This window comes from Bacillus sp. Au-Bac7 (genome assembly GCF_021341655.1).
Classification (GTDB): Bacteria; Bacillota; Bacilli; order Bacillales; family Cytobacillaceae; genus Niallia.
The window spans coordinates 1-55,691 of the sequence record NZ_JAJTTG010000021.1 but is presented as its reverse complement, the minus strand read 5'-3'; the positions used below and the strand labels follow the sequence as shown (position 1 = coordinate 55,691).

Genomic DNA, 55,691 nt, shown 5'->3' with positions numbered 1-55,691 from the left:
TTATTAAGCTTGGCGCCTTTGCATGGCATAATGAGCATCTTTTAACTTATGAATAAAAAATTTATATTTTGTATCACTTGTTTTCGTATTCAACATTTCATGTTCACATTCAGTACAAATCAGTGACTGATACAGATGTATACCTGTTATTTTTTGCTGATCGCAAAATAAACATTTCTCCACATAAGGCTGGATGATTTTCTGCGAATTTATACTCACTGGCTCCACCTCCCTAAAAACAGTCTTGCCAATAATAAATACATGCATACAAAATTCAGATAATTTTAAATTTACCTTTACTTTAAAATAGGTGGCTAAAACACGCATTTTATTCATAGTCAGGCAATGGTACAATAAAATAGAGTTAAAAGGAAATGAGGAAGAACAGTGCATGAAATGACGCCTTTATATAATAGATTGGAAGAGTTTATTCAGAATAAACCTATTTCTTTTCATGTCCCAGGGCATAAAAATGGTTCTTTAATGGACAAACATAACTTGTTAAAGAATGCATGGAACTTTGATGTAACAGAGCTTAACGGGCTAGATGACTTGCATTCAGCAAGTGGGGTAATATTGGAGGCAGAGAAACTGCTAGCAGCTTTATATAACACAAAAAAAAGCTTTTTTTTGGTTAATGGCTCAACAGTAGGCAATTTAGCTATGATTATGTCTGCTGTGAATGAAGGAGACCAAATCCTTGTACAAAGGAACAGTCATAAATCTATTATGAATGGCATTAAACTCACAAAGGCAAAACCTATTCTGCTTAATCCGAGCTATGATTTAGAGTGGAAAGTAGAAGGGACTGTTTCATGTGAAACAATTTTAGAAGCAATAAAAAAATATCCGAGTGCAAAGGTCCTTATTCTCACCTCACCCAATTATTATGGAATGATTGGAGAGTTAGGAAGAATAATTGAAATAGCTCACAAGCATGGGGTAACAGTATTAGTAGACGAGGCTCATGGAGCCCATTTTGCTGGCTCAGCTCACTTTCCTCCGTCTGCTGTAGAATTAGGCGCGGACATAGTTGTCCAATCTGCACATAAAACACTACCTGCATTAACGATGGGTTCATATCTCCATTTCAACTCAGAACGGGTTTCTTTAAATAAACTGCAAATGTATTTAAGCATCCTTCAGTCAAGTAGCCCATCTTATTTAATTATGGCATCCCTTGATTTGGCGAGAAGTTATTTGGGTACTTATAAGGAAGAAGACTTTATATACTTATTAGAAAAGCTTCAAAAGTTTAAAGCTGAATTGTCAACATTAAGTCAACTGAAAGTAATGAATTATGGAAACAAAGCTGGTGACCCTCTAAAATTAACTATTCAAAGCAGATGTAAGTTAACAGGTTTTGAACTTCAAGAGAAGTTTGAGGAAGCTGGAGTCTATTGTGAAATGGCTGATTTACATAATGTCTTGCTTGTATTGCCTTTGCTGAAGAACAAGATGTCATATCCTTTTGAAGATGCTTTTGAGAAAATTAAGAAGGCTGTAAGTCCATATAAGGCGTTGAATTTGCCAGTGGAGGAAGATAAAGGTGCAGCTATAAATCTATATACTAATATAGTAGAATTAAAGATAAATGAATTGGAGCAACCTAAGTACTCTAAACACGAAATTTTATTAGAAGATTCAATAGACAAAATTAACGCAGATTCTATTATCCCTTATCCACCAGGTGTACCATTGCTGATGCCGGGAGAAGTAATTACTGGTAAACATATTGAAACATTAAAGGTGCTTGTAGCTAATGGCTGTAAGTTTCAAGGGAATTCATCTATATATGAAGGCAGAATTGCAGTTTTTATAAAGAAGTAAGGAGAATAACATGACAAGAGGTATTTTTATAACAATGGAAGGGCCAGAGGGCGCCGGAAAAACAACCATTTTAGAGATGCTGTATAAACACTACAAAGACAAAGGCATCAAGATTGTAAAGACAAGAGAGCCTGGAGGAATTAGGATTGCCGAAAAAATCCGCGAGATTATATTAAACCCTGACCATACAGAGATGGATGGAAGGACAGAGGCGTTATTATATGCTGCTGCTAGAAGACAGCATTTAGTTGAAAAGGTTATACCAGCATTAGCAGAAGGTAGTATTGTTCTTTCTGACCGCTTCATAGACAGTTCTCTTGCTTATCAGGGTTATGCCAGGGGGATAGGCATAGAAGAAATATGGAAGATAAATGAGTTTGCCATTGGCGGTGTAATGCCTGATTTAACCCTGTATTTTGACCTTGATCCAGAACTAGGGCTAGCAAGAATAAATAAATCAAATGAACGGGAAATAAATAGGCTTGATCTAGAGCAATTGGATTTCCATAAGCGTGTCCAAGCAGGATATTACAAAGTTATTGAGAAGTTTCCTGAAAGGCTGCATAAACTAGAAGCTTCACAAAGCATAGAGGATGTATTTGAACAAGCTCAACAAGCCATTAATCAGGTATTGAACAGAAACAGGTAAAGTGAGCTTTCATTTTTCCATTTATATATGCCTGTTTAATTATTTATTGTTATAATAGGAAAAAGCAGTAATTCTGGTAAAACTATAATAAAGGGGTTGGATAAAATGAAGTTAATTTTAACAGTAATCCAAGATAAAGACAGTGCTAAGTTATTGAATGCCCTTGTAGAACATAACTTTAGAGCTACTAAATTAGCTAGTACCGGGGGATTTTTGAAATCTGGGAATACAACCTTTATGATAGGGACAGAAGATATACGCGTGGAAAAAGCTTTGCAAATAATAAAAGAAAACTGCCAATCACGTGATCAGTTAGTTGCCCCTGTTTCACCTATGGGAGGAAATGCTGATTCGTATGTACCGTATCCTGTTGAGGTGGAGGTAGGTGGAGCAACTGTATTCGTGCTGCCTGTTGAACAGTTCAAGCAATTCTAAGGCTTAAGAATATGGTTGGAACTTAAATATATTACCTCTATATATAAAGGATTTTTTTAATGATGCTTTTATCGGAGGAAAAAAATGAAAATAAATAAAGACATTCGTGTGAGTACAGATGCTACTAAGCAAGAGATAAAAAGCGGACAAGTGGAAACGAAATTTAGGGAGCTTGTCACAAGGCAGAGTGAAAAGCTTCAATCTGGTCAACTGCAAACATTGATAAAGAGTATAGATGATACTGGCAACAGATTGGGCAGGTCACAAAATCTTAAGGATTTAAACAAGTTCAAATCGCTGGTCAAGCAGTTTGTAAAGGAAGCAGTAGATTACGGCATCGGATTGAAAAAAGATAAATCATGGGATCACTTCGGACAAGGCCGAGATTTGAGTGTTGTTCAGGTTGTGGATGAAAAGCTTGTCGAGCTTACTGAAGAAGTGATGAGTAAAGAAAAAAACAGCCTGAACATTTTAGGGAAAATAGGAGAAATAAAAGGCCTATTAATTAATATATATATGTAAGAGAGTGATCGTGTTGATAAAAACATGGGAACAGCTTGAACAGGAGCAGCCAATTGTTCTAAGAATGGTCCGAAACAGTCTGAAAAAGGACCGACTTGCACATGCTTATCTGTTTGAAGGAATGAGAGGAACTGGCAAAAAGGAAGTCAGCCAAATTCTTACGAAAAGCATACTTTGTACAAGGTTAATAGACGGTTATAAGCCTTGTGAGGAATGCTCTAATTGCAAACGAATAAATAACAGCAACCATCCGGACGTACATATTGTCGAACCGGATGGTTTGTCCATAAAGAAAAACCAGATTCAAAGCCTGCAGGAGGAGTTCTCCAAAACAGGGGTAGAATCAAAACAGAAGATTTATGTAATTGTACATGCTGATAAAATGACTACGAATGCAGCAAACAGTCTGCTGAAATTCCTGGAAGAACCACATGCAGAAACTACAGCAATCCTTTTGACTGAACAAATACATCAGATTCTCCCAACCATTTTATCGAGGTGCCAAGTCTTATCCTTTACTCCTCTTTCCCCAATAAAAATGCAGGAGCAGCTTATAGCAAATGGAATGAAAGCAAGTGGAGCGCCATTAATTGCGCAGATCACTAATGATTATGATGAAGCGTTTCGACTAAGTTCTGATGAATGGTTTGTACAAGCGCAAAAAATAGTGGTAAAATTGTATATGACTCTTAAAGGAAATCCTTTAGAAGCATTAGTTGCCCTTCAAAGAGAGTGGTTTGTTCATTTCAAAGAGAAAGATCAGTATGATAGGGGATTGGATTTACTGTTGCTGCTGTTTAAGGATTTATTATATATTCAACTAGGCAAGCAGGAGCAAATAGTCTATATAAATGATCGGCAACAGTTAGAAGAGCTTGCGCTTAAATCATCATCCCAAATGCTGACAGAGCAAATGACGTCCATCTTTGAAGCTAAACGAAAGCTGCAGGGTAATATGAATCCACAGTTATTGATGGAACAGCTTGTATTGAAGCTGCAGGAGGGATCTTCAGTTGTATAATGTTGTAGGAATCCGCTTTAAAAAAGCTGGAAAAATATATTACTTTGATCCGAATGATATGGATATCCAAAAAGGGGATTTCGTAATCGTAGAGACAGTGCGTGGAGTGGAATATGGAAAAGTTGTCATTGCTCCCAAGCAGGTTGACGAAAATGATGTAGTCTTACCTCTTAAAAAGGTACTCCGAGTCGCGGATCAGAAAGACCAATTAATTGTAGAGGAAAACCGGATTGCGGCAAAAGAAGCATATGAAGTTTGTTGTGAGAAGGTCAATCTGCATGAGTTAGATATGAAGCTTGTAGATGTAGAATATACATTTGATCGCAATAAAGTAATTTTTTATTTTACCGCAGACGGCAGAGTCGATTTTCGTGAACTCGTAAAGGATCTAGCTTCGATTTTTAGGACTAGAATTGAGCTGCGCCAGATTGGTGTTCGCGATGAGGCAAAAATGCTGGGCGGCATCGGTCCATGTGGTAGAATGCTTTGCTGTTCAACATTTTTAGGCGATTTTGAGCCAGTATCAATTAAAATGGCTAAAGACCAAAATCTTTCCCTAAATCCAACCAAAATATCAGGACTTTGCGGCAGACTTATGTGCTGTCTTAAATATGAGAACGATGAATATGAGTCTGCAAAAGAACAGCTTCCAGATTTGGGTGAGTGGATTAATACACCTGATGGAAGAGGTAAAGTAGTAGGTTTAAATATATTAGAACGTGTACTCCAAGTGGAAATTTCTGAACAAGAACGAGTGCTTGAATATACATTAGAAGAAATACTGCAAAAAGATACTGTTTCAGTTCAATCCACGGACTAATGAGGTGGCAGAGTGGATAAAAAAGAAATTTTTGATTCAGTAATTAATATGGAGAGTCAAATCGGCCATTTATATCAGCAATTAGGTGAGCTAAAGCAGCATGTGGCAGAACTGATTGAAGAAAATAATACATTGAAGCTGGAAAACGAAAATTTAAGAAGACATTTGGAGAGCCAGTCACAAAAAGAGAAGGAACAAAAGGAACAGACGAAAAAGAAAAATCGAAAGTCCACCAAGATTTTGGAAGAAAAGAATATGGATATTGGCGAAGGATATGACAATCTAGCGAGGCTTTATCAAGAGGGTTTTCATATTTGTAACCTTCATTTCGGAAGTCCAAGAAAAGATGGAGATTGTTTGTTCTGTCTATCCTTCCTTAATAAAAAATAGGGTGTGTCCTTCTAAATAGGGCACCCTATTTTTTTAGCTGTTAATGATTACAGCAAGATAATTAGAGAATGATTATGATAATATTTGCTTAGGCTAGTATTATGGAATACATATATAGATGGAGGTAACAAATTGGTTCAGCTAGTAGGAGATGAAAGGCTTGATTACTTGTTGGCAGAGAAGCTTAAAATTATTCAAAGTCCAACTGTGTTTTCGTTTTCTTTAGATGCCGTATTATTGGCAAACTTTGCAACTGTTCCTATTGCGAAAGGAAAAATTGTAGATCTTTGCAGTGGAAATGGTGTAATTCCGTTATTTTTAAGTTTGAGAACGAGAGGCTCTATAATAGGAGTGGAAATTCAGGAACGGTTATATGATATGGCTTGCAGAAGTGTTGCCTATAATAACTTAGAAGAAAAAATAAAGATGGTAAATGGTGATATTAAAGAAGCTCCTGCGCAGCTTGGGTTTGAAAAATATGATGCTGTTACTTGCAACCCTCCGTATTTCCAAACAGATTCTGTTGATGAAAGGAATACAAACGAACATTTGGCTATTGCACGACATGAGATTCTTTGCACGCTTGAGGATGCAATTCGAGCTGCAAGTCAGCTTGTTAAGCAGGGAGGAAAGGTTTCATTTGTGCACAGACCAGGAAGACTGCTTGATATTATTACATTAATGAGAGCATATCGACTAGAGCCAAAGCGGATAAGGTTTGTATATCCAAAGGAAGGAAAAGAAGCAAATATCCTGCTAGTCGAGGGAATAAAGGATGGCAAGCCGGACTTGAAAATACTGCCCCCTTTATATGTGTATAAAGGGTTAAATGAGTATACAGAGGAAATGAGCCGAATTTTGTATGGAGACAGCTAATCATTATTTTTATGTCTTACTTTGCAGAGATAATACTTATTATGCTGGATACACAAATAATCTGGAAAAACGCATTAAAACACATAATGAAGGAAAAGGCGCCAAGTATACTAGGGCAAGAAGGCCAGTCCAGTTAATTTATAAGGAAGTTTTTGCAGATAAATCTCAGGCTTTGAAGGCAGAATATGCTTTTAAACAATTGAGCAGGAAAGAAAAAGAGTCTTATATGAGGAAGGAAATTGGTGTTGAACATGTGGCAGCAAAAAAGCTATAAGAATGATAATGGTCTTCTTTATTTAGTCCCTACTCCAATAGGCAACTTGGAAGACATGAGTTTTCGGGCTGTAAGAATTTTGAAAGAAGCAGATGTAATTGCAGCAGAGGATACGAGGAATACAAAGAAACTGTGCAATCATTTTGAAATAACGACCCCAATCGTAAGCTATCATGAACATAATAAAGAAACGAGCGGCCGCAAGCTGATTGAATCATTGCAAGCTGGTAAAACAATAGCCTTAGTCAGCGATGCTGGAATGCCAACCATCGCAGACCCTGGGTATGAGCTTGTAGTGGCAGCAGTAGAAAGCAAGCTTCCTGTCGTTCCACTGCCTGGTGCAAATGCAGCCTTAACTGCTTTAATAGCATCAGGTTTGCCGACACACCCTTTTTATTTCTATGGTTTTCTTAACCGACAAAAAAAAGAGAAGAAAAAGGAGCTAGAGGCGTTAAAGAAAATTTCTGGAACTGTATTGCTATATGAATCTCCTCACAGGTTAAAGGAAACCTTACAGTTGATTAGAGAAATTCTCGGCAACAGAAATATCTCCCTTTGCAGGGAATTAACAAAAATCTTCGAGGAATTTATCAGAGGAACAGTAGATGAAGTTATCGAATGGGCAAATTCAGATGAGATACGAGGCGAATTTTGCATCGTTATTGAAAAGGGAGCTGCAGAAGAGGATCAGGACGAGCAATGGTGGATGAACTTAACAATTGTTGAGCATGTAAATCATTATATTGAAACAGATGGCCTGCAGGCAAAAGAGGCAATTAAGCGTACAGCTGTCGACAGAAGCATGCCAAAGCGGGAAGTATACCAAGAATATCATATAGATTAAAAAAAGCATGGAGCTCATCCCTTGAGCTGCCATGCTTTTTTATTATTACTTAGAAAGTTCAAACGAACTTTTGATTTCATTTATAAGCTGTTCTGCACCTTCACGGCTTAGGATTAGTTTACCGCCTGCTAATGACAGGTTATCATCAGAAACTTCACCAGTAACTTGGCAAGTCATGTTAGGTTTATATTTTTTCAAGATGATTTTTTCATCATCCACATAAATTTCTAAAGCATCTTTCTCAGCAATTCCTAATGTACGTCTTAATTCGATAGGTATTACAACACGACCTAATTCGTCAACTTTACGAACAATTCCAGTAGATTTCATTTCCTTTTCTCCTCCCGATGAACCTTATATATATTTTTTTCGCTAATATTCGACAAATTTCTTTGTTTGTATATATAATACCAGCCATTCCCATATACGTCAATTATTTTATTTTTAAATTGAGATAATTCCAGGAAAAACCTATATTTATAGGTTAAACAGCATATTATATATACTTTTAATACCAAAATAAGTGTATAAATGTAAAATGAATTAGAGCCAAAATTGAGAAATGTATTAAAGAGAATTCGACAAAACTCAACATTTTAATGTCGAATCAGCCATTCATTATAGTGAACAAAAATGAGGAGCAGAGAAGCATGCGGCCAGTTGCAAAAACTTTGGATTTTGGGTATATTTTGATGGTATGTAAGGGCACAATGGCAATGATTAGCTGCCATTTTTTATGGCATTTCTTCATTATGTAAGGAAGTCTACAAATATACCATAAAATTTCCGATGCAATTATATGTCTTGTAGTTTTAAGATTAGTGTAAGTATTGATACAATAAGAATTATGCATATTACATAGCATTATTGAATTAGGAGGGAAAAAACGTTGAAAGAGCAAGAAACTTTCTATATAACAACCCCAATATATTATCCTAGCGGGAATCTTCATATTGGACATGCATACACAACGGTTGCTGGGGATGCAATGGCTAGATATAAGCGATTAAAGGGCTTTGATGTTCGTTATTTAACTGGGACTGATGAGCATGGCCAAAAAATCCAGCGAAAAGCAGAAGAAGCAGGTATTACGCCTCAACAATATGTAGACGGAATTGTTGCAGGAATAAAAGAACTTTGGGATATGATGGATATCTCATATGATGATTTCATCCGTACGACAGAAAAAAGACATACAGAAGTAGTTAGCAAAATGTTCCAAAAACTTGTCGATCAAGGTGATATTTACTTGGATGAATATCAAGGATGGTACTCTGTTTCTGATGAAACATATTATACAGAACTTCAGCTTGTAGACCCTGTATATGATGAAAATGGTAAAGTCATCGGCGGAAAAAGCCCTGACAGTGGTCATCCTGTGGAGCTTGTAAAAGAAGAATCCTACTTCTTCCGTATGGGCAAGTATGCAGATCGACTTCTGAAGTTTTATGAAGAGAATCCTGGGTTCATTCAGCCAGAATCACGCAAAAATGAAATGATTAATAACTTTATTAAGCCAGGCCTTGAAGATCTAGCTGTTTCCCGTACAACATTTGACTGGGGAATTAAAGTTCCTGGAGATCCAAAACACGTTGTATATGTTTGGATTGATGCGTTGTCCAATTATATTACAGCACTAGGATATGGTTCAGATAACGATTCACTTTATCAGAAATTCTGGCCTGCAAATGTCCATTTAGTTGGGAAGGAAATCGTACGTTTTCATACAATTTACTGGCCAATCATGCTGATGGCATTAGATTTGCCGCTTCCTAATAAAGTGTTTGCTCATGGTTGGATTTTGATGAAAGACGGAAAGATGTCCAAATCAAAAGGCAATGTTGTTAATCCGGTAACATTAATTGAAAGATATGGACTTGACGCATTGCGTTATTATTTACTTCGTGAAGTGCCATTCGGTTCTGACGGTGTATTCACTCCAGAGGGATTTGTTGAAAGAGTGAATTTTGATTTAGCGAATGATTTAGGAAACCTGTTAAACAGAACAGTTGCTATGATCAACAAGTATTTTGACGGAGTTATTCCTGAATACAAAGGTTCTGAAGGTGGCTTTGAAAAGTCACTAGTAGAAGCTCATCAGGAAACGAAAGCACTGTACGAGAGTCATATGGATAATATGGAGTTTTCGGTTGTGTTAACGAATTTATGGCAGCTTGTCAGCAGAAACAATAAATATATTGATGAAACTCAACCATGGGTATTGGCGAAGGAAGGAAAAACGGATGAGCTTGCAACAGTAATGGTTCATCTAGCTGAATCCTTAAGACGTATTGCTGTCCTTTTAAAACCATTCTTAACAAAAACACCGGATAAGATCTTCCAGCAGCTGAATGTTCAGGAAGAACAGTTAAAAACATGGGCAAGCCTTGACCAGTTCGGTGTAATCCCTGCAGGAACAAAGGTAGAAAAAGGAGAACCTATCTTCCCAAGACTTGATATCGCAGAGGAAGTAGAATACATCAAAAAAGAGATGCAAGGACCTGCTGCTGAAGAGAAGAAGGAATCACAGCCGGCTGAGAAGCAAGAAGTTCCTGAGTCGGAAGAAATTACTATTGATGATTTTATGAAAGTGGATTTACGAGTAGCGCAAGTTCTTCAGGCAGAACCTGTGAAAAAAGCAGACAAGCTGCTGAAGCTTCAACTGGATTTAGGTTATGAGCAAAGACAAGTAGTCTCAGGTATTGCTCAATATTATAAACCAGAGGAATTAGTCGGCAAAAGAGTAATTTGTGTTACAAATTTGAAGCCTGTTAAGCTGAGAGGAGAATTATCTCAAGGTATGATTCTTGCAGGTAGCCAAGATGGTGTTCTAGCACTTGCTTCTGTTGCTGAATCGCTTCCATTAGGCTCAAAAGTTAAATAAAAACTGGTTGAAAAACATAGGAATTGCACTTAAGATGCATATTTCTATGTTTTTCTTTCAAAATAGAGGATATTTAGTCAGCAAGTTGGGGAATAGAAAATAAACATGAATAATTATGGATAAAGAAAGGGTTTCATTATGTTATTTGACACACATACACATTTAAATGCAGAACAATTTAATGACGATTTAGAAGAAGTAATCGGCAGGGCAATGGAAGCTGGAATGGAAAAAATGATCGTAGTCGGCTTTGATCGTCCAACGATTAAAAGGGCCATGGAATTAATCGAGCGGTATGATTTTATATATGCAAGTGTCGGCTGGCATCCTGTTGATGCAATTGACATGACTGAGGAAGATTTAGAATGGATTGAATCATTGGCTAAACATCCAAAAGTTGTAGCAATTGGGGAAATGGGCTTAGATTATCACTGGGATAAATCACCAAAAGATGTCCAAAAGGAAGTATTCAGAAAGCAAATTCACTTGGCAAAAAAAGTGAAGCTTCCAATTGTTATTCATAACAGGGAAGCAACTGCTGATATTGTTGAGATTCTCAAGGAAGAAGGCGCAGCGGAAGTTGGTGGAATTATGCACTGCTATGGAGGAAGTGTCGAGACTGCAAAGGAATGCATCGACATGAATTTTTATATCTCATTAGGTGGGACTGTCACTTTTAAAAACGCTAGAAAGCCGAAGGAAGCAGCAGCAGCAATTCCGTTGGACAAGCTGCTTATTGAGACAGATTGCCCTTACCTTGCGCCAACACCACATCGCGGCAAAAGAAATGAACCAAGCTATGTGAAGCTTGTAGCAGAAGAAATCGCAGCAATAAAAGGAATTAGTTATGAGGAAGTTGCTGCCAAAACAACAGAAAATGCAAAAAAATTATTCGGCATAAAATGATAAGAGATGGTGTCGAATCATTGAAAAGCTTGTCCTAATATTACTTTGTTCTAAGAAGTTCTACATTGCTTCCTTTTCTCATAGAATGTTCATGTCGAGATTTCTTTCTTTCCTTTCATGGAGTTTTTTTGCATAATAGGAGATACGTTCAAAGAATGTAGAAGGGTTGACAGCAGACACGATACTCTATATAATCACTCCGAGAGAAAAGGAGGCGTTTTTCATCGTAATCCAAAACATGAAAAGCCTGTTTTCCAAGTCTTTGAGCAGAAAGAAATGGCCCATTATTATTGCTAGCTTCATAGTTTTTCTAAGTGGTTTAGGATTTGTTGTTTACGAATCAACGAAAAAAACTGTGGCGCTGTCATTAGATGGGAAAGAGAAGGTCATCGAAACGCACTCATCCACTATTCAAGATATATTTGATGAACTTGATATTGCCATACGCTCAGAAGATGAGGTGTTTCCCACGTTAGACACAAGAGTGGCTGACGAGATGGAGGTTGTTTGGAAGCAAGCAAAACAGGTTGAATTGAGCAAAGACGACGAGAAGAAAACGGTATGGACAACAGCAGAAACGGTTAAGGAGTTTCTCGAGGAACAAAAAATCTCTTTGAATGAACACGATAAGATCAATCAAAAGCAGAATAAGCATATAAAGAACAATATGGAGATTGTTGTACATACTGCATTTCCAGTTACACTAGTAGACGCAGGATCGAAAAAAGAACTATGGTCCACTTCGACTACGGTCGCTGACTTTTTAAAACAACAGGAGATATCACTTACGAAATTAGACCGAGTTGAACCAGATCTAAAGGAAGTAGTGAACAAGAAGGACGTTGTAGAAATTACACGTATAGAAAAGGTCACCGATGTAGTGGAACAACCGATTAATTATGCTGTTGTTACCCAAAAGGATGATAGCCTTGAAAAGGGAACAGAAAAGGTACTAAAGGAAGGTAAAAACGGTCTAAAGTCTAAAACCTTCGAAGTTACTTTAGAAAACGGCAAAGAAGTTTCGAGAGAACTGCTTAGTGAAAAAGAAGTTAAGGAAAAACAGGACAAAGTAGTTGCAGTAGGCACAATTGAAGTTACGCAAATTGCTTCCCGCGGTGAAGATGCCAGCGAAGAAGGCACAGAACTTTACGTTAACTCAACAGCTTATACAGCCAGCTGCAATGGATGCTCGGGACATACTGCTACTGGAATTGACCTCAAATCAAATCCGAATGCAAAAGTAATTGCGGTTGACCCAAGTGTTATTCCGTTAGGAACAAAGGTATATGTTGAAGGCTACGGATACGCGGTAGCCGGTGATACAGGCGGTGCTGTGAAAGGTAAGAAAATCGACGTCTTTTTCCCGACGAAGGCAGAAGCCTATCGATGGGGAAATAAACAGGTAAGAATTAAGATTTTGAAGTAACCTTTTTTAAAGCTTCTTACATGCATGTGTTTGTTAGTGTCTGCAAAAACCTAATACACATTGAACATCTACTATTAGCACATCTTTAACAGAGGAGTTATTCCTCTGTTTTTTTCTTTTGAACGGATTTTGTTGAAAAGAAAAATTTGAGCTATAATAACCTTTAGAATTTCATTTAACTCTTTTCTATAATATATAGACGTTTATTGTTACAAAAATGTTTCATTTTTTTTGCAAAACTTAAATTTTTTTTTGGAGGCTTCATGAAACTTAGAGAAATCATTGTAGTGGAAGGAAGAGATGACACTACCGCTGTCAAAAGAGCAGTCGATGCTGATACAATTGAAACAAATGGTTCTGCCATCAATAAGGCAACAATTGAGGCAATAAAGCTGGCTAATGAAACGAGAGGAGTCATAATACTGACTGATCCAGACTTTCCTGGCCAAAAAATAAGAAATACAATAGAAAAGCACATACCTAATTGTAAACATGCATTCATTGCAAAGGAAAAGGCATTGCATAAGCATGGAAAGGGTGTTGGTGTAGAACATGCCTCAGTGGAAGTGATTAGAGAGGCGCTCAAAGAAGCCCATCACATGGAAGAAAGCATTATAGAGCAAATTACTAAAGAGGACTTACTAGATGCACAGCTGATTGGCGGACCTGGATCGAAGGAGCGAAGAGAAAAGCTGGGCAAGATATTAAAAATAGGGTATACAAATGGCAAACAGCTTCATAAAAGGCTGATGATGTTTAACATCTCCAAGCAGGACTTTGCAGCAGCGGTTAATGCTATTTGGCAGGAGGAAAAAGATGTATAAAGATATAGCAACACCAGTAAGAACAAAAGCTATCTTAGAGAAATATGGATTTTCTTTTAAAAAGAGTCTTGGTCAAAACTTTTTAATTGATACGAATATATTAAGAAATATTGTAGACCATGCAGAGTTGTCGGAGTCTTCAGGTGCAATTGAGGTTGGACCAGGAATTGGTGCATTAACAGAACAGCTGGCAAAGCGTGCAAAAAAAGTTGTTGCCTATGAGATTGACCAGCGTCTGTTGCCTATTTTGAGCGAAACGCTTGAGCCATATCCGAATGCTAAGGTGATCCATTCGGACGTACTGAAGGCAAATGTAAAGGAAATGATTGAGGAAGAATTCGCAGGTATTGATGATATTATGCTTGTGGCTAACTTACCTTATTATGTAACTACTCCAATCATTATGAAAATTTTGGAGGAGAACTTGCCGCTGCGCGGAATTGTCGTGATGCTCCAAAAGGAAGTAGCTGACCGTATATCAGCTCGTCCAAGTACGAAGGAATATGGTTCCCTATCAATAGCGATTCAATATTACACAGTTCCAGAGGTTGTAATGATCGTGCCTAAGACAGTATTTGTACCACAACCGAATGTCGATTCTGCTGTTATCAGGCTGACGATTAGGGAAAAGCCTTTAGTTGCAGTTAAAAGTGAGGAATTCTTCTTCCGAGTGACTAGAGCTAGCTTTGCTCAACGGAGAAAAACCATTTTAAATAATTTAACAAGCCAGCTTGAAAATGGTAAGGAGAAAAAAGAAGCGATTATAGCTGCCCTTGAAACTGCTGGAATTGAGCCTTCCAGACGAGGAGAATCTCTTTCTATTGAAGAATTTGCTGCACTTAGCGATGCGCTGTATGATTCGTTTTAAACCGTTAATAAACATTGAAGGACCGGCCCTTTTAATTGAGGGGCCGGTTTCTTTTTTATAGGTGACAGGTGATGGGGTAAATTGTTCCTCACATCTTTCTGGACTTTTGCATAGTTTAATGAGAGGTAGATAAGAAACATTAGCCCATTCATTAGGCAGGGCGTACTGGAGTGACGACTAGTGAGCATAAACATCATGGATATCGTCGGCAGAAAATCCTATCATTGTGATTTAGCTTTTCGAATTATTGATATAAAGGAAGAAAATGGACGCAAATATGCTGTTTTGTATGGGGAGGATTTCCGTCTCATTGCAGACGCTCCTTTTGATGACTTAATTTCTATCAATAAGCCGATGCAGAGAAAGATGGCGCAAGAGATTCAATTTTTAGAGGAACAATCATTAGCACTATTTAGGCAGGATGTAAACCTGCTGAAAAGGAAACAGGAGTATTCTTCTACAGATGCTTACAGTAAACCAATTAACTATTTTCAAATGCCTGGGAAGGTATTGCATTTGGATGGAGATCCTAACTACTTGAAGAAATGCCTTGATCTATATGAAAAAATAGGAATTCCTGTAACGGGGGTTCATTCTAATGAGAAGGAAATGCCGGGTAAAATCGGGAAGCTCCTTGAGTATTATCGGCCGGATATACTTGTAGTAACCGGCCATGATGCTTATTCTAAGTCATTAGGAGACAAGAAGGACATAAATGCGTACCGCCATTCTAAATATTTTGTGCAAACAGTTATGGAAGCAAGGCGGAGAGTTCCACATCTGGATCAGCTTGTAATTTTCGCAGGAGCTTGCCAATCGCACTTTGAATCCCTTATACATGCAGGAGCAAACTTTGCAAGCTCTCCTTCAAGGGTCAATATTCATGCTCTAGATCCTGTGTATATTGTAGCGAAAATAAGCTATACACCATTCATGGAAAGGGTAAACGTTTGGGATGTGCTGCGAAATACGCTCACAGGGGAAAAAGGGCTTGGTGGTATTGAAACAAAGGGAGTGCTGCGCACAGGCATGCCGTTTAACACGAATGCATCTGAATAGTCTAAGGACTTAAGAAAAGTGTATAATACAGAAAAATCACGATATAGATAACAGGTTTTCTCGAAAAGAGGGAGCTTGTTTTTTTTATTTAGAAAGGCTCCTTTATAAAAAAAACTTTAATACATAATTATGGTAGAATGGGAAAAAATAAAATTGTTGAAAAATAGAAGAAAAATAAGAATAAAAAATATTGACAACTTCTAAAAGAGACTGTTATAATTTATATTTTTGTTTGACTCTATTGTGTCAGTGTGATATACTTTACACAGTGAGGTGGACCGAAAATGGCAAAAACATTATCAGATATAAAAAAAGCTCTTGATTCGAATTTAGGGAAAAGATTGATGCTGAAGGCTAATGGCGGTCGTCGTAAAACGATTGAACGTTCAGGTGTATTGGCTGAAACATATCCCTCTGTGTTTGTGGTAGAGTTAGATCAGGATGAAAATGCATTTGAACGGGTATCGTACAGTTATGCAGATGTTTTAACAGAAACGGTTCAAATTACCTTCTATGAAGATACATCAGGACAAGTTGCTCTAAGCTAATATATATTGTAGAGACTAGCAGTTACCACGTGGTTGCTGCTTTTTTCATGGGGAAAATCTGTGATAACTGGAAATAGAAACAGTACATGAAAAAAAAACAGGGTTACATACTATAACTACCGTGAATAATGAAAGGAGAGGTTTAAGGTTGAGTAGACGAAGAGGAATTATGTCAGAAGGGCTAAAAGAAGAAATTGCAAAAGAACTAGGTTTTTATGATGTTGTCCAAAAGGATGGATGGGGCGGCATCCGAGCTAAGGATGCTGGGAACATGGTCAAGAGGGCAATTGAAATCGCTGAGCAGAGTCTTCTAAATAATCAAAAGTGAATTTTGATTCCTTTAAATTAAATCCTGTTTACAAAGATTAACTATCAAGGATTTATTCACGGCATCAGGTTTAACTCTGCACCCTTTTCACTATAGGGAAGGGTGTAGGGTTAGGTCTTTTTTTGCACCTTTTTTCTAACAAGTAAAAAAGCTAGGAAACGAGCGGAAAAAACATAAATGATTCTTAGTATTTTGCTTTAAATGACATATTTTATGGTAAAATCACTATAGCCATAAAATGCTGTGAATTTATTCATTAAACATAAAGCAATCAATAGTTTGCTTCTTTGTTTTTTGTTTCATACATAGAAGAATTGGGTTATTATATCAGTCATTCTTTTTATTTCCTATTGTGTGGTACAATAGGACGAAAAAGCGGACTTATGAAAATGTTAAGTAGGTGGAAATATTGAAGCTTTTGGTGAAGGCACCAGCTAAAATCAACTTATCGTTGGATGTATTGAGTAAAAGGCCGGATGGCTATCATGAGGTAGAAATGATCATGACAACCATTGACCTTGCAGACAGAATTGAACTTATTCTGGAAGAGAAGGATTCCATAAAGATAAATTCCCTTAATCGATTTGTACCCGATGACCAAAGGAATCTTGCTTATCAAGCAGCAAATCTATTAAAGAAAAAGTTTAATGTTAAAAAGGGAGTTACAATTAAAATTGAAAAGAACATCCCGGTTGCAGCAGGACTTGCAGGGGGAAGCAGCGATGCTGCAGCAGTATTGAGGGGTCTAAACAAGCTGTGGGACCTTCAATTGACCCTTGATGAGCTTGCTGAGATTGGAGCGGAAATCGGCTCTGATGTGAGCTTTTGTGTATATGGGGGTACGGCCCTCGCAACTGGCAGAGGAGAAATGATTAAGGAAATCCCTGCTCCGCCTATTTGCTGGGTAGTGTTGGCCAAGCCCTTTATAGGCGTGTCTACAGCGGATATTTACAAAAAGTTGAATGTCTCGCAAATTAATCACCCTGATACTGAAGGTATGATTGAGTGCATTCGCACAGGCGATTATGAAGCAATGTGCAATAATGTCGGGAATGTACTAGAAGATGTAACGTTAAATCTGTATCCTGAGGTGGCTCAAATAAAGGACCAGATGAAAAAGTTCGGGGCAGATGCAGTATTGATGAGCGGCAGCGGTCCGACTGTCTTTGGATTAATCCAGCATGATTCAAGAATGAACCGTGTATATAATGGATTAAGAGGTTTTTGCGACCAAGTATTTGCAGTCCGCATGATGGGGAATCGTCATACCCTTGATTAAATCCGTATAATACTGTAATATTAACTGTAAAATATTCGGATTTTTGGAGGTTCGCCTTATGAAATTTCGTCGTAGTGAACGTTTAATAGACATGACGAATTATTTATTAGAGCATCCAAGGCAATTAGTTTCCTTATCTTATTTTTCCGAAAGGTATGGTTCTGCTAAATCTTCCATCAGTGAAGACTTAGCGATAATAAAAGAAACCTTTGAGGAAAGAGGAATAGGGATTCTGCAAACATTGCCAGGTGCTGCAGGTGGCGTGAAATATCACGCTAAAGTTAATGAAGAGGAAGCAAAAGCATTCATAGAGGAGCTCTGTCAATTAATAATGAAACCTGACAGGCTGCTTCCCGGTGGATATCTTTATATGACAGATATTCTAGGAGATACGGCTCTTGTACAAAGGGTAGGGAAAATCTTTGCGTCTGCTTTTGCTGAAACAAATATTGATGTTGTCATGACAGTGGCAACAAAAGGGATCCCGCTTGCCTATGCTGTTGCTTCATTCTTGAATGTTCCAGTTGTGATGGTAAGAAGGGACAGTAAAGTAACGGAAGGATCAACAGTGAGCATTAATTATGTATCAGGCTCATCCAAGCGGATTCAAACGATGGTTCTTTCAAAACGAAGCTTAGAGCAAGGCTCCAACGTACTTATTGTCGATGATTTCATGAAGGCAGGCGGCACAGTGAATGGCATGATCAGCCTATTGGATGAATTTAATGCTAACGTTGCCGGTATTGCCGTCTTGATTGAGGCGGAAGAAGCGGAGGAAAGGCTTGTTGATGATTATTTGTCATTGGTAAAACTTTCTGGTGTGGATGTTAAAGAAAAGAAAATATCTGTTGAAGTTGGAAATTTTTTTGATAAGAACCAATAGGGGGATAATGAAAATGAAAATTGTACAAACAAATGATGCGCCAGCAGCAATTGGTCCATATTCTCAAGGAATTATTGTCAATAACATGTTCTACAGCTCCGGCCAAATCCCTTTGACTGCAGAAGGAGAATTAGTTACTGGTGACGTACAGGAACAAACACACCAAGTATTTAAAAATCTTGCAGCGGTACTGAAAGAAGCAAATGCTTCTTTTGAAACTGTCGTGAAAGCTACTGTTTTCATTAAAAACATGGATGACTTTGCAGCAATTAATGAAGTGTACGGTCAATATTTTAATGTACATAAACCAGCACGTTCTTGTGTAGAAGTAGCAAGATTGCCTAAAGATGTACTAGTTGAAATGGAAGTAATCGCATTAAGTAAGTAACTTTAGGTAGGAATATGTTAGTTTTTGTAACTAAAGTTAGCGTTTTTTAGGATTTTATCTTAAATATTCTAAAAAATTTTGCTGATTAAGAAGGAGTTATGGAAATTCTGTTGAATTACTTAACTAGATTTTATCTTCTAGTAAAGGTGGTGAACAGAATGGAAGTAACTGACGTAAGACTACGCCGAGTCAATACGGATGGACGAATGAGAGCCATTGCCTCTATTACTCTAGATAATGAGTTTGTTGTTCACGATATTAGGGTCATTGACGGAAATAACGGTTTATTTGTCGCAATGCCTAGCAAGCGGACACCAGATGGTGAATTTAGGGATATTGCTCATCCGATTAACTCCGGGACAAGAGGTAAAATCCAGGAAGCTGTTTTAACAGAGTACCACCGTTTAGGTGAATTAGAAGTTGAATTTGAAGAAGCTGGTGCTTCCTAAAGAATAATGAGCAGCTAGAGCCTACTTCCGAAGAGTAAGGCTCTTTTTTTTGCGACTACAGATAGTTGAAGCATAATTTTATATAGATATAGAAATAATTTGCACATGTGAATTATTACAGTGGAAAAAAGGTAAGCGGATTCTTAGCATCCGTAAGAAAAGTAAATAAAAAAATCATTGATGAGAAACCCTTATACACCTTATTATTTCAGCTGTTTTTCATATATTTGGATACAAACATTCCTTGAAATCATGCTGTAATTAGGATATATTTTTAATGGATAAAAAGGTTAAATTGGAGGCCCGTTAATGATAAATCGATACGCAGTGATTTTGGCCGCAGGACAAGGAACAAGAATGAAGTCTAAGCTATATAAAGTGCTTCATCCAGTTTGCGGCAAGCCGATGGTGCAGCATGTAGTCGATCAAGTATCAAAGCTTCAAATGGAGCGTATTGTAACTGTTATAGGCCACGGTTCGGATCAAGTTAAAGCACAGCTTGGAGATAAAATCAGTTATGCTTATCAGGCTGAACAGTTAGGAACTGCACACGCAGTTATGCAGGCTAAGGAGTTTCTTCAAGATAAAGAAGGAGTCACAGTCGTTGTTTGCGGCGATACACCTTTGATTACATCGGAGACGTTAGAGGCTCTTTGCAGTTATCATTTAGAAGTTTCCGCTAAAGCAACAGTATTGACTGCAGTTGCAGACGACCCGACAGGTTATGGACGGATTGTACGGAACGATATTGGTGAAGTTGAAAAAATTGTTGAACATAAAGATGCTTCGGATGACGAAAAGAAAATTGTCGAAATAAATACTGGTACGTACTGTTTTGATAATGCAGCTCTGTTTGAGGCATTGAATAATGTCACAAATGAAAATGCTCAAGGGGAGTACTATTTGCCTGATGTCATTGAGATTTTCAAAAAACAAGGTGAAATAGTATCTGCATATAAGACAGAGGACTTTAATGAGACGATTGGCGTGAATGACCGGATTGCATTGGCTGAAGCTGAAAGACTCCTTAAGAAACGTGTCAATGAAGCTCATATGCGCAATGGTGTCACGATTGTAGATCCATCAAATACTTATATCGGCACAGATGTTACGATTGGAAATGATACGGTCATCTTGCCAGGCACAATAATTTCAGGGCAAACAGCTATTGCTTCCGATTGTGTTATTGGACCAAATACGGAAATAAGCAATTGTGTTATTGGAGAAAATACTGAAATCAGGCAATCTGCTGCATTTGACAGCAAAATTGGTTCGAATGTAAATATTGGACCTTTCGCCCATATCCGTCCTGCCTCCGCTATAGGTGATGACGTGAAAATAGGTAATTTTGTTGAAATCAAAAAGGCGGAATTTGGGGACAGAAGCAAAGCTTCCCATTTAAGCTATATCGGTGATGCGACAGTTGGCAGTGATGTCAATATAGGCTGTGGTACGATAACAGTCAATTACGACGGCGAAAATAAGTTTTTGACAACCATAGAAGATGGTGCATTCATTGGCTGTAATTCCAATTTGATAGCACCAGTCAAAGTAGGCAAAGGAGCTTACGTTGCAGCTGGTTCTACTATTACAGATGATGTTCCAGCGGATGCGTTATCCATTGCACGGGCCCGACAAGTTAATAAAGATGAGTACGTGAAAAAGTCAAAGCAAGATTGAAAGAAGTAAAAAGTGGAATAAGAGGGAATTAATCCTGTCTTATTCCTTGCTGAAATTAGGACAAGCTATTAATTAGGAATAAAGCCAGTGGAGGTTCATCATGCTAGTTAAAAATACAGATCCAAACTTAAAGGTATTTACCTTAAATTCCAATCCGGCGTTGGCAGCGGAAATTGCCAAAACAATCGGCGTAGAACTAGGTAAGTGCTCTGTTACACGTTTCAGTGATGGAGAAATTCAAATCAATATTGAAGAGAGCATTCGTGGTTGTGATGTTTATATTATTCAATCAACAAGTTCTCCTGTAAATGAGCACATCATGGAGCTTCTTATCATGATTGATGCTTTAAAACGCGCTTCTGCTAAAACAATTAACTTGGTAATACCTTACTATGGTTATGCACGTCAAGATCGTAAAGCTCGTGCACGTGAACCAATTACAGCTAAGCTGGTAGCGAATCTGTTGGAAACTGCAGGAGCTACTCGTGTTATAACGTTAGACTTGCATGCACCGCAAATTCAAGGATTCTTCGATATTCCTATCGATCACTTGATGGGTGTGCCAATTTTAGGGGAATATTTCAGCAAAAGGGAATTCGACGGCGATATTGTCATCGTATCACCAGACCATGGCGGTGTAACAAGAGCTCGTAAGCTTGCAGAGCGTCTTAAAGCACCAATTGCTATCATTGATAAACGACGTCCTAAACCGAATGTGGCTGAAGTCATGAACATCGTCGGAAATATCGAAGGAAAAATTGCTATTCTTATTGACGACATCATTGACACTGCTGGCACAATTACTCTTGGAGCAAATGCTCTTGCTGAGAATGGAGCGAAGGAAGTGTACGCTTGCTGTACACACCCTGTTCTGTCTGGACCTGCCATGGAAAGAATTAAGAATTCCAAAATAAAAGAGCTTGTAGTTACAAACTCTATTGAGCTTCCAGAAGAAAAGCTTACAGATAACGTAATTCAACTTTCTGTAGCAGAATTGCTTGGAGAAGCAATAATCAGAGTTCATTCCGATCAGTCAGTAAGCTATCTTTTTGATTAAGAAATATGTCGCTCTCTGTTAAGGGGAGCGACTTATTTCTATTGGGATATTGGTCTTCTGTATTCTTTCACTCTTAGGAAAAAATTACCTAGTTACTAACTAGCATGTTTAAAATAGCTAGTTTTAGGGAATTTTTTATATATAGTGATTTGAATATAATGGAGGCGAATTTTATTATGAGTGCAACATTACAAGCAAAAAAGCGTACGGTTTCTAAGCATTCGGTGTTAACGGATTTAAGGACTAAAGGAGACATTCCAGGCGTGGTTTATGGTTCCAAAGTGGACAGCACATCTATTACGCTAAATGAAGCGAACTTTTTAAAAGTATTGAAGGATGTTGGACGCAATGGAGTTATTTCCTTGGATGTCGATGGTGATAAGCACAATGTTGTGCTGAACGAATATCATTCTGATCCGATTAAACGAACAATTCTACATGTTGACTTTTTAGCGGTTGATTTATCAAAAGAAATAACTGCAACAGTCAGAATCAATCTTACTGGCGAATCAAGCGGCGTAAAGGATGGCGGCGTTCTGCAGCAGGCGCTGCATGAAGTCGAAGTAACAGCAAAGCCTAACGATATTCCTGCTGCTATTGATATTGATATCAGCAGCCTGCAGGTTGGCGAAACGCTATCTATCTCTGATATTAAAGGATATGACAATCTGGAAATTAACCATGAGGCAGATGAAACCATTGCTTCCATACTTCCTCCAAGACAAGAGGAAGAAATAAGCACTGGTGAGCAGCAAGATGGTGGAATTCCAGAAAATGTAGAAGGCAGAGAAACGACTGTTGAGGAAACAGATTAATTTTTAGGTAATATGGACCTTTTGTATGTATTTAATGATTAAATGCTTAAAAAAGGAAGGTATGCATTAAATGGATGTAGAATATCAAATAGGATGGCAAGTTGTGCTTGTTCCTATTTGATATATACATACAAGCTGTGATAATCAATAATGGAGGCTTGGCCGATTGAGAAGTTATTGGCAAGCCTTCTTTTTCTGTATATAAACAAGAATAAAAGGGTGAATTTCATGAAATTGGTAGTAGGCTTGGGCAACCCAGGAAAGCAATACGAAAAAACAAGGCATAATATTGGCTTTGAAGTTATAGATTATATATCTAAAGAGTATGGAATCCCTTTGGATAAATCTAAATTCAAGGGACAATATGGCATCGGGATGATTAATGGAGAAAAGGCAGTACTGTTAAAGCCGCTGACGTACATGAACTTGTCTGGGGAATCCATCCGCCCAATCATGGACTATTATGATATTAAAACAGAGGATATCGTTGTAATATACGACGATTTAGATTTGCCTGTCGGCAAAATAAGATTGCGACAAAAAGGAAGCTCTGGCGGACATAATGGGATTAAATCGACGATTGCCCATACAGGCACTGAAAAATTTAATCGTATTCGTGTCGGAATTGACAGGCCCCAGAATGGGATGAAAGTGACAGATTATGTTTTAGGAAGATTTACGAAGGAAGAGCAAGAGGCTTTGGAAATCATTGTGAAGAAATGTTCTGATGCTTGTGAACAGTGGATGAAAGAACCATTCCTGCAAGTGATGAATATATATAATATCCAGTAAGCGTTTTAAGGCCGCTGTGCTTTTAGATTCTTAAGTATAACTTCCCTCCAAAAGGTAAATACTAGCACTAGTATAAAGCTTTAAGGAGGCCTGCTTTATGGCTATACATTATAATTGCCGTCATTGTGGAGTAAAGATAGGAAGTATTGAAGCGAAGTCTGTTGAAACTTCCCGGCTGGGCTTTGATATCTTGACAGAACAAGAAAGAGCAGAGATGATAAATTACAGCGGGTCAGGCGATATTCATATCAAGTCCATTTGTGAGGATTGCCAAGAATCATTAGCTAAAAATCCAGGTTATTATGAAACCGATTATTTGATTCATTAATGTTATGAAAGCATTTCATGGCGAAAGAAGCTTTGGAGCGATTCCAAAGCATTTTTCCGTTTGCTTGTTTACAGAATTTTGGAGACTTAATGTAATATAATATTATTGATCTAAACAAAAAAATTATAAATAGATAAACAGGCTTCAAGGGGCAGATAAAATGTATGATAGGTGTAATTTGTACGAAAAAACAAGATTGTTTTTTCATTTTTTAAGTAGGGAGGGAATCTTCTATTGTTAGGCCTAAAAAAATTATTCAATAAACAGGAAGACATTAAAAATGTCATGTCTGGTGTTGAGGCGGGGTTGAAGGAACAAATAGTTTCTGGTTTATCTAACTCTGCAAGAACACTATTTATGACTTCTATATATGAGCAAACAAAAAGACCAGTGGTTGTAGTAGCACCAAATCTGCTTCAGGCACAAAAACTTTATGATGATATAACTAATGTAGTGGACGAGAAGGAAGTATTCTTGTACCCTGCCAATGAGCTTATAGCTGCTGAAATTAGTATCTCCAGTCCAGAATTAAAGGCACAGCGGATTGAAGTGCTGAACCACTGGACAAATGATAAAACAGCTAAAGGGATACTGATTGTCCCTGTTGCGGGTTTGAGAAAGATGCTTCCACCAAAAAGTCTGTGGCAAGCACAGCAAATTGAACTTGAAGTCGGTAAGGATATTAATCTGGAAGAGCTCATCCAACGCTTTGTTACGACTGGATATGTACGAACAGATATGGTTTCTGCCCCTGGTGACTTCAGTTTAAGAGGGGGTATATTGGATATTTATCCTTTAACTGAGGAGTATCCCCTACGTATGGAATTGTTTGATACAGAAATTGATTCTATTCGAACATTCTCACTAGAAGACCAGCGTTCAAAAGAGAAGCTCTCTTCCATAACAATTGGTCCAGCAACAGAGGTTATTATTGATACAGTTGAGCTGGAGGCTTTTGCAGCAAAGGTCGAGACTGGCTTGGCAAAAAGTCTGAAAAAGATTAAAGATGAAAAGACGAAGACACTGCTTGCACAGAATATAGGACATGAGATTGAGCAGCTGAAAAATGGCCAGAAGCCGGAGCAGCTCTATAAATATTTATCTCTTCTATATCCTGATCATACAAGTTTGATAGACTATTTACCAAAAAATGGTCTGGTTTTTATTGATGAAATTAGTAGAGTTCAAGAAATGAACGATACATTGGAGAAGGAAGAGGCTGATTGGTATACTGGCCTGCTGAATGAAGGGGAAATCATTCATGACATGAAGCTTTCGCAAAATGTCCAAGATTTGCTTCATAAGGCTGTGCAGCCAATTGTTTATATGTCTTTATTCCTGCGCCATGTTCCGAATACGAATCCGCAGAATATCATTAATGTTACGTGTAAACAAATGCAAAGCTTCCACGGGCAAATGAATGTGCTTAAATCTGAGATGGATCGTTGGAAGAAGAATAAGTACTCTGTCCTTGTTTTAGCGAACAATCAGGAAAGGTTAGAGAAGCTAGAACAAGTGCTTCAAGATTATGATATTCAGGCAGATATTCAAACAGACAATGACAGGATTGCGACAGGCAAAATTCAGCTGCTGGAGGGAAGCCTTCAGTCTGGCTTTGAAATGCCATTATTAAAGCTTGCTGTTATTACTGAGGAAGAGCTGTTTAAGACTAAAGTGAAAAAATCATCTGCACGGAGGCAAAAGCTTTCTAATGCAGAAAGAATAAAGAGCTATTCTGAGTTGAAAATTGGCGATTATGTTGTGCATGTAAATCACGGGATTGGTAAGTACTTAGGAATTGAAACATTGCAAATCAATGGTATTCATAAAGATTACCTCCATTTACGCTATCAAGGCAGCGACAAGCTGTATGTTCCTGTTGATCAGATAGACTTAGTGCAAAAATATGTAGGGTCAGAGAGCAAAGAGCCAAAAATATATAAATTGGGCGGCAATGATTGGAAGAAGGTTAAGAAGAAGGTTGAATCATCTGTTCAGGACATTGCTGATGATCTTATTAAGCTATATGCAGAGCGGGAAGCAGCCGTCGGCTATGGTTTCTCTCCAGATGGAGAAATGCAGCGGGAATTTGAATCATCCTTTGCATACCAAGAGACAGAAGATCAGCTACGCTCTATCCATGAGATCAAAAAGGATATGGAAAGAGAACGTCCAATGGATAGACTGTTATGTGGAGATGTTGGCTATGGGAAAACGGAAGTTGCCATTCGTGCAGCCTTCAAAGCAATTGCAGATGGAAAGCAAGTCGCTTTTCTTGTGCCTACAACCATCTTAGCACAGCAGCATTATGAGACTTTGAGAGAGCGATTCCAGGATTATCCGATTGAAATAGGATTATTAAGCAGATTTAGGACAAGAAAGCAGCAGACAGACACTATTAAAGGGTTAAAAGCAGGCACCTTTGATATCGTTGTGGGAACACATCGTATTCTTTCAAAGGATATTACTTATCGTGATTTAGGTTTGCTGATTATTGATGAAGAACAGCGTTTTGGTGTTACGCATAAAGAAAAAATCAAGCAGCTAAAAACTAACGTAGATGTTCTGACATTAACAGCAACTCCTATTCCGAGAACGCTGCATATGTCAATGCTGGGTGTGCGCGACCTTTCTGTTATTGAGACACCGCCGGAGAACCGCTTCCCAATACAGACATATGTAATGGAATATAACGGAGCACTAGTGCGTGAAGCGATTGAAAGGGAATTGGCACGTAACGGGCAAATCTACTTCCTGTATAACCGGGTTGAAGATATTGAACGGAAAGCAGAGGAAATATCGATGCTTGTCCCAGATGCAAGGGTAACATATGCCCACGGGCAAATGACCGAAAATGAGCTGGAATCGGTTATGCTCAGCTTCCTAGAGGGAGAGTTTGATGTGTTGGTTAGCACAACCATCATTGAGACAGGTGTAGATATCCCGAATGTAAATACACTAATTGTTCAGGATGCTGATCGCATGGGTCTTTCCCAGCTTTACCAGCTGCGCGGACGTGTGGGACGCTCAAACCGGGTTGCCTATGCATACTTTACTTACCGCAAGGATAAAGTTCTCACAGAAGTAGCAGAAAAAAGGCTGCAGGCAATCAAGGAATTTACTGAACTTGGTTCAGGCTTCAAAATTGCCATGAGAGATTTGACGATAAGAGGAGCAGGTAATCTTCTCGGAGCACAGCAGCATGGATTTATTGATTCAGTCGGATTTGATTTGTATTCTCAAATGCTCAAGGATGCTATTGAAGAAAGAAAAGGTACATTTGATGAGCAGCAGAAACAGACAATTGATCTAGATCTGGATATTGATGCTTATATCCCAGACTTTTATATTAGTGATGGTCAGCAGAAGATTGAAATGTATAAGAGGTTCAGAGGGGTTGCGTCCTTTGATGAGCTTTCAGAGCTTCAGGATGAAATGGTCGACAGATTTGGAGATTATCCATCTGAGGTTGCTTATTTGTTCAAATTGACAGAAATGAAGCTGTATGGAAAAGCTGCTGGAGTAGAGCTTATTAAACAATCGAAAGAAGAAGTTCTGATTCTATTGTCTGAGCATGGCAGCAGTTTAATGGACGGACAGAAGATTTTCGAGAAGAGTTCGAAGTTTGGCCGTATGATTGGTTTAGGAATGGATGGCAAAAAATTAAAAATCGTCCTCCATGTAAAAGGAATTGAAACAGATAAGTGGCTAAATGCTTGTTATGAAATGGTAGAGGCATTGAGCACATTTAAAAAAGAGCCTCAAGAGGCAAGCTGAAAATATGATAACTGAAAACTGTTTGGAGAGGGCATCATGCTTGTATCCAAACAGTTTTTTTGTCTTATTATGCCTATGCGCAGGTTTATCTAATATGGACAGGGGTAAAGAAAACCAGAGATATAATTGCTAAAAGGCAGCTTTTTAATGGATTCCGCTTTTTTGTCAAAGCAATGCCAATGTTTATGTTTTGTTTTGGAAAAAATGTCTTTAGCCGCAACTGTAAATTTTGCAGAAAATGTCCCGTGTTACCTAAGATGGTAATATTCACATCGAAGAGAAAATTTTACGTAGTTAATGCATAGAACTTTCCATATGAAAGATACTAAGTTTAAATATGGTAGCATTTCATATTTTACAGAAGAAATACTTACCAATATTAAAAAATCATCTGATGAAAGTGAGGCAACATGAAATGAAAGCAACTGGAATTGTGCGTCGAATCGATGATTTGGGTCGTGTCGTTATCCCAAAAGAAATCAGAAGAACTTTACGTATCCGTGAAGGAGATCCACTGGAAATATTCGTAGATCGCGATGGGGAGGTAATTTTGAAGAAGTATTCTCCTATTAGCGAGCTAAGTGATTTTGCTAAAGAGTATGCAGAAGCTCTTTATGATAGCTTAGGAAACTCTGTATTAATTTGTGACAGGGATACCTATATCGCAGTTGCCGGTGGGTCGAAGAAGGAATATTTAAACAAGAATATCAGTGAAGTTATTGAGAAGGCAATGGAGGACAGAGGATCAGTCCTTATTACACAGCAAGAGCAAATTGCACTCGTAGATAACAATACAGAAACTGTTTCTGCCTATACCATCGGACCAATCATTGCAAATGGTGATCCAATTGGTGCAGTTATCATTTTTTCTAAAGAAGGTACTCTTGGCGAGGTAGAAAAGAAAGCAGTAGAAACTGCTGCTGGCTTTTTAGCTAGACAAATGGAATCCTAATCTTAATATTGTTAAGGGCAGCTATATTGGCTGCCTTTTTTGTTGTTTCTAAAAGAAAATCAGTGTCTTGTTATATGAAGTGTAGAACAAATCTGTTATAATAAAGGTATAACAAGTAAGGAGAATAAAAATGTATATTAAATTAGACCCTCAATCAGACTTCCCTATTTATTCGCAATTAATACATCAATTAATGGAGGGAATTTTAAAAGGGGAATTAAAGGAGGGAGACATGCTTCCTTCTGTAAGGTCCTTAGCAGCTGACCTAGGTATTAACATGCATACAGTTAATAAAAGCTATCATGAGCTCGAAAAGAGAGGGATTATTCAAATTATCCCGAAATCAGGGGCGATTGTAAGACTTCAACATGCGAATCCTGGGTCTGAGCATTATGAGCGGCTTGTTAGAGAAATGAAGCCAGTATTGCTTGAGGCAATGACATTAGGAATGGGGAAAGCAGAGATAAACGGTCTTGTAGAATTGCTGATCAATGAATATAAGGGGGAATAAACATGGAACAAGGAATATTTATAGTGTTAATGGTTTTTCAAACAGTGATGCAAAGTATTATCCCTGTTGTCATGAGAAAAACACATGTGTTTGGTGTGTATGTACCGGATGAGTATAAAGATGAAAAGAGGGTGCAGTTTTATAAAAAACTATATGTGATCAGTTACTCAGCCGGTTCACTGGCTATTATTGCTGGTTATGCAATATGGATGAATGAACTGAATCCAAGTGTTAGAGCAGCTTTAGGTATGGTGCTTCTATTATCTTCGATGCTTTGGGGACTAATCTTATATTTTTACTGCCATGGAAAGATGTCGGAGTTGAAGAAGCGTACAGGTTGGTCTGCCGCTTTAAAGGAAGTGAAGATTACAGACTTGAGCGTCAGAAAGCTCGACGAAATGCTGCCATGGTTTATAGTAGCTATGCCGATTCTTTTAACACTAGGTTTAAGTGTGCTTACCCTCACGCAATATACTCAAATACCAGACAGTATTCCAACCCACTGGGGAGCTAATGGTCAACCAGACAGTTTTACGGAAAAAAGCTATCTTTCCGTTCTTTCCCATCTGCTGCTCCTATTGGTTATGCAGTCCATGTTTGTTGCCATCCACGAATTTACTAGAAAATCGGGAATCAAGATTAGCGCTTCTAACAAATCTGGTTCTAAGACAAGGCAGCTGCTTATGAGAAAGTACAACAGCTGGTTTTTAGCGATCATCTCTTTAGTAATAACGGTATTGTTGTCCTTCCTGCAATTATCCATTATTTATCCCGGCATATTTGCCGAGACTCTAATGCTGTTATTCCCGTTAGCATTTCTAGCGGTAGTATTGATTGGGACTCTTGTATATGCAATTAAAGTAGGAAAGCTAAATGTGCAGCTTGAGGCATTGACAAAAGCTGACGTCACGAAGGAAGTTTCTGATTTTGACTCAGACTATCATTGGAAGGGAGGACTTTTCTATTTCAATAAAAATGATCCATCGTTGTTCGTAGAGAAAAGGTTCGGAATAGGCTGGAGCATCAACTTTGCACAACCGTTAGGATATGCCATCATTTTTGGACCTCTCATTCTTATTATAATTGTGACATCTTTTCTGTAACAGAAAAAAGGAAAATGCTTTTTGTATTTTCCTTTTTTTAGCATTTTTGATGTAGTGTGCAAAGGCAACTAGGGTGGAATTGTGCTATAATACAAGCGAAACAGAAGATGGAAGGGGCCTTGCTTGTGCCTAAACAATCAAATAATTGGTTCACAGGTGCTATCATCCTGACAGTTGGAGCGCTTGTCGTAAAAATATTGAGCGCTGTATACAGAATACCCTTTCAAAATATAGTCGGAGATACAGGTTTTTATATATATCAACAGGTTTATCCAATCTATGGTGTGGCAATAGCTTTAAGTACATATGGATTTCCCGTTGTTATATCTAAGCTATATACAGAAATGAAATCAAAGGGCGATGTAATTGGACTGGAAGGACTTATTCGTTCCTCCTTTTTGCTTTTATACTCCTTGGGAATAGGCTCATTCTTGTTCTTATTCTTTGGAGCAGAGTATTTGTCAGCTGCTATGGGTGATGAAGAGTTAGCTATTCTGATTAAAGTGATATCATTTGCCTTTTTATTCACACCTTTTGTTGCTACATCTAGGGGATTGCTCCAAGGAGAAGGCAACATGGTTCCAACTGCTTTTTCTCAAGTTGCTGAACAGTTGATGAGGGTAGGCACCATTCTTTTTTGCTCCGTTTATTTCATAAGCAAAGGCTATTCGTTATATGCGGTTGGAGCAGGTGCGATGCTTGGCTCTGTAACAGGAGGTTTGCTTTCCTTTTTAGTGTTGTTTTACTTTTATAAAAAGCATCACTCTCTGCGTAGTATCTCGTCTGTTCGCAAATTATGGAACAGTGATAATAGAAAAATTATAAAAAGAATCATATATGAAGGAATTACTATTTCAATAAGCAGTATGCTGCTCATCTTATTACAGCTTGCTGACTCTTTAACAATTTATACTCAGCTTCTTTCTGCTGGAATTAATGAAGAAGAGGCAAAGGTGCTTAAAGGAATATATGACAGAGGACAGCCGTTAATACAGCTTGGGACAGTCATTTCTACTTCAATGGCTTTAACATTAGTACCATTTATTACAGGTGAAAGAATGAAAAAGGAAAAGAGCATTTTAGCTGAAAAGGTAAGATTTTCACTAGTGGTCAGCCTTTTCTTTGGGTTTGGTGCCTCCGTTGGTCTGCTAAGCATGATTAGTGAAGTAAACAGCATGCTGTTCCAAAATGAACAAGGGTCCCAGGTACTAGCGGTTTTATGCTTTGTCATTCTGCTTAATGCAATGATTGTTACATGTACTGCAGTACTTCAAGGATTGGGTTCTACTCTTTTCCCAGCTGTTATTGTTTTATTTGGGTTTGTCATTAAGTATGTGTTAAACGGCCCGTTTGTTTCTGCGTTTGGAACGAGCGGAGCAGCCTATGCGACTAACTTAACACTGCTTATCATTCTTGTATTAATGGCTGTTAAATTATATATGCTATTGAAAGTGCCGCTTGTAAATAGCAAGCATATAGTCATTATTTTGTTTGCGGCTATATGTATGTACTTATCTGTTGAAGGGTATATTCTTCTGACAGATATATTTATGCAAAGAGAAGACAGCCGTTTGTTGTCCGCATTTCAATCTCTGACGGGAGTAGTGCTTGGAGGATTTGTTTATGTCTTCCTCGTTCTTAGAGGCAATGTATTTAAAGAGCAAGATTTGCTGGTATTGCCGTTCGGAAGGAAGTTAAGCTGGTTTTTACCTAAGAAAGGAAGAAAATAGCATGAGAAACATTGAAGTAATAGGACTAGGTGCAGGTGATATTGACCAGCTTCCGCTTGGTGTTTATAGAAGCTTAATGAATAATAAGCAAAAGGTTTATGTGCGTACGAAGGATCATCCTGTTCTTGCTGTACTTGAAGAAGAGGGCGGCGAATTTATTTATATGGATTATATATATGAGAAGCATGATCAATTTGACGCTGTTTATAGTGAAATCGTGGATGTTTTAATGGTAGAGGCAGAGAAAGAAGCTATCGTGTATGCAGTGCCAGGTCATCCTCTTGTAGCAGAAAAAACAGTTCAGCTCCTTATTGAAAAAAGTGAAAAGGGTGAGGTTAACTTAAAGATTGGCGGAGGTCAAAGCTTTTTAGATAATATCTTTCAAGCGTTGAAAATTGACCCTATCGATGGTTTTCAGCTACTGGATGGTACAGACTTGCGAAAAGATGAGTTGCAGTTCACGCAGCATCTTATCATTGGACAAGTGTATGATGCTTTTTCAGCATCTGAAGTTAAGCTTACCTTAATGGAAAAGCTTCCTTATGACTATCCTGTAGTGATTGTAACAGCTGCAGGCAGTGCGCAGGAGCGCATCAAGGAAATTGAGCTTCATGAATTGGATAGAGAGGTAGAGTTGAATAACTTAACATCGTTATATATTCCACCAGTGCAAGAGGAGCGAATGCTTTATAAACAGTTTGCAAAGTTGCAGCAGATTATTGCAACATTAAGAGGTCCCGAAGGATGTCCCTGGGATAAGGAACAGACCCACGAGTCGCTTAGAAAATATTTAATTGAAGAATCATTTGAACTTATTGAGGCAATCAATGAGGGTGATATCGATAATATAATAGAAGAACTCGGAGATGTATTGCTGCAGGTTATGCTTCATAGCCAAATAGGTGAAGATGAAGGCTATTTCTCCATTGATGATGTGATAGAAGGAATATCAGAAAAAATGGTGCGGAGACATCCTCATGTTTTTGGAAAAGAGAAGTTAGAAACAGTGGAAGATGTCTTGGATACATGGCAGCAAGCAAAAACTGCGGAAAAGCCAGAAAAGCAAGCTTCCTTGCTTGATGGGGTTTTAAGTAGCTCGCCTAATCTTTCCAGAGCTTATGATCTTCAAAGTAAAGCGGCAAAAGCTGGATTCGATTGGCCGGAAGTTGCAGAAGCTTGGGATAAAGTGAAAGAAGAAATGATAGAGTTCAGAGAAGAAGTAGAGAATGGGGCAAGTAAAGAAGAAATGGAAAAAGAATTTGGCGACATTCTGTTCTCGTTTGTAAATGTAGCTAGATATTACAAGATAGATCCAGAATTAGCTGTTTTCCGCACAAATCAAAAGTTCATCAGCCGTTTTCATTTTATTGAAGCAAAGGTTAAGGAATTGGGTAAGGAAGTGCAGGAGCTGCCATTAGAAATTTTAGATAGTTATTGGGAAGAAGCTAAACAGATGGAGAAAGAAAACAGATAAGGAGTGAATAGACATGCGATTAGATAAATTTTTAAAAATTTCCAGATTAATTAAAAGAAGAACATTGGCTAAAGAGGTTGCAGATCAAGGACGTATTCTTATAAACGGAATTCAGGCAAAAGCCAGCAGTAATGTTAAAGTGGGCGATGAACTGCAAGTCCGTTTTGGCCAAAAGCTAGTGACGGTCCAAATAGAAATACTGCAAGAATCTACAAAAAAAGAAGATGCGGCTAATATGTATAAAATCATTAAAGAAGAGACAGTATCCTAGTTTAACTAAAGGAATTACCGGGGAATAAAAGACAGAGTAACCAAGCGATCAATTTTTGGGAAAAGAGCTTGTTCTTTTTTCGACTCCCTCCTCATACACTTGTACAAATGATTGTACTTTTGTGATTGTGAGGGATAAGGATATGAACCAAAATTATGATTCCAATACTGCGAAAACGAGCAACATAGAGCATGATGTTATCATGAGAGGAAGAAGATTGCTTGACATTACAGGAGTTAAGCAAGTGGAAAGCTTTGATAATGAAGAGTTTTTGCTGGAGACAGTGATGGGTTTCTTATCTATTCGAGGACAAAACCTGCAAATGAAAAACCTGGATGTGGAAAAAGGGATTGTTTCTATTAAGGGCAAAGTGTTTGAATTGATTTATGTTGATGAACAAAGCGGAGAAAAAGCTAAGGGTTTCTTTAGCAAGATATTCCGATGACACTATCTACACAATTCATGACCATGCTGGCTATGGTTGGCATGGGTTTGTTTTTTGGGATAAGCTTAGATACGTATCAGTTCTTTTTGAAAAGAGCTGAAAGGAAAAGAACCATTGTCTTTTTCCATGACCTCCTTTTTTGGGTTTTGCAGGCTTTGTTAATATTTTATGTGCTATTTTTAGTGAACCAAGGTGAAATTAGAATCTATTTGGTACTAGCAGTGTTATTAGGTTTTGCAGCATACCAAGCCTTATTGAAATCAATTTATCTTTCGTTTTTGAAGCTTATTATTTCTGTTAGTGTCCGATTCTACCAGCTTACTGTCAAGTTAGTGGTAAATCTTATCTATAAACCTATAAAAACACTTCTCTTATTTATGGTTTCTGTGGTAATTTTCTTGTTAAAGGGACTTATGGCACTTGTCAACTTTATTATCAGGGTATTAAGATTTATTCTGAAGATAGTTTTGTTGCCGTTTAAATGGCTATTGTCCTTAATATGGCTGATTTTGCCGAAAAGGATTAAATTATTCGTCGAGAAATATTCTGGGAAATTGGCAGGATATTATACCATGATAAAGAAATATGTTAAGGAATGGATAAAAAATAGAAAAAAACAGTAAGGAAGGGAGGAGCAGAGTATGAGTGTATTAAAAAAACCAGATGTGACAAAATTACAAACAGAATATACAGTACAGCAAGAAGAACTGAGTATCAGTGCAGCAAGAAAAAAGAAGCTGTTGTTCCGAAGGTTAACTGCTTTCTCTATCTGTGCACTGGCTATCGGCTTTTTCATGATTTCAACACTCATATCCCAAAGCTCCACTTTGGAAGAAAAGGCTGCTGAAAAGGAAAAGCTTGATGGAAAGATCGCTATGTTGGAGAAGGAAGAAAAGCAGTTAAAGGAACAAATTGTGAAATTGAATGATGAAGATTATTTGGCCAAGCTTGCAAGGAAAGATTTGCTTCTTTCTGAAAAAGGGGAAATTATCTTCAGTATCCCAGATAAGAACGATTAAACAGGCGCTGATGGAAAATAATAAGGTCAACAGTTATATTGACACCCTTTTTTTTCATTTTGTATAATATAGTATAAGTATGATTTTTTATATCCTTAAGGAGGCAAAACTTTTTTATGTCAATCGAAGTAGGCAGCAAGTTACAAGGAAAGGTAACAGGAATTACTAATTTTGGTGCGTTTGTAGAACTCCCAGAAGGTGCAACTGGTCTTGTTCACATTAGTGAAGTCGCAGATAATTATGTAAAAGACATTAATGATCACTTAAAGGTCGGAGACGTAGTGGAAGTGAAAGTCATTAATGTGGAGAAAGATGGCAAGATTGGCCTGTCTATTAAAAAGGCAAAAGATAGACCGGAAAGACCAGAAAGACCAGAAAGATCCCATGATCGTGGGGAGCGCAGAGAGTCTAGAGGCGGCTACTCCAATAACGCATCAAGACCTCGCAATGCGAAATCGCATGATAACCGTGCTCCAAAGGAAAACTTTGAATCAAAGATGGCTCGTTTCCTAAAAGACAGTGAAGATCGGTTAGCTTCTCTTAAACGAAATACTGAGTCTAAACGCGGGGGAAGAGGCGCTAGACGAGGGTAACTTGCTGCTGAATTTTTTATAAAAAAGCAGGGTTTATCGTTCGTATATTCCCATAGCTTAAAGCAAGCCATAAGGGCTTGCTTTTTTTGTTTTTATTGTTAAAGAACAAAAAAGGACGATAGATTAATCTATCGTCCTTTTTAAAGGATAGCGGCGGAGGGGATCGAACCCCCGACCTCACGGGTATGAACCGTACGCTCTAGCCAGCTGAGCTACACCGCCATGTATGAAAGGCGCCTTAGGCACAAGATATATAATACAAACTTTTTCGATAAAAGTCAACTGCTTTTTTTTATGACAAAGTAAACATGGTGATTAATATAAAAAGTCGAAGCTGACACTCATTTTTTGACAAATAAAACAAGGCCTAGAAGATTACAGGAAAAGATAGGAGCAAGGTTATTCATGCAGTTAATGGTAAGCAAACACAGGCGCTGATTAGTTAATTATAATCTTTAGTCGAAAAGAGAAACAGGAATATGTCAGCTATAGCTTTAGCGAATTTTGTTTAAATGCAAGAAATTGCTTGAAAGAAGTCGAGCGAAATATATAGGCTTGTCCGCTCTTTTGACAAACTTTTACTATTACAACTCTTATAATTGTGTGCAACGATACCTGATAGGGAGTTGAGTTAAATGGAAAAAGTGGAAAGGGATATTATGGACGGTATTGCAGATGTAGACTTTGGCAAATCAAAAGAGGGATTTGGCGTTATATATCATAAATTCCATACGAAAGTAGAAAGCTTTTTTTTGGCCAAAGGCTATATACTTTTGGTTATTGGTTTTCTTTTGGGGAGAGCGCTAATTCTGGCTAAACTGACCCCGTTTGTCCTCCCTTTCTTTGCGGCGGTGTACTTAACGCGAAAGGATAAGGCGCCTTTAGCGCTAGTAGGCTTAATTGGAGGAGCTGCTACTCTTTCCTTAAGGGAGGCTTTTATTAGTTTTATACTCGCATTTTTATTCCTCATTATTTATAAACCTCTCAGTAAGTGGAGAAAAAATGAGAATAATAATAATTTTGTCCCTGTTCTTGTACTTTCAACTGTTTTGTTAGTTAGCTTAGGCGAGTCTTATATTATTTCGGGCGCAATTACAATGTATGGAGCGATGATGGCGCTTGTTGAAGCGAGTCTAGGATATATTCTTACTTTAATTTTTATGCAGAGTCTGCCATTATTGACTATCGGCAAAAGGAGACAAGCATTAAAAACAGAAGAAATCGTATGTCTCATTATTATGCTGGCTTCTGTTATGACGGGAACAATCGGGTGGAGTCTGTATGACTTGTCAATCGAACATATTATGTCACGCTACTTAGTGCTTTTATTTGCATTTATGGCAGGTGCAACAATTGGCTCGACAGTAGGGGTTGTAACTGGTCTTATATTTAGTCTGGCAAGCATTTCGAGTTTCTATCATATGAGCTTGCTTGCGTTCTCTGGTTTACTTGGCGGATTATTGAAGGAAGGCAGAAAGGTAGGTGTTGCATTAGGACTTTATATTGCAACACTATTAATCGGCATGTATGGAGAAGGTGGCGGTGTGCTGTCAGTTTCCCTTATGGAAACAACTGTCTCTGTTTTTCTATTTATGCTTACGCCATCTTTACTTACGTCACGGATAGCTAAGCATATTCCAGGTACTGCCGAATATTCGCAGGAGCAGCAACAATATATGAGGAAAATGCGTGACGTCACAGCTCAAAGAGTCTCCCAATTTTCCACAGTGTTTGAAGCACTTTCAAATAGTTTTTCTGCGAATAATATACAAAAAGATATAGACGATTCAGATAGAGAGCTTGATTATTTCTTAAGCAATGTGACAGAAAAAACATGTCAAACTTGCTTTAGAAAAGAAGCTTGCTGGGCAAGGAACTTTAATACAACTTATGACTATATGAAAGATATTATGACAGAAATGTCAGAGGCGGATGGTAGTATTTCATTAGGGTTATCACGAGAATGGGAGAAGCATTGTACAAGATCGAAAAAAGTAGTAGATGCGATTCATCAGGAATTAACACTGTATCAAGCAAACCAGAAACTTAAAAAGCAAGTTCAAGAAAGCAGAAAGCTAGTTGCAGACCAATTATTAGGTGTTTCAGAGGTGATGGGGGATTTTGCGAAAGAAATACAAAGAGAAAGAGAAAACCACCATAAACAGGAGGAATTAATACTTGAAGCTATCCAAGAATTTGGCATTCATATTGAGAATGTGGAAATTTACAGTCTAGAACAAGGAAATGTTGATATTGACATAACCATTCCATATAACACAGGATTCGGAGAGTGTGAAAAGCTTATAGCGCCAATGCTGTCAGATATTTTAAATGAAACAATCATTGTCAATAAAGAAGAGACTGGAGCTTATGGGAATGATTACAGCCATGCAACATTCCGTTCTGCAAAAGCATTTGTCGTTGAAACAGGTGTTGCTCATGCTGCAAAGGATGGTGGGTTTATCTCGGGAGACAGTTATTCAACGATCGAACTTGGATTAGGCAAATATGCTGTAGCAATAAGTGACGGGATGGGTAATGGAGAGCGGGCGCATATCGAAAGTGAGGAAACATTGCAGCTTCTCCAGAAAATACTTCAATCTGGAATTGAAGAACAGGTTGCGATCAAATCTATCAACTCTGTGCTGTCATTAAGAACAACTGATGAGGTATTTGCAACTCTAGATTTGGCGATGATTGATTTGCAAAATGCAAATGCTAAGTTTCTTAAAATTGGGTCCACACCAAGTTTTATAAAAAGGGGATCAAAAGTAATTAAAATACAAGCTAGCAACTTGCCGATGGGGATTGTTCAGGAATTTGATGTTGATGTGGTAAGTGAGCAATTAAAAGCAGGAGATTTATTGATCATGATGAGTGATGGGGTATTTGAGGGACCAAAGCATGTCGAAAACTTTGACTTGTGGATGAAGAGGAAAATCAAAGAGCTTAAAACAGAAAGTCCACAGGAGGTTGCTGACCTTATTATGGAAGAGGTTATCAGGTCTCGGTCTGGTCTAATTGAGGATGATATGACTGTGCTTGTAGCACAGATTAACCATAATATACCGAAATGGGCTTCTATCCCAATGAGAGGATTTCATCAAAAAGCAAACTAGTTCACTAAAATAGAGGTATAAATGCTCTCTTTTCCGTCGAAAATGGAACTAACTCATTAATAGATGGAGGGGAGAAATATGAAAACAGGTACAATAAAACAAATATTGCTTATAACAGACGGGTGTTCTAATCAGGGAAATGATCCAATTGCAATGGCTGCATTAGCGAACGAACAAGGAATTACTGTAAACGTAATCGGGGTAATGGAAAAGGATATTATTGATGATCGTGGTTTGAAAGAAATAGAGGAAATTGCCCTTTCAGGCGGAGGGGTGAGTCAGGTTGTATACGCTCAAGCTTTAGCGCAAACAGTTCAAATGGTAACAAAAAAAGCAATGACTCAAACATTGCAGGGCGTTGTCAACAAAGAGCTGCAGCAGATATTAGGAAAATCAAGCAGTGTGGAAGATTTACCACCGGAAAAACGGGGAGAAGTGATGGAGGTTGTCGATGAGCTCGGTGAAACAGTTGAGCTGGAGGTGCTTGTTTTAGTTGATACTAGTGCGAGTATGAAGCATAAGCTTCCTACAGTGAAAGAAGCTTTGATTGACTTGTCTTTGAGTTTGAATGCAAGATCAGGTGAAAACAGATATTCAGTATTTGTATTTCCCGGGAAAAAGAAAGATGTCGAAAAGTTGCTTGACTGGACTCCGCGGCTAGAATCATTAACAAATATTTTTTCTAGGCTTACAACTGGGGGTATTACACCTACTGGTCCGGCTTTAAAAGAAGCAATCCAATACTTTAAGCAAAAACGTTCATTAAGGAGTCTGATTAGACGTGACGATGATGAATTCTATGAAGAGTCCATTTAAGATTAATCGCGGAACAATAATCAAAGGGAAATGGCATCGGAAGGATTATACCATAATTAAAGAGCTTGGCTTTGGGGCAAATGGGACTGTGTTTCTCGCAGACTCTGCCCTTGGAAAGGTTGCTTTAAAGCTAAGTGATAATGGCATGTCGATTATTTCAGAGGTAAATGTATTAAAATCCTTTGCTAAGGTCCAAGGTTACAGCCTTGGACCTTCTTTAATAGATGTTGATGATTGGGTCACGACGAGTGGAACAGTATCTTTTTATGTTATGGAGTATATAAATGGACCTGATTTATTAACTTATATTGAAAATAAGGATAGTTCTTGGGTCAATGTATTAATGATACAGCTATTAAAGGATCTTCAAGTTCTACATGATAACAATTGGGTGTTCGGAGATTTAAAGCCGGAAAACTTAATTATAAATGGGCCTCCTACTAGAATAAGATGTATTGATGTAGGTGGTACTACTATTATAGGCAGAGCAATAAAAGAGTTCACAGAATTTTATGACCGCGGCTACTGGGGACTCGGATCAAGAAAGGCAGAGCCTTCTTATGATCTGTTTGCTGTCGCTATGATTATGATAAATATTTTTTATCCGAAGAGATTTAATAAGCTAGAAGGAGGACTTAAGCAGCTCCAAATGATGATTCAAAAGAAGCGGGAATTATTACCTTATGAACAGGTGCTAACAAAAGCGCTAACTGGTAGATACGGCAGTGCTAATGAGATGAGAGGCGAGCTGATTAAACTTTCTAGCGGCCAAGAAGCTAGGACAAATACAAGGACAAGCAACTCTGGCAAAACAAAGGCTCCATCTATAAAAAACAGAGGGGCTAGTCCAAAAAGAGCACAGGCACAGCAAAAAAAGATGGCCAAAAAGAAAAAAAGGACAGGTTATCTAGAATCTATTCTATTAATAGTAGTCATATCATTGCTTTATATTGTATATATTTATGGTCAATTGACTTAATATACGATAGGAAACATAAGGGAAAGCATTTGATGTAGCTTTCGCAAAAATGTTATTCTTACATAAGCAGACTGCATGCTTACATAAAAAGGTCATAACAGATTACTATGCAGAATAGTGATAAATTAAGGAAGTATTTTAATGTTGGAAGAAAAGGTAGTAGAGTATCTGAAAAAGAAGGAATTGTCGCTTAGCGGTGCGAGAGTGCTTGTTGGAGTGTCTGGTGGACCAGATTCCTTGGCACTGCTTCACTTCCTTTGGAGCAAAGAGTCAGCATGGAATATAAAGGTGATAGCGGCACATGTTGATCATATGTTCAGAGGGGAGGAATCATTAGAAGATGCAAAATTTGTAGAAGAATTTTGCAAGGGAAAATCCATTCCATTCATTTGGAAGCAAATCGATATGCCGGCTATTATAAAGCAAACCGGAAAAAATGGCCAGCTGGCTTCACGAGAATGCCGATATGCATTTTACAAAGAAATTATGGAAGAGAGCGGTATATCCCTTCTTGCCCTCGGTCATCATGCAGATGATCAGATTGAGACGATTTTAATGCGCTTGACGAGAGGAAGTAGTGCTAAGTCGAGAGCTGGAATTCCCTTCAGCCGCCCTTTTGGGCCGGGAAGATTATTTAGGCCATTTTTATGTTTAGAAAAGCAGGAAATAGAGGAATACTGTAATAGGCATATGCTTTTCCCTAGAAGAGATCCGAGCAATGATAAAGAAGTATACAGCAGGAACAGATTTCGAAAGCATGTTCTGCCATTCTTAAAGCAGGAAAATCCGAATGCCGCAGCCCATTTTCAGCGTTTTAGCGAGGAAGCGGAGGAGGACGAGGTCTTTTTATTGGCAGCAACGAAATCAGTTTGGAGTAAAGTGGTAAAGAGCCAGAGAGAAAATGAGATAACAGTTGATATTAACGCATTCCTCTCAATAGCTATTTCTTTACAAAGAAGATGTATTCATCTAATATTAAATTATCTCTATAAAGAGAAGATATCTTCCTTATCCGCATTACATACTAACCAAATTATTGCATTGTTTCAGAATCCTCATTCTTCCGGAAACATTGATCTCCCAGAAGGTTTGAAGGTAATTAAATCCTACCATTTGGCACACTTTCAATTAAATATTTCACCAAATGAACCCTTTTATCATGAATTTTTGAAATCGGGAGAGATATTATTACCAAATGGGCATTATATTAGGGTAGAATATACTAGCAGCATTCAAACTCCGATTGCAGATGCTATCCTTGTTGATCCTGAATCAATTACCTTTCCGCTTGTTATAAGGACAAGGAAAAACGGGGATAAGATACAAGTTAGAGGAATGAATGGGATGAAGAAAGTGAAGAAACTGTTCATCGATGCAAAGATTCCTCTGCAAGAGAGAGACGGTTGGCCAATCATTACAGATGGGAACGATAACATATTATGGGTTCCTGGGCTAAAAAAATCTGTTTTTTCTTTAAAGCAGGCGAATAGTGGTTATAATCTATTAATAACATATAAAAAGCAATGATCTTCTAGGGGGCACACAAGCAATGAAACATGATATCGAAAAAATATTGATTTCTGAAGATGAACTACAAGGCAAGATTAAGGACCTTGGTTTTCAATTAACAGAGGATTATAAGGATAAATTTCCTTTAGCTGTAGGAGTGCTTAAAGGAGCTATGCCATTTATGGCTGACCTTTTGAAACGCATGGATACATATCTAGAAATGGACTTTATGGATGTTTCTAGCTATGGAAACTCAACAGTATCTTCTGGTGAAGTGAAAATCTTAAAGGATTTGGATACTTCTGTAGAAGGAAGAGATATCCTCATTATTGAAGACATAATTGACAGCGGCTTAACATTAAGCTACCTTGTTGAGCTATTCCGTTACCGCAAAGCAAAATCCATCAAGATTGTGACGCTGCTTGATAAGCCTTCTGGAAGGAAAGTAGATTTACAAGCTGATTACATTGGATTTATCGTTCCAGATGAATTTGTTGTAGGTTATGGACTTGATTATGCTGAAAGATACCGTAATTTGCCTTACATTGGTGTTTTAAAACCAGAAGTTTATACTAACAATAACGAGTAATTGGAGTGACAGGGAAGTTTTGTGTTCAAGAGGGTAATTTCTTGAATTTACACAATTTTCTATGTTACTATACAATATAGTTTGTTTACCGTGGGAGGAGGTAAGGGATGAACCGTATTTTCCGTAATACCATCTTTTATTTATTAATATTTTTAGTAATTATTGGTGTGGTAAGTTTCTTTAATGGTAATAACGAGCCAACCAAGCAATTATCGTATACCGATCTGATTAAGCACCTTGAAGAAGGTGATGTCAGTTCCATTACACAGCAGCCTGAACGAGGCGTTTTAGAATTACGCGGGCAGTTAGATTCTTACAGTGAAGATGAATACTTCGTTTCTTACGTAACGAATAATGAAACTGTTCAAAACCGCATTGATAAAGCGGCTACAGAAGGATCAAAAATTGATGTCCTTCCTGCTCAAGAAACGAGCAGCTGGGTGACATTCTTTACTTCTATTATTCCTTTTGTCATTATATTCATCTTGTTCTTCTTCTTGCTCAACCAAGCGCAAGGCGGCGGCAGTCGAGTAATGAACTTTGGAAAGAGCAAAGCGAAGCTTTATAATGAAGAGAAGAAGAAAGTCCGTTTTAAAGATGTAGCAGGAGCGGATGAAGAGAAGCAAGAGTTAGTAGAAGTTGTAGAATTCCTGAAAGACCCAAGAAAATTTGCTGAGCTAGGAGCAAGAATTCCGAAGGGTGTCCTTCTTAATGGACCTCCAGGAACAGGTAAAACATTATTAGCAAGAGCTGTCGCAGGTGAAGCAGGAGTTCCATTCTTCTCCATCAGCGGATCTGACTTTGTGGAAATGTTTGTTGGGGTCGGTGCATCTCGTGTACGTGACCTATTTGAAACAGCGAAAAAGAATGCACCATGTATTATCTTTATAGATGAGATTGACGCAGTAGGTCGTCAGCGTGGGGCAGGGCTCGGCGGAGGCCATGATGAGCGTGAACAAACTCTGAACCAATTGTTGGTTGAGATGGATGGTTTTGGAGCAAACGAAGGGATCATCATTATCGCTGCGACTAACCGACCGGACATTCTTGACCCAGCGTTATTGCGTCCAGGACGTTTTGACCGTCAAATCACTGTTGACCGACCTGATGTTACTGGCCGTGAAGCAGTATTGCGTGTACATGCCCGCAACAAGCCATTAGATCCATCAGTAGATTTAAAAAGCATTGCGATGCGTACACCTGGTTTCTCAGGCGCAGATTTAGAAAACTTGCTTAACGAAGCAGCACTTGTCGCTGCAAGAGCAGATAAGAAAAAGATTGATATGGAAGATATGGATGAGGCAACAGACCGTGTAATTGCTGGTCCGTCCAAAAAGAGCCGTGTCATTTCTAAAAAAGAAAGAAATATTGTGGCATACCACGAAGCTGGTCATACAATCATAGGTGTTGTCCTTGATGAGGCAGATATGGTGCATAAAGTTACCATCGTACCAAGGGGTCAAGCTGGAGGCTATGCAGTTATGCTTCCAAAAGAAGACCGCTTCTTACTGACAAGGCAAGAGTTGTTAGACAAAATTACTGGATTGCTTGGCGGCCGTGTGGCAGAGGATATTGTCTTCGGTGAAGTCAGCACTGGTGCACATAATGATTTCCAAAGAGCAACAAACATTGCTCGCAAAATGGTTACTGAATATGGAATGAGCGAAAAGCTTGGACCGCTTCAATTCGGTCAAGCGCAAGGAGGTCAAGTCTTCCTTGGCAGAGATTTGAATAATGAACAAAACTATTCAGATGCTATCGCATATGATATTGACCAAGAAATTCAACGCATCATTAAAGAGAGCTATGAAAGAGCGAAAACAATCTTAACTGAAAACAGGGAGAAGCTAAACTTGATTGCCGAAACATTGTTAGAAATCGAAACATTGGATGCGGAACAAATCACTAGCCTGTATAAAGATGGAGTTCTTCCAGACCGTTCTAAAAAAGCTGAATCATTCACAAATGATGATGTGAAAGTCAACATCAATATGAAAAAAGAAGATGAAGAGACTAAAGAAGATTAAAACCTTCACTATAAGGGAATGCACACTTGTGCATTCCCTTTTTTCTTCCGTAAAGTTCATTGGATTTCACTTACATATGCTCGTATGTTATGATATTTTAGTGCTAATAATCCATACATCTATTAAGGGCAACAGCTGCTTAAATAGATGGTGTTTGAAGAATAATAAAAAAGTGGTGACTGACTTTGATTTTTGTTTTTGATATTGGGAATACAAATATAGTGCTAGGTGTATACGAAGGCGATAAGCTGACACAACACTGGAGAATAGAAACGAACCGCTTTAAAACGGAAGATGAATATGGCATGATAATCAAGTCTCTGTTTGACCATGTGGGCTTAAAGTTTTCGGATATTGACGGAATTATTATTTCCTCTGTAGTACCGCCGATTATGTTCTCTCTAGAAAGAATGTGTCATAAATACTTTAATATTAAACCGTTAGTAGTTGGTCCTGGAACGAAAACAGGGCTGAACATTAAATATGATAATCCAAAAGAGGTAGGTGCAGACAGGATTGTTAATGCAGTTGCTGCGATACATGAATACGGGAGCCCATTAATAATTGTAGACTTTGGAACTGCAACAACATTCTGCTATGTTAATGAGCATAAACAATATATGGGTGGAGCTATTGCACCTGGTATTAATATTGCGACAGAAGCTCTATATTCTAAAGCTGCTAAGCTGCCGAGAATAGAAATTGCCCGACCGGATGGAGTGGTAGGCAAAAACACAGTATCTGCTATGCAGTCTGGAATATTATATGGATATGTTGGACAAGTTGAGGGTATTGTAAAGAGAATGAAAGAGCAGAGCTCAGAAAATCCAAAGGTAATTGCAACAGGCGGATTAGCTAATCTCATCAGTCAAGAATCAAATGCAATTGACGTAGTAGATCCATTTTTAACATTAAAAGGTTTACAGCTTATATATAAGAAAAATAAGGAAAAGTAAGTAATAAGAATATAGGAAAAGAGGTATTTTATGAGTGATTATTTAGTAAAGGCTTTAGCCTTTAACGATCAAGTACGTGCATATGCTGTTAGAAGCACAGAGACAGTTGCTGAGGCTCAACGCAGGCACTACACTTGGCCTACTGCATCTGCGGCATTAGGAAGAACTTTATCTGCTACAGCAATGTTGGGAGCGATGCTTAAAGGTGATCAAAAGCTAACGGTGAAAGTAGATGGAGATGGACCTATAGGGCTAATCCTTGTTGATGGAAATGCGAAAGGTGAAGTAAGGGGCTATGTAACGAATCCACAAACTCATTTTGATTTAAACGAACATGGAAAGCTGGATGTTAGAAGAGCGGTAGGAACAGAGGGAACACTGTCTGTTGTTAAAGATATCGGAATGCGTGACTACTTCACAGGGCAAGTGCCGATTGTATCTGGGGAGCTTGGAGAAGATTTTACTTACTACTTGGTGACCTCAGAGCAAGTACCTTCATCTGTCGGTGTCGGAGTACTTGTTAATCCAGATAACTCAATCTTAGCGGCTGGCGGATTCATCATTCAGCTTATGCCAGGAACAGATGATGAAACCATCACAAAAATTGAGAAGAGATTACAAGAAATACCGCCGATTTCTAAGCTGATTGAAAAAGGTCTTACTCCGGAAGAAATTCTGGAAGAAATCTTTGGAAAAGATAATATGAAAATTATTGAGAAGATGCCCGTATCGTTCACATGTACATGCTCAAAGGAGCGATTTTCAACGGCAATTATCAGTTTAGGCAAGGCAGAAATAGAAGATATGATCGCAACAGATGAAAAGGCTGAAGCACACTGCCACTTCTGTAATGAAAAATACCTTTTCTCCAAAACTGAATTAGAGGAGCTTCTTGAAGAAGCGCTATAAAAAATAAGCCTGGTGCATGTTTGCACCAGGCTTATTTTTTATTCTGGTAAGTGGATTATCAATCAAGGATTATGTTTGGATTTTTTCGAAAATAAGAACAAATCAATTGACAAAATGGGCATTCATTGATAAATTAATAATTAATAGAATACCAATTAAGATACTCGGATTAAGAGATAAGGGAGAGATTAAGAATGACTCGTATAGCTAATTCAGTTGTAGATTTAATAGGTCAAACTCCTATTGTAAAATTAAACCGTTTAACAGATGAAGCAAGTGCAGATGTATATCTTAAACTAGAATATATGAATCCAGGTAGCAGTGTTAAAGACCGTATTGCTCTAGCGATGATTGAAGCTGCTGAGCAGAGCGGTGATTTGAAGCCTGGCAGCACACTTATTGAGCCTACTAGCGGAAACACAGGGATTGGCTTAGCAATGGTTGCAGCTGCAAAAGGATATAAAGCAATTCTTGTTATGCCTGAAACAATGAGCTTGGAGCGCCGTAACTTGCTAAGAGCATACGGTGCAGAACTAGTATTAACACCAGGACCTGAGGGCATGGGTGGCGCAATTCGCAAAGCGGAAGAATTGTCTAAAGAAAATGGATATTTCCTACCACAGCAGTTTAAAAATGTTTCTAATCCTGAAGTTCATAGAAGCACTACTGGTCCAGAAATCGTGGCAGCTTTTGGTGATGAAGGCTTAGATGCGTTTATCGCAGGAATTGGCACTGGCGGAACAATTACAGGAGCCGGAGAAGTATTAAAGGAAAAATATAATGATATTAAAATATATGCAGTAGAACCAACGGATTCTCCAGTATTATCTGGAGGAAAACCAGGTCCTCACAAAATTCAAGGAATTGGGGCAGGTTTTGTGCCAGAAATCCTGAATAGTGAAGTTTATGATGATATTATTCAAGTAACAACAGATCAAGCATTCGAATATGCTAGAAAAGCAGGTAAAGAAGAAGGTATTCTTGGTGGAATCTCTTCTGGTGCTGCTATCTATGCTGCCATTAAGGTTGCTAAAGAATTAGGAAAAGGCAAAAAAGTCTTGGCTGTAATTCCAAGTAACGGAGAGCGTTATTTGAGCACAGCTTTATACCAATTTGATGAAGAGTAATTATGCAAGAAAAAGACAGCCGATGGGCTGTCTTTTTTTGCTTAGCAATATAGACGGCCACCTGAAAAATGCCGGCAAATTTTTTTGTTTTTCCTCTGCTTCATCATGTATGATGATAAAAGAGAAATAGAAGGAGCGAGAGTGAATTGAAAAAATTTAAGGTTTTCAGCAAGAGTTTAAGTATTTCATATGCTCAATTTTATGAGCAGTTCATTCAGTTATCCCAAGAATCACAGTATTATGCCATCTTGGAAAGCGGCAGGGGTGGAAGATACAGCATTGCTGCAATGAACCCTATTGCCACGATGATCGGAAAAGACAATACATTAGAAGTAGTGGGCATAGAGGGAACAACTATACATAAAGGCAATCCGCTCCATACAGTTAAACAGATAATGAAGGAGTATGAAGTAGAAGCTAACCATGAATCTCCAGAGTTTCAAGGGGGAGCGATTGGATTCATAAGCTATGATTATATCCGCTATATTGAAGAAATCCCGAATATTGCAGTTGATGATTTAGAAACACCAGATGTATTTTTTATGCTTTTTGATAATTGGTTTGTTTATGATCTGAAGGAAAACAAATTATGGCTGTCAGCCTTATACACAGAAGCAACTTCCTCCGAAGTGGAAGATAGAATAGATAAAGCAGTGGAAAAGCTACAGGAGAACAGGAAAGTTGAACACCAAATGCTTACTCCTGAAAAAACAATGGGACAAGAGGTTTCTATTAAGGATAATGAATTTCAACAGTCAGTCAGGAAAATACAAGAATATATTTCTCAAGGAGACGTTTTTCAAGTAAACTTGTCTGTTCGCCAAATGAAGTCACTAAACGTTTCAGCTTTGGAAGTGTATAATCAGCTGCGCATCCTCAACCCATCACCGTATATGGGGTATTTTCACACACCTGATTTTCAGCTTGTTTCCGGTTCGCCTGAGCTGTTAGTGAAGAAAAAAGGTGATGAGGTTAGTACTCGCCCGATTGCAGGCACAAGATCGAGAGGTAAAGATAATGATGAGGATCAGAAGCTTGCTGATGAACTCATTAACAGTGAAAAGGAACGGGCAGAGCATGTGATGCTCGTTGATCTCGAACGGAATGACCTAGGAAGGGTTTGTGAGTACGGTTCAGTTGAAGTTGATGAGTTCATGGCAATAGAAAAGTACTCTCATGTGATGCATATTGTTTCTAATGTCCGTGGGAAATTAGCTGCTAAGTATGATGAATATGACCTGATTGACAGTATGTTCCCGGGAGGAACGATAACAGGAGCCCCGAAAATACGAACAATGGAAATTATTGAAGAACTCGAGCCTGTAAGAAGAGGACCTTATACCGGGTCAATGGGCTGGATTGGTTTTAATAAAGATATTGAATTAAATATTATGATTAGAACGATGCTTGTGAAAGATAAGAAATCGTATGTACAAGCTGGGGCTGGGATTGTCATAGATTCTGTCCCAAGTAATGAGTATAAGGAATCAATGAAAAAAGCCAGAGCTCTATGGAATGCGAAAGAACTGGCAGAAGAGAAATAGGTGAAAAAATGATATATATGATCGATAATTATGATTCATTTACGTATAATCTTGTGCAGTATTTAGGTTCATTAGGCAGTGATCTGACTGTCAGCCGCAATGATAAAACTTCTTTAGAAGAAATCAGAAGAGTAAATCCTGAATACTTAATGATATCTCCAGGACCTTGTACGCCAAATGAGGCGGGGATAAGTCTTGAGGCGATAAGTGCATTTGCTGGAAAGTTGCCTATCTTTGGTGTGTGTTTAGGACATCAAGCAATTGCTCAAGCATTCGGTGGAAAGGTAATCCGAGCTGAAAATTTAATGCACGGCAAAACTTCTCCAATCTACCATGATAATAAGACTATATTTGAAGGCTTGCCGAACCCCTTCCCAGCAACAAGATATCATTCTCTTCTTGTCGAAAAAACTTCCTTGCCTGACTGTCTGGAAGTTTCTGCATGGACTAAGGAGGGGGAAATAATGGCGCTGCGCCATAAGGAGCTTCCTATAGAGGCAGTGCAATTTCATCCAGAATCAATCATGACAACAGCTGGTATGGATATTCTAGCCAACTTTGTTGAGTTATATAAAAAAGGGGCTGCTTCCTGATAGTGTATATTTATATAAATGGAGAAATCATCCCTCACGAAAAGGCACAGATTTCTGTTTTCGATCATGGGTTTATGTACGGTGCTGGTCTGTTTGAAACTTTCCGCACATACAGAGGACATCCGTTCCTATTGGACAGTCATCTGGGCCGGCTTAATAAAGGGTTAAGGCAGCTGAATATAGACCGTTCCTTTTACAGAGAAGAAACAAATCAAATCATTCAGCGATTATTGAATGAAAATAAGCTGGAAAATGCATATATTCGCTTTAATGTTTCGGCCGGAATCGGTGGTATAGGACTTCAAACATCCTCTTATACCGAACCAAACGTTATAATGTATATGAAATCATTGCAAACCGGTGAATCACTTGGAGAGAAAAAAGCGGAATGGCTGAGGATACGGCGGAATACTCCTGAGGGTGATGAAAGACTGAAGTCCCATCATTATTTGAATAACCTTTTAGCTAAGAGAGAGATAGGTGAGGATGTTCAGATGGAGGGACTTTTTTTGACAAAAGAAGGTTACGTGGCTGAAGGGATAACATCTAATTTATTTTGGATAAGAAATGGGATTTTATATACTCCAAGTGTGGAAACAGGTATATTGAACGGAATTACTAGACGGTTTATCCTAGCGTTGGCAGCTCAATCAGGGTTAGAGGTGCGGGAAGGACTATATAAGCAGGAAAATTTATTGGAGGCAGATGAGGTATTTATCACAAATTCCATTCAGGAAATTGTCGCAATCAAAAGTATTGGGTCAGAATCGTACAAAGGAGTCAGTGGTCCCATTGTGCAGATGCTCTATACAAGATATAAAGATAATTGTTCATACTTATGGTCAATTGATGAGTTAGGAGGACATAGATAAGGATGCAGAATATAAAATGCGGGAAGTACAAACTGCCGTTTCAAGAAAGAACAATTGTGATGGGCATATTAAATGTTAATCCAGATTCCTTCTCAGATGGGGGCAAGTATAACGAGCGAGACAAAGCACTATTGCATGCTCAGGAAATGGTTGAAAACGGCGCGGATATTTTAGATATTGGCGGAGAATCAACAAGACCAGGGTATACAGAAATCTCTGCAGAAGAGGAAATAGAAAGGGTTGCTCCTATCATTGAGTTGATCTCGAATGAAGTAGACGTTCCTATTTCCATTGACACTTATAAGGCAAAGGTTGCAAGAGCAGCTATGGCATCCGGGGCTCATATTATTAATGATATTTGGGGAGCAAAACGAGAACCAGAAATTGCAGCTGTAGCTGTAGAGTATGATGCACCGATTGTGCTTATGCATAATCGCAATGACAAGGACTATCAATCATTTGTAGAAGATGTTATTGCTGATATGAACGAAAGTATTGATATCTCCGTAAAAGCGGGTGTGAAAAAAGACAAAATCATTCTTGATCCAGGTATTGGTTTTGCGAAGGATTTAACGTATAACCTTGAAATGATGCGTAATTTGGACAAGCTCGTAGCACTAGGTTACCCTGTGCTGCTTGGCACCTCTAAAAAGTCCATGATTGGAAAGATCTTAGACTTGCCAGTAGCGGAAAGACTAGAAGGCACTGGTGCAACTGTATGTTTTGGAATTCAGAAAGGCTGCCAAATTATCCGGGTGCATGATGTCAAGGAGATGACAAGAATGGCTCGTATGATGGATGCTTTAATGGGAAAGGGGCAGTACGGTGGATAAGATAGCATTAAACAAAATGGAGTTCTATGGGTATCATGGAGTTTTCAAAGAAGAAACAAAACTGGGGCAAAGATTTATTATTGACCTAGAAGTTGAGACAGATCTACAACAAGCAGGAACTACTGATAATCTGGAGTATTCCATTAATTATGGACAGCTTTATTTCGATGTGAAGGAAGTTGTAGAAGGTGACCCTGTTAAACTGATTGAGTCTGTTGCAGAGGCAATAGCACAAAAGTTGCTGGGACGCTACGAGCGCATTTTTAGTGTGATGGTACGCGTGATTAAGCCGGACCCGCCAATTCCGGGTCATTATCAATCTGTTTCTGTTGAGATAACGAGGAAGCGCGGATGAATAACGCGGCGTTCTTATCATTAGGATCAAATATAGGCAATCGATTGCAGAATTTGGAGGAAGCCGTCCGAAAGCTGAACCAATACGAGGATATAAAAGTGGTAAGTGTTTCCTCCATTTATGAAACAGATCCTGTAGGTTATAGGGATCAGGAAATGTTCTTAAATATAGTTGTTGAAGTATGCACTTCATTATCGCCGTTTGCATTATTAGAAGTTTGCCAAAGTATTGAGCAAGAACTTGGAAGGAAAAGGATAATTAAATGGGGCCCAAGGACAATAGACCTTGACATTTTATTGTATAATCACGAAAATATAGAATCAGAGAAGCTAATTGTTCCACATCCAAGAATAGAGGAAAGGGCTTTTGTTCTAATTCCATTAATAGAGATAGCTCCTTTCGTGAAGATACCGAATAAATCCACACGTTTACAAGAAAGTCTAGAGCTTTTGCAGGATAAAGAAGGAGTAAGAGTATGGAGACATCAGAAAAATGGGGAAGACGTATTCGAGCTTTTCGAAAACTAAAAGGATATACACAAGAGAATCTTGCTAAAGAACTGCTTGTGTCTGTATCTATATTAGGAGAAATAGAAAGAGGTAACCGAGTTCCCTCTGATGAGATAATTGATTCAATCGTTAAAGTGTTAAAGATAAGCAGAGAAGAGCTAGATCCGAATATTAATAGCTGAAAACAAAGGGAGGTAAAAATTTGTTTAAGATAGGCAATGTTGAGATGAATAACCGTGTTGTTTTAGCGCCAATGGCAGGAATATCTAACTCGGCATTTCGCTTAACAGTAAAGGAATTCGGCGCAGGTTTAGTTTGTGCAGAAATGATCAGCGATAAAGGGATTGTCTCAAAAAATCAAAAAACAATGAACATGTTATATATAGATGAAAGAGAAAATCCTCTAAGCTTGCAGATTTTCGGCGGAGAAAAGGAAACGTTGGTTGAGGCTGCTCGATTTGTTGATAAGAATACTAATGCTGATATTATTGATATCAACATGGGTTGCCCTGTTCCTAAAATTACGAAATGCGATGCAGGAGCTAAATGGCTGCTTGATCCCAACAAAATATATGATATGGTATCAGCTGTAGTTGAAGCGGTAGATAAGCCAGTTACAGTAAAGATGCGCATGGGTTGGGATGAAGAGCATATATATGCTGTGCGCAATGCCCAGGCAGTGGAGCGTGCTGGTGGATCAGCAGTAGCACTGCATGGACGGACACGTGTGCAATTGTATGAGGGCCAAGCGAATTGGGATATTATCCGTGAGGTTAAGCAATCCATCAACATCCCGCTGATTGGGAATGGAGATGTTAATACGCCCCAAGATGCAAAAAGAATGCTTGATGAAACTGGTTGTGATGCAGTAATGATCGGCAGAGCTGCTTTAGGAAACCCATGGATGATCTATCGTACTGTAAACTATCTTGAAACAGGGAAGCTTGCAGGTGAACCATCTGTACGTGAAAAGATAGATGTTTGTATCCTTCATTTAGATCGTTTAATAAATTTAAAAGATGAATATATCGCCGTTAGAGAAATGAGAAAGCATGCAGCCTGGTACTTAAAGGGTATTCGAGGAAATGCGAAAGCACGCAATGGAGTGAATGAATGTGAAACTCGCGAGCAGCTCGTTTCGTTATTAAATGGTTTAGTATTGGAAGAAGAAGCGAAAGAAAGGGAAATTCAAGTAGGATAATACCTTATTTCTTATTTCATACACGACCAAAAGGCTGCCGGTGAAAAAAACTGGCGGTTTTTTTTCTTTTTTAGTGTCTGTAGTTGTAACATTGTGTAGAATAATAAAGTATGTAATTAAAGTCACGACTACCTTAAAAGGTGTCATACATAAATAAAGATGGTGGAGTTGATTTAAGCATGAGTCATGAAGAATTGAATTTAAATGACCAATTACAAGTTAGACGAAACAAAATGACTGATCTTCGTGATCAAGGTATAGATCCTTTCGGCAAAAGATTTGAACGTACCCATTTATCGGAGGAGTTAAAAAGCCAATTTGATTCTCTTTCTAAGGAAGAACTTGAAGAGAAGGGGATTATTGTTTCTCTTGCAGGACGAGTAATGACTAAAAGAGGAAAAGGTAAAGCAGGTTTTGCTCATATTCAAGATCTTGCAGGACAAATCCAGCTTTATGTTAGAAAAGATGCTGTTGGAGAGGACCAATACGCAATTTTTAACACAGTAGATCTAGGGGATATTGTCGGAGTGGAAGGAACTCTATTTAAAACGAATGTTGGAGAGCTGTCTATAAAGGTTAAGGATTTCACTTTGCTTACAAAAGCATTGCGCCCGCTTCCTGATAAGTTCCATGGATTAAAAGATATTGAACAGCGCTACCGTCAGCGTTATCTTGATTTAATTTCTAGTGAAGAAAGCAAGCATACATTTATTCTTCGCAGTAAAATTATTCAGGCTATGCGCAGATACTTAGACGACCATGGTTATTTAGAAGTAGAAACACCGATGATGCATTCGATTGCAGGTGGTGCATCTGCACGTCCGTTTATTACACATCATAATGCTTTAGATATGCCGTTATACATGCGTATTGCGATTGAACTACATCTGAAAAGATTAATTGTCGGCGGTATGGAGAAGGTTTATGAAATAGGCCGTGTATTTAGGAACGAAGGGGTTTCTACTAGACATAATCCTGAATTTACAATGATTGAACTTTATGAAGCGTATGCTGATTACCGTGATATCATGAGTCTGACAGAAAATTTAGTTGCACATATTGCTCAAGAAATTCATGGTACGACAACAATACCATACGGAGAATATGAAGTAGATCTTAAACCAGAATGGACAAGACTTCATATGGTTGATGCAATTAAACAATATACAGGTGTTGATTTCTGGCCTGATATGTCAGTAGAGGAAGCAAGAAAACTAGCTAAAGAAAACAATATTGAAATCAATGAGCACATGACTTATGGACATATAGTTAATGAGTTCTTTGAGCAAAGAGTAGAAGAGAAGCTGATTCAACCAACATTTATTTTCGGGCACCCGCTTGAAATCTCACCATTAGCGAAGAAAAATGATGAGGATCCGCGATTCACTGATCGTTTCGAATTGTTTATCGTAGGTAGAGAGCATGCGAATGCATTTACAGAGTTAAATGATCCAATTGATCAAAGAGAAAGATTTGAAGCACAGCTGAAAGAAAGAGAGCAAGGAAATGATGAAGCTCATCTAATGGATGACGACTTTGTAGAGGCGCTTGAATATGGTATGCCTCCAACAGGTGGACTAGGTATCGGTATCGACAGACTAGTTATGCTATTGACAAATGCACCATCTATCAGAGATGTACTATTATTCCCATTAATGAGACACCGCTCATAATTAAAAAAGACCTGGAATGCAGAGACATTC

58 protein-coding genes and 1 tRNA gene are annotated in these 55,691 nt (G+C 38.3%); 56 read left to right on the top strand and 3 right to left on the bottom strand.

The features are described 5' to 3' along the window. Positions 1-3 precede the first annotated feature (3 nt). A complete protein-coding gene (locus LXM54_RS25620; protein ID WP_282581411.1) occupies positions 4-219 on the bottom strand; it encodes a sigma factor G inhibitor Gin in 216 nt (71 codons plus the stop codon). A gap of 177 nt (positions 220-396) precedes the next feature. Here LXM54_RS25620 and LXM54_RS25615 point away from each other — a divergent pair, with 177 nt between their 5' ends. From LXM54_RS25615 to rsmI, 10 genes are all read left to right on the top strand, one after another. Then, entirely contained in the window at positions 397-1,830 is a 1,434-nt protein-coding gene (locus LXM54_RS25615; RefSeq protein WP_233318838.1) for an aminotransferase class I/II-fold pyridoxal phosphate-dependent enzyme, read from the top strand. A 10-nt stretch (positions 1,831-1,840) separates the two neighbouring features. Further along, on the top strand, positions 1,841-2,479 hold the full coding sequence (gene tmk / locus LXM54_RS25610) for a dTMP kinase (RefSeq protein ID WP_233318829.1): 639 nt from the start codon (positions 1,841-1,843) through the stop codon (positions 2,477-2,479). Positions 2,480-2,584: 105 nt separating this feature from the next. After that, a complete protein-coding gene (locus LXM54_RS25605) occupies positions 2,585-2,914 on the top strand; it encodes a cyclic-di-AMP receptor (RefSeq protein WP_127742579.1) in 330 nt (109 codons plus the stop codon). Between the two features lie 84 nt (positions 2,915-2,998). Further along, positions 2,999-3,436 (top strand): YaaR family protein, encoded by a 438-nt coding sequence (locus LXM54_RS25600; RefSeq protein ID WP_233318827.1) that lies wholly within the window; start codon positions 2,999-3,001, stop codon positions 3,434-3,436. Between the two features lie 13 nt (positions 3,437-3,449). Then, on the top strand, positions 3,450-4,457 hold the full coding sequence (holB, locus tag LXM54_RS25595; RefSeq protein WP_233318825.1) for a DNA polymerase III subunit delta': 1,008 nt from the start codon (positions 3,450-3,452) through the stop codon (positions 4,455-4,457). Beyond that, positions 4,450-5,277, top strand: coding sequence for a PSP1 domain-containing protein (locus LXM54_RS25590; RefSeq protein WP_233318824.1), 828 nt, complete (start codon positions 4,450-4,452; stop codon positions 5,275-5,277). The genes holB and LXM54_RS25590 overlap by 8 nt, the downstream gene beginning before the upstream one ends. Positions 5,278-5,289: 12 nt before the next feature. Further along, positions 5,290-5,667 carry a DNA replication initiation control protein YabA gene (yabA, locus tag LXM54_RS25585; RefSeq protein WP_233318822.1) on the top strand — a complete coding sequence of 126 codons (378 nt, stop codon included), beginning with the start codon at positions 5,290-5,292 and terminating at the stop codon, positions 5,665-5,667. Between the two features lie 132 nt (positions 5,668-5,799). Then, the gene (locus LXM54_RS25580; protein WP_233318819.1) at positions 5,800-6,543 is read left to right on the top strand and encodes a tRNA1(Val) (adenine(37)-N6)-methyltransferase; all 744 of its coding nucleotides are present in this window, start codon (positions 5,800-5,802) and stop codon (positions 6,541-6,543) included. After that, positions 6,530-6,817 carry a GIY-YIG nuclease family protein gene (locus tag LXM54_RS25575; RefSeq protein WP_233318817.1) on the top strand — a complete coding sequence of 96 codons (288 nt, stop codon included), beginning with the start codon at positions 6,530-6,532 and terminating at the stop codon, positions 6,815-6,817. Before LXM54_RS25580 ends, LXM54_RS25575 begins: the two co-directional genes overlap by 14 nt. Continuing rightward, positions 6,795-7,661 carry a 16S rRNA (cytidine(1402)-2'-O)-methyltransferase gene (gene rsmI, locus LXM54_RS25570; RefSeq protein WP_233318836.1) on the top strand — a complete coding sequence of 289 codons (867 nt, stop codon included), beginning with the start codon at positions 6,795-6,797 and terminating at the stop codon, positions 7,659-7,661. Before LXM54_RS25575 ends, rsmI begins: the two co-directional genes overlap by 23 nt. Positions 7,662-7,706: 45 nt before the next feature. On the opposite strand, the gene LXM54_RS25565 is transcribed toward rsmI, so the two are convergent. After that, on the bottom strand, positions 7,707-7,991 hold the full coding sequence (locus LXM54_RS25565) for an AbrB/MazE/SpoVT family DNA-binding domain-containing protein (RefSeq protein WP_233318815.1): 285 nt from the start codon (positions 7,989-7,991) through the stop codon (positions 7,707-7,709). Between the two features lie 559 nt (positions 7,992-8,550). Between LXM54_RS25565 and metG the strand changes: the two genes are divergently transcribed. From metG to LXM54_RS25425, 28 genes are all read left to right on the top strand, one after another. Continuing rightward, entirely contained in the window at positions 8,551-10,545 is a 1,995-nt protein-coding gene (gene metG, locus LXM54_RS25560; protein ID WP_233318813.1) for a methionine--tRNA ligase, read from the top strand. Positions 10,546-10,683: 138 nt separating this feature from the next. Next, the gene (locus LXM54_RS25555) at positions 10,684-11,451 is read left to right on the top strand and encodes a TatD family hydrolase (RefSeq protein ID WP_233318811.1); all 768 of its coding nucleotides are present in this window, start codon (positions 10,684-10,686) and stop codon (positions 11,449-11,451) included. 238 nt (positions 11,452-11,689) lie between these two features. Next, positions 11,690-12,877 (top strand): G5 and 3D domain-containing protein, encoded by a 1,188-nt coding sequence (locus LXM54_RS25550; protein ID WP_233318834.1) that lies wholly within the window; start codon positions 11,690-11,692, stop codon positions 12,875-12,877. Between the two features lie 263 nt (positions 12,878-13,140). Beyond that, positions 13,141-13,701, top strand: coding sequence for a ribonuclease M5 (gene rnmV / locus LXM54_RS25545; RefSeq protein WP_233318809.1), 561 nt, complete (start codon positions 13,141-13,143; stop codon positions 13,699-13,701). Continuing rightward, a complete protein-coding gene (gene rsmA / locus LXM54_RS25540) occupies positions 13,694-14,569 on the top strand; it encodes a 16S rRNA (adenine(1518)-N(6)/adenine(1519)-N(6))-dimethyltransferase RsmA (protein WP_233318806.1) in 876 nt (291 codons plus the stop codon). The genes rnmV and rsmA overlap by 8 nt, the downstream gene beginning before the upstream one ends. 180 nt (positions 14,570-14,749) lie before the next feature. Beyond that, positions 14,750-15,628: a sporulation peptidase YabG gene (yabG, locus tag LXM54_RS25535; protein ID WP_192486456.1), complete on the top strand. Its 879-nt coding sequence runs from the start codon at positions 14,750-14,752 to the stop codon at positions 15,626-15,628. Between the two features lie 284 nt (positions 15,629-15,912). Next, positions 15,913-16,176 (top strand): biofilm formation stimulator Veg, encoded by a 264-nt coding sequence (veg, locus tag LXM54_RS25530; protein ID WP_192486457.1) that lies wholly within the window; start codon positions 15,913-15,915, stop codon positions 16,174-16,176. A gap of 148 nt (positions 16,177-16,324) precedes the next feature. Further along, the gene (locus tag LXM54_RS25525; protein WP_192486458.1) at positions 16,325-16,504 is read left to right on the top strand and encodes a small, acid-soluble spore protein, alpha/beta type; all 180 of its coding nucleotides are present in this window, start codon (positions 16,325-16,327) and stop codon (positions 16,502-16,504) included. A 409-nt stretch (positions 16,505-16,913) separates the two neighbouring features. After that, positions 16,914-17,783 carry a 4-(cytidine 5'-diphospho)-2-C-methyl-D-erythritol kinase gene (ispE, locus tag LXM54_RS25520; RefSeq protein WP_192486459.1) on the top strand — a complete coding sequence of 290 codons (870 nt, stop codon included), beginning with the start codon at positions 16,914-16,916 and terminating at the stop codon, positions 17,781-17,783. A 58-nt stretch (positions 17,784-17,841) separates the two neighbouring features. After that, positions 17,842-18,666 carry a pur operon repressor gene (purR, locus tag LXM54_RS25515; RefSeq protein WP_192486460.1) on the top strand — a complete coding sequence of 275 codons (825 nt, stop codon included), beginning with the start codon at positions 17,842-17,844 and terminating at the stop codon, positions 18,664-18,666. 13 nt (positions 18,667-18,679) lie between these two features. Beyond that, positions 18,680-19,054 carry a RidA family protein gene (locus tag LXM54_RS25510; protein ID WP_233318805.1) on the top strand — a complete coding sequence of 125 codons (375 nt, stop codon included), beginning with the start codon at positions 18,680-18,682 and terminating at the stop codon, positions 19,052-19,054. Between the two features lie 158 nt (positions 19,055-19,212). Further along, positions 19,213-19,503 carry a septation regulator SpoVG gene (gene spoVG, locus LXM54_RS25505; RefSeq protein WP_101658244.1) on the top strand — a complete coding sequence of 97 codons (291 nt, stop codon included), beginning with the start codon at positions 19,213-19,215 and terminating at the stop codon, positions 19,501-19,503. 309 nt (positions 19,504-19,812) lie between these two features. Continuing rightward, positions 19,813-21,183, top strand: a complete 1,371-nt coding sequence (gene glmU, locus LXM54_RS25500; RefSeq protein WP_192486462.1) for a bifunctional UDP-N-acetylglucosamine diphosphorylase/glucosamine-1-phosphate N-acetyltransferase GlmU — start codon at positions 19,813-19,815, stop codon at positions 21,181-21,183. Between the two features lie 100 nt (positions 21,184-21,283). Continuing rightward, the gene (locus LXM54_RS25495) at positions 21,284-22,240 is read left to right on the top strand and encodes a ribose-phosphate diphosphokinase (RefSeq protein WP_192486463.1); all 957 of its coding nucleotides are present in this window, start codon (positions 21,284-21,286) and stop codon (positions 22,238-22,240) included. A gap of 176 nt (positions 22,241-22,416) precedes the next feature. Beyond that, entirely contained in the window at positions 22,417-23,055 is a 639-nt protein-coding gene (locus tag LXM54_RS25490; RefSeq protein WP_192486464.1) for a 50S ribosomal protein L25/general stress protein Ctc, read from the top strand. Positions 23,056-23,283: 228 nt separating this feature from the next. Continuing rightward, positions 23,284-23,847 (top strand): aminoacyl-tRNA hydrolase, encoded by a 564-nt coding sequence (gene pth / locus LXM54_RS25485; protein WP_192486465.1) that lies wholly within the window; start codon positions 23,284-23,286, stop codon positions 23,845-23,847. A 97-nt stretch (positions 23,848-23,944) separates the two neighbouring features. Then, positions 23,945-24,175, top strand: a complete 231-nt coding sequence (locus LXM54_RS25480) for an anti-sigma-F factor Fin family protein (RefSeq protein WP_192486466.1) — start codon at positions 23,945-23,947, stop codon at positions 24,173-24,175. 234 nt (positions 24,176-24,409) lie between these two features. Further along, positions 24,410-27,952, top strand: coding sequence for a transcription-repair coupling factor (gene mfd, locus LXM54_RS25475; protein WP_233318802.1), 3,543 nt, complete (start codon positions 24,410-24,412; stop codon positions 27,950-27,952). A gap of 415 nt (positions 27,953-28,367) precedes the next feature. After that, entirely contained in the window at positions 28,368-28,904 is a 537-nt protein-coding gene (gene spoVT / locus LXM54_RS25470) for a stage V sporulation protein T (protein ID WP_192486470.1), read from the top strand. 130 nt (positions 28,905-29,034) lie between these two features. Further along, the gene (locus tag LXM54_RS25465) at positions 29,035-29,415 is read left to right on the top strand and encodes a GntR family transcriptional regulator (protein WP_233318800.1); all 381 of its coding nucleotides are present in this window, start codon (positions 29,035-29,037) and stop codon (positions 29,413-29,415) included. A gap of 2 nt (positions 29,416-29,417) precedes the next feature. Continuing rightward, positions 29,418-30,518: a DUF1648 domain-containing protein gene (locus LXM54_RS25460; RefSeq protein WP_233318798.1), complete on the top strand. Its 1,101-nt coding sequence runs from the start codon at positions 29,418-29,420 to the stop codon at positions 30,516-30,518. A 125-nt stretch (positions 30,519-30,643) separates the two neighbouring features. Further along, the gene (locus LXM54_RS25455; protein WP_233318797.1) at positions 30,644-32,248 is read left to right on the top strand and encodes a putative polysaccharide biosynthesis protein; all 1,605 of its coding nucleotides are present in this window, start codon (positions 30,644-30,646) and stop codon (positions 32,246-32,248) included. 1 nt (position 32,249) lies between these two features. Further along, positions 32,250-33,722, top strand: coding sequence for a nucleoside triphosphate pyrophosphohydrolase (mazG, locus tag LXM54_RS25450; RefSeq protein WP_233318794.1), 1,473 nt, complete (start codon positions 32,250-32,252; stop codon positions 33,720-33,722). A gap of 13 nt (positions 33,723-33,735) precedes the next feature. Next, positions 33,736-33,993 (top strand): RNA-binding S4 domain-containing protein, encoded by a 258-nt coding sequence (locus tag LXM54_RS25445; protein WP_233318792.1) that lies wholly within the window; start codon positions 33,736-33,738, stop codon positions 33,991-33,993. 142 nt (positions 33,994-34,135) lie between these two features. Beyond that, the gene (gene yabP / locus LXM54_RS25440; protein WP_233318790.1) at positions 34,136-34,438 is read left to right on the top strand and encodes a sporulation protein YabP; all 303 of its coding nucleotides are present in this window, start codon (positions 34,136-34,138) and stop codon (positions 34,436-34,438) included. Next, on the top strand, positions 34,435-35,061 hold the full coding sequence (gene yabQ / locus LXM54_RS25435) for a spore cortex biosynthesis protein YabQ (protein WP_233318788.1): 627 nt from the start codon (positions 34,435-34,437) through the stop codon (positions 35,059-35,061). The genes yabP and yabQ overlap by 4 nt, the downstream gene beginning before the upstream one ends. An 18-nt stretch (positions 35,062-35,079) precedes the next feature. Next, entirely contained in the window at positions 35,080-35,457 is a 378-nt protein-coding gene (locus tag LXM54_RS25430; protein ID WP_233318786.1) for an FtsB family cell division protein, read from the top strand. A 116-nt stretch (positions 35,458-35,573) separates the two neighbouring features. Further along, the gene (locus LXM54_RS25425; protein WP_233318785.1) at positions 35,574-36,050 is read left to right on the top strand and encodes a S1 domain-containing RNA-binding protein; all 477 of its coding nucleotides are present in this window, start codon (positions 35,574-35,576) and stop codon (positions 36,048-36,050) included. A 148-nt stretch (positions 36,051-36,198) separates the two neighbouring features. Here LXM54_RS25425 and LXM54_RS25420 read toward each other — a convergent pair. Next, positions 36,199-36,272, bottom strand: a tRNA-Met gene (locus LXM54_RS25420). A 413-nt stretch (positions 36,273-36,685) separates the two neighbouring features. Between LXM54_RS25420 and spoIIE the strand changes: the two genes are divergently transcribed. From spoIIE to lysS, 18 genes are all read left to right on the top strand, one after another. Next, the gene (gene spoIIE, locus LXM54_RS25415; RefSeq protein ID WP_233318783.1) at positions 36,686-39,169 is read left to right on the top strand and encodes a stage II sporulation protein E; all 2,484 of its coding nucleotides are present in this window, start codon (positions 36,686-36,688) and stop codon (positions 39,167-39,169) included. Between the two features lie 78 nt (positions 39,170-39,247). Next, entirely contained in the window at positions 39,248-39,985 is a 738-nt protein-coding gene (locus LXM54_RS25410) for a vWA domain-containing protein (RefSeq protein ID WP_233318781.1), read from the top strand. Next, the gene (locus LXM54_RS25405) at positions 39,957-40,964 is read left to right on the top strand and encodes a protein kinase domain-containing protein (protein WP_233318832.1); all 1,008 of its coding nucleotides are present in this window, start codon (positions 39,957-39,959) and stop codon (positions 40,962-40,964) included. The genes LXM54_RS25410 and LXM54_RS25405 overlap by 29 nt, the downstream gene beginning before the upstream one ends. 141 nt (positions 40,965-41,105) lie before the next feature. Further along, a complete protein-coding gene (gene tilS / locus LXM54_RS25400; RefSeq protein WP_233318779.1) occupies positions 41,106-42,491 on the top strand; it encodes a tRNA lysidine(34) synthetase TilS in 1,386 nt (461 codons plus the stop codon). 22 nt (positions 42,492-42,513) lie between these two features. Next, a complete protein-coding gene (hpt, locus tag LXM54_RS25395) occupies positions 42,514-43,062 on the top strand; it encodes a hypoxanthine phosphoribosyltransferase (protein WP_233318777.1) in 549 nt (182 codons plus the stop codon). Positions 43,063-43,169: 107 nt separating this feature from the next. Further along, the gene (gene ftsH / locus LXM54_RS25390) at positions 43,170-45,089 is read left to right on the top strand and encodes an ATP-dependent zinc metalloprotease FtsH (protein WP_233318775.1); all 1,920 of its coding nucleotides are present in this window, start codon (positions 43,170-43,172) and stop codon (positions 45,087-45,089) included. A 185-nt stretch (positions 45,090-45,274) separates the two neighbouring features. Next, positions 45,275-46,045, top strand: a complete 771-nt coding sequence (locus LXM54_RS25385) for a type III pantothenate kinase (RefSeq protein WP_233318773.1) — start codon at positions 45,275-45,277, stop codon at positions 46,043-46,045. A 30-nt stretch (positions 46,046-46,075) separates the two neighbouring features. After that, positions 46,076-46,954 carry an Hsp33 family molecular chaperone HslO gene (gene hslO, locus LXM54_RS25380; RefSeq protein WP_233318771.1) on the top strand — a complete coding sequence of 293 codons (879 nt, stop codon included), beginning with the start codon at positions 46,076-46,078 and terminating at the stop codon, positions 46,952-46,954. 194 nt (positions 46,955-47,148) lie between these two features. After that, complete coding sequence (gene cysK / locus LXM54_RS25375) at positions 47,149-48,081, top strand: cysteine synthase A (protein WP_233318769.1); 933 nt, start codon at positions 47,149-47,151, stop codon at positions 48,079-48,081. A gap of 146 nt (positions 48,082-48,227) precedes the next feature. Next, on the top strand, positions 48,228-49,625 hold the full coding sequence (locus LXM54_RS25370; RefSeq protein ID WP_233318766.1) for an anthranilate synthase component I family protein: 1,398 nt from the start codon (positions 48,228-48,230) through the stop codon (positions 49,623-49,625). 8 nt (positions 49,626-49,633) lie between these two features. After that, positions 49,634-50,218 carry an aminodeoxychorismate/anthranilate synthase component II gene (pabA, locus tag LXM54_RS25365; RefSeq protein ID WP_233318764.1) on the top strand — a complete coding sequence of 195 codons (585 nt, stop codon included), beginning with the start codon at positions 49,634-49,636 and terminating at the stop codon, positions 50,216-50,218. A 2-nt stretch (positions 50,219-50,220) separates the two neighbouring features. Continuing rightward, entirely contained in the window at positions 50,221-51,090 is an 870-nt protein-coding gene (gene pabC / locus LXM54_RS25360; RefSeq protein WP_233318761.1) for an aminodeoxychorismate lyase, read from the top strand. A gap of 2 nt (positions 51,091-51,092) precedes the next feature. Continuing rightward, the gene (folP, locus tag LXM54_RS25355; RefSeq protein WP_233318759.1) at positions 51,093-51,923 is read left to right on the top strand and encodes a dihydropteroate synthase; all 831 of its coding nucleotides are present in this window, start codon (positions 51,093-51,095) and stop codon (positions 51,921-51,923) included. Then, positions 51,916-52,278, top strand: a complete 363-nt coding sequence (folB, locus tag LXM54_RS25350; RefSeq protein WP_233318756.1) for a dihydroneopterin aldolase — start codon at positions 51,916-51,918, stop codon at positions 52,276-52,278. Before folP ends, folB begins: the two co-directional genes overlap by 8 nt. After that, on the top strand, positions 52,275-52,805 hold the full coding sequence (folK, locus tag LXM54_RS25345) for a 2-amino-4-hydroxy-6-hydroxymethyldihydropteridine diphosphokinase (RefSeq protein WP_233318754.1): 531 nt from the start codon (positions 52,275-52,277) through the stop codon (positions 52,803-52,805). The genes folB and folK overlap by 4 nt, the downstream gene beginning before the upstream one ends. Next, the gene (locus tag LXM54_RS25340; RefSeq protein ID WP_233318752.1) at positions 52,754-52,969 is read left to right on the top strand and encodes a helix-turn-helix domain-containing protein; all 216 of its coding nucleotides are present in this window, start codon (positions 52,754-52,756) and stop codon (positions 52,967-52,969) included. Before folK ends, LXM54_RS25340 begins: the two co-directional genes overlap by 52 nt. 20 nt (positions 52,970-52,989) lie before the next feature. Beyond that, the gene (dusB, locus tag LXM54_RS25335) at positions 52,990-53,988 is read left to right on the top strand and encodes a tRNA dihydrouridine synthase DusB (protein ID WP_233318750.1); all 999 of its coding nucleotides are present in this window, start codon (positions 52,990-52,992) and stop codon (positions 53,986-53,988) included. Between the two features lie 179 nt (positions 53,989-54,167). Next, positions 54,168-55,661 carry a lysine--tRNA ligase gene (lysS, locus tag LXM54_RS25330; RefSeq protein WP_233318748.1) on the top strand — a complete coding sequence of 498 codons (1,494 nt, stop codon included), beginning with the start codon at positions 54,168-54,170 and terminating at the stop codon, positions 55,659-55,661. Positions 55,662-55,691: the final 30 nt, after the last annotated feature.

Excerpts from the sequence above, each read along its gene's own strand:
- LXM54_RS25460 (WP_233318798.1), top strand. The coding sequence starts at position 29,418 with ATGGAACAAGGAATATTTATAGTGTTAATGGTTTTTCAAACAGTGATG.
- LXM54_RS25555 (WP_233318811.1), top strand. The coding sequence starts at position 10,684 with ATGTTATTTGACACACATACACATTTAAATGCAGAACAATTTAATGAC.
- pabA (WP_233318764.1), top strand. The coding sequence starts at position 49,634 with ATGATATATATGATCGATAATTATGATTCATTTACGTATAATCTTGTG.
- veg (WP_192486457.1), top strand. The coding sequence starts at position 15,913 with ATGGCAAAAACATTATCAGATATAAAAAAAGCTCTTGATTCGAATTTA.
- pth (WP_192486465.1), top strand. The coding sequence starts at position 23,284 with ATGAAATTGGTAGTAGGCTTGGGCAACCCAGGAAAGCAATACGAAAAA.
- ftsH (WP_233318775.1), top strand. The coding sequence starts at position 43,170 with ATGAACCGTATTTTCCGTAATACCATCTTTTATTTATTAATATTTTTA.
- LXM54_RS25445 (WP_233318792.1), top strand. The coding sequence starts at position 33,736 with ATGCGATTAGATAAATTTTTAAAAATTTCCAGATTAATTAAAAGAAGA.
- spoVG (WP_101658244.1), top strand. The coding sequence starts at position 19,213 with ATGGAAGTAACTGACGTAAGACTACGCCGAGTCAATACGGATGGACGA.
- cysK (WP_233318769.1), top strand. The coding sequence starts at position 47,149 with ATGACTCGTATAGCTAATTCAGTTGTAGATTTAATAGGTCAAACTCCT.
- LXM54_RS25465 (WP_233318800.1), top strand. The coding sequence starts at position 29,035 with ATGTATATTAAATTAGACCCTCAATCAGACTTCCCTATTTATTCGCAA.
- LXM54_RS25405 (WP_233318832.1), top strand. The coding sequence starts at position 39,957 with ATGATGAATTCTATGAAGAGTCCATTTAAGATTAATCGCGGAACAATA.
- lysS (WP_233318748.1), top strand. The coding sequence starts at position 54,168 with ATGAGTCATGAAGAATTGAATTTAAATGACCAATTACAAGTTAGACGA.
- folP (WP_233318759.1), top strand. The coding sequence starts at position 51,093 with ATGCAGAATATAAAATGCGGGAAGTACAAACTGCCGTTTCAAGAAAGA.
- hpt (WP_233318777.1), top strand. The coding sequence starts at position 42,514 with ATGAAACATGATATCGAAAAAATATTGATTTCTGAAGATGAACTACAA.
- LXM54_RS25510 (WP_233318805.1), top strand. The coding sequence starts at position 18,680 with ATGAAAATTGTACAAACAAATGATGCGCCAGCAGCAATTGGTCCATAT.
- LXM54_RS25495 (WP_192486463.1), top strand. The coding sequence starts at position 21,284 with ATGCTAGTTAAAAATACAGATCCAAACTTAAAGGTATTTACCTTAAAT.
- rsmA (WP_233318806.1), top strand. The coding sequence starts at position 13,694 with ATGTATAAAGATATAGCAACACCAGTAAGAACAAAAGCTATCTTAGAG.
- LXM54_RS25425 (WP_233318785.1), top strand. The coding sequence starts at position 35,574 with ATGTCAATCGAAGTAGGCAGCAAGTTACAAGGAAAGGTAACAGGAATT.
- rnmV (WP_233318809.1), top strand. The coding sequence starts at position 13,141 with ATGAAACTTAGAGAAATCATTGTAGTGGAAGGAAGAGATGACACTACC.
- LXM54_RS25410 (WP_233318781.1), top strand. The coding sequence starts at position 39,248 with ATGAAAACAGGTACAATAAAACAAATATTGCTTATAACAGACGGGTGT.
- tmk (WP_233318829.1), top strand. The coding sequence starts at position 1,841 with ATGACAAGAGGTATTTTTATAACAATGGAAGGGCCAGAGGGCGCCGGA.
- hslO (WP_233318771.1), top strand. The coding sequence starts at position 46,076 with ATGAGTGATTATTTAGTAAAGGCTTTAGCCTTTAACGATCAAGTACGT.
- LXM54_RS25430 (WP_233318786.1), top strand. The coding sequence starts at position 35,080 with ATGAGTGTATTAAAAAAACCAGATGTGACAAAATTACAAACAGAATAT.
- LXM54_RS25340 (WP_233318752.1), top strand. The coding sequence starts at position 52,754 with ATGGAGACATCAGAAAAATGGGGAAGACGTATTCGAGCTTTTCGAAAA.
- glmU (WP_192486462.1), top strand. The coding sequence starts at position 19,813 with ATGATAAATCGATACGCAGTGATTTTGGCCGCAGGACAAGGAACAAGA.
- LXM54_RS25550 (WP_233318834.1), top strand. The coding sequence starts at position 11,690 with ATGAAAAGCCTGTTTTCCAAGTCTTTGAGCAGAAAGAAATGGCCCATT.
- spoVT (WP_192486470.1), top strand. The coding sequence starts at position 28,368 with ATGAAAGCAACTGGAATTGTGCGTCGAATCGATGATTTGGGTCGTGTC.
- spoIIE (WP_233318783.1), top strand. The coding sequence starts at position 36,686 with ATGGAAAAAGTGGAAAGGGATATTATGGACGGTATTGCAGATGTAGAC.
- rsmI (WP_233318836.1), top strand. The coding sequence starts at position 6,795 with ATGTGGCAGCAAAAAAGCTATAAGAATGATAATGGTCTTCTTTATTTA.
- LXM54_RS25480 (WP_192486466.1), top strand. The coding sequence starts at position 23,945 with ATGGCTATACATTATAATTGCCGTCATTGTGGAGTAAAGATAGGAAGT.
- yabP (WP_233318790.1), top strand. The coding sequence starts at position 34,136 with ATGAACCAAAATTATGATTCCAATACTGCGAAAACGAGCAACATAGAG.
- LXM54_RS25490 (WP_192486464.1), top strand. The coding sequence starts at position 22,417 with ATGAGTGCAACATTACAAGCAAAAAAGCGTACGGTTTCTAAGCATTCG.
- folK (WP_233318754.1), top strand. The coding sequence starts at position 52,275 with ATGAATAACGCGGCGTTCTTATCATTAGGATCAAATATAGGCAATCGA.
- LXM54_RS25605 (WP_127742579.1), top strand. The coding sequence starts at position 2,585 with ATGAAGTTAATTTTAACAGTAATCCAAGATAAAGACAGTGCTAAGTTA.
- purR (WP_192486460.1), top strand. The coding sequence starts at position 17,842 with ATGAAATTTCGTCGTAGTGAACGTTTAATAGACATGACGAATTATTTA.
- LXM54_RS25600 (WP_233318827.1), top strand. The coding sequence starts at position 2,999 with ATGAAAATAAATAAAGACATTCGTGTGAGTACAGATGCTACTAAGCAA.
- LXM54_RS25615 (WP_233318838.1), top strand. The coding sequence starts at position 397 with ATGACGCCTTTATATAATAGATTGGAAGAGTTTATTCAGAATAAACCT.
- LXM54_RS25565 (WP_233318815.1), bottom strand. The coding sequence starts at position 7,991 with ATGAAATCTACTGGAATTGTTCGTAAAGTTGACGAATTAGGTCGTGTT.
- LXM54_RS25575 (WP_233318817.1), top strand. The coding sequence starts at position 6,530 with ATGGAGACAGCTAATCATTATTTTTATGTCTTACTTTGCAGAGATAAT.
- yabQ (WP_233318788.1), top strand. The coding sequence starts at position 34,435 with ATGACACTATCTACACAATTCATGACCATGCTGGCTATGGTTGGCATG.
- tilS (WP_233318779.1), top strand. The coding sequence starts at position 41,106 with ATGTTGGAAGAAAAGGTAGTAGAGTATCTGAAAAAGAAGGAATTGTCG.
- mazG (WP_233318794.1), top strand. The coding sequence starts at position 32,250 with ATGAGAAACATTGAAGTAATAGGACTAGGTGCAGGTGATATTGACCAG.